The organism is Paenibacillus sp. FSL H7-0716, from assembly GCF_038002705.1.
Classification (GTDB): domain Bacteria; phylum Bacillota; class Bacilli; order Paenibacillales; family Paenibacillaceae; genus Paenibacillus_AQ; species Paenibacillus_AQ odorifer.
Genome location: NZ_JBBODA010000011.1, coordinates 57,672 through 115,342 on the forward strand (window position 1 = coordinate 57,672; position 57,671 = coordinate 115,342).

The following is a 57,671-nucleotide window of genomic DNA, read 5'->3' on the forward strand; positions in this document are numbered from 1 at the left end:
TTCAGCCAACAGTTAGAGCGCAGTTTGTAGAGAATATTCTTAGCAAAATACTTGAGCGCGTGATTGATATTGTTGAACATTTTAAGGAAAAGGGTGAAATCATCGAGGTCCCTACACCCACACTTATACGCTTCACACTCTCGTCTGTCGTAGGTTATTTGATGAATCGCTTGCTGCTGCAGCCAGATAAGGACTGGAACGACGAGGAAGAAATCAACCTGACGATCGCTTTTATCATGCATGGAATAAGTAAAGCAACACCCCCTATTTGATGCGCACGCCCGTTCTGTTATCATAAGTACTATATTGAATTCGGACTTTTCAAGATCAAGTTATGAGGAAGGAATTATGTTATGGGCTTTAGTGTATCAGAACGGGTAATCAAACTGCTGTGCGGCAAGTCTATTTTTGAAAAAGGATTAGCTTATTACCAAACTGAAAGTGTCGATATAATTGAAGTTGAAGAATACAATGTCTCCATTCCAAATTTGCCCCGCTCTCGATATGAAGCCATTGTTCAGGGGGCGATCGACTATGAAGTTATGGTGGTCATTGATATTGATGGGGATGTCCAGGCAGAGTGTAATTGTCCAGCCTACTCCCATGGGGGGCCATTCTGTAAACATATCGCAGCTGTGCTGATCAACGTTGACGCCCTTAAAACTGGCCGAGATCGTTCAGAGCTTACCGGAGCTTCGCACCTATCTTCTATAGAAGATACTGAGATTCTAACCCCACGTATTTTTACTGATACTGCGCAAGACAACGGGGGAAAGTCCAGAGATCAACAGCTCGTGAGCAGCCTGCTGGGGATGTTCAGCAACCATACACCGCGTCCTAGCGGTACGGGGGCTTTTGTAGATAACAGACTTCCTCTAAATATAGAGTTTACATGCAAGCCGTTCACTTATAGTTACAGTCACACCATGCTTGGTATAGAAATGAAAGTCGGTCCAAAACGTCTATATATTGTTCAGAAAATAAGGGGATTTCTAGAAAGCGTACACCGCGGAGAATCCTTTGAGTTCTCGAAACATTTTATCTATGATCCTGCCATTTACAGCTTTCGGAAGGAAGATAATGTTGTTCTACAGAAGCTGATTGATATTGTATTAAATGAAAAAATGTACCGCGATAACGTCACTCCTTACTCACCTTATGGGGGGAGTATTGGGGGAGATCGGTTGCTGGCCGTCCCTCCTTTTTTCTGGGAGTCGCTTCAGCCTGCGCTTTCAGAGGTCTCTTCGGTATTTTTGCAACAAGAAGAGATGCTGTACGAAGGCATCCATGTGTCTAATGAGGCACCTCCACTCAGCTTTGAATTTGAACAGGCAGAAGAGGATGGATATCATCTAGATATTCAAGGACTTGAGCAGATTTCAGTCTTAGAAGATTACGGGATGGTACTATCGGAAGGTAAGCTGCTGAAGCTATCCCCCCAAGAATGCATACGCCTTGCTGAAATGAAAAAAATGCTGGATTCCTCCCGCCGAAATGGCATCGATATTGCCCATGAGCAAATGGAGTCTTTTATGGATAAGGTTATTCCTGGTCTGAAAAAGCTGGGCAACGTCCATATCGCCGACTCCATTGCGGATCGGATTGTTCAACATAGGCTTATCGCGAGACTTTATCTGGATCGTGTGAGAGATCGGCTGCTCGCCGGACTAGAGTTCCAATATGGTGACATTGTGATCAATCCCTTAGATGAAAAAGCCCATGTTCGCGGGACGAATTTGATTCTTCTGCGAGACGGGGAGGGAGAAGCTCGCATTCTGGAGCTGATGGAGCACGAATCTTTCGCTAAAACCGAGGGCGGATTTATTATGACAGACGAAGAGGGCGAATACGATTTTTTGTACCATACCATTCCGCTGCTGGAACCGCTGCTTTCGGTTTATGCGACCTCCGCAGTCAAAGCAAGACTGTTCACGAGCACTACACCCCCAAAGGTGAGCATTAGTTGGAATGAAAAGACGGACTGGCTTGATTTTAAATTCGATATGGGCGGGATTCCAGAAGCTGAGATTGTTATGGTTCTGAAATCCCTGCAGGAAAAACGCAGATACTACCGCTTGCCTGATGGAGCCCTGCTACCGCTGGAGAGCGAGGAGCTTCAAGAAATCATTACCTTTATGAATGATATAGGCATCCGGGAAGGTGAGATCAAAGGAGTGGAATTTTCTCTGCCCGTTGTTCGCGGGTTACATTTGACCTCCACGGATGCTAAGAGTGACTCCATTAAGCTGGGCAGATCCTTTAAAAGGTTACTTGCGAACATGCGGAATCCTGAGAATCTTGATTTCCCTATACCTGACAGTCTGGTTCCTGTGCTAAGGGATTATCAACAGTATGGGTTTCAGTGGCTGAAGACGTTGGCCCATTACCGCTTTGGTGGTATTTTGGCGGATGATATGGGGTTAGGCAAAACGCTGCAAAGTATCGCTTTTCTCCTGTCAGAACTTCCCGAGATCCGCCAGAATGGACTGCCTGCCCTAATTGTCGCTCCTGCGTCTCTCACTTATAACTGGCTTAATGAGCTTAAAAAATTCACGCCAGAGATCAAAGCTGTCATTGCAGACGGTAGTCTAATTGAGCGCGGGCGGATTTTAAAAAATACAACGAAAGTTGATGTAATCATCAGCTCTTATCCGTTGCTCCGCAGAGATGTTCAGCTGTATGCTAAAAAGTCTTTTCATACCCTGATTCTCGATGAAGCACAAACTATAAAAAACCATACTACACAGACAGCCCAAGCTGTAATGGCGCTTCAAGCCCGGCACCGTTTTGCACTTACGGGTACTCCCGTGGAGAATGCGTTGGAAGATTTATGGTCCATTTTCGGCACCGTGTTCCCTGGGTTGTTTCCAGGCAAAAAAGCTTTTCATGATTTACCAAGAGAAACGGTTGCGAAGCGGGCGCGTCCCTTTTTGCTGCGGCGCTTAAAGAGTGATGTGTTAAAGGAACTTCCGGACAAAATCGAATCCGTACAAGCATGTGAACTGCTGCCGGAGCAAAAAAAGTTATATGTAGCTTATCTCGCCCGTTTGAAAAAAGAGGCGCTTAAGCATTTGACCCAAGATAGCTTCGGCAATAATAATCGGATCAAAGTTCTGGCTGGACTAACTCGTCTGCGCCAGTTGTGCTGTCATCCTGCTCTTTTTGTCGATGGATATGAAGGAAGCTCTGCTAAATTCGAGCAGCTGCTCGAAATCATAGAAGAATGTCGCAGTTCGGGTAAACGTATGTTAGTATTCTCACAATTCACAGAGATGCTCGGCTTGATTGGACGTGAACTAGGATATCAGGGCATTCCATACTTTTATTTAGATGGTCAAACGCCTGTTTCTCAACGAGTAGATTTATGTAATAAATTTAATGAAGGGGAGCGGGATATTTTCTTAATCTCCTTAAAGGCCGGGGGGACCGGGCTCAACCTAACTGGGGCAGACACTGTAATCCTTTACGATCTTTGGTGGAACCCTGCCGTCGAGCAGCAAGCTGCGGATCGGGCTCACCGGATCGGGCAGAAAAATGTAGTGCAAGTAATTCGTCTCGTCACCCAAGGCACCGTAGAGGACAAGATGTATGAGCTGCAGCAGAAGAAAAAGAACTTGATCGATGAAGTCATCCAGCCAGGTCAGGAAAGCTTGTCTACCCTTACTGAGCAAGATATCCGGGAGATTCTGATGATCTAAATAACAATATTGGAGAAAAAATCAGGATATCCTGTAGCCCATAGGGCTATCGGGATATCCCTTTTTCTTCAGATTATGCGATTGTAACTCCTGCACTAGCATAGCCAGCAACAGTTGTTGCAACGTCAATTCCAGCCGTTACCGTTGAAGTGAAGACCAATAACAAGCGTTCTCCCACTGTTACAGGAACGCTTAAGCCTGTGGTATTACCACTGCTAATAGCTCCAAGAGCAATTAATCCTGTAAGCGCAGGACTTAACGTAACTAAAGCCCCAGGTACTGCTGTGAAGGTATTGTTAGGTGTAGTAGATCTGTATAATTGAGCCGTGATTGTTACCGTAGACCCCACCAAACTAACGGAAGCTGTCGCACTGAAATAGGCTGCCATAGACGTAATCGTTCCAGTTCTAGGGACCGAGAACGCAAAGTTCAGCAAGGTTCCAGCCGCTCCGGTGAGATCTATAGTACCGCCTGTAATACTGATATTAGTTGCACTACTACCAAAACCAACTGTACTTGAAGTATTCAAAAGCCCCCCTAATACAGTGGTCATTGCTACTGGAAGACCAGAAGAATATGGAATAATTGCACCTGAACCAGTAGCACCTGTGGCTCCAGTTACGCCAGCAGTTCCTGTTGCTCCTGTGGCTCCCGCAGTTCCTGTTGCTCCAGTTACGCCAGCAGTTCCTGTTGCTCCTGTGGCTCCCGCAGTTCCTGTTGCTCCTGTGGCTCCCGTTGCTCCAGCACCTGTGGCTCCAGTTACGCCAGCAGCTCCTGTCGCTCCCGTGGCTCCAGCAGTTCCTGTTGCTCCTGTGGCTCCCGTTGCTCCAGCAGCTCCTGTGGCTCCAGCAGTTCCTGTCGCTCCCGTTGCTCCAGCAGCTCCTGTCGCTCCCGTGGCTCCAGCACCTGTGGCTCCGGTTACGCCAGTACCTCCTGTCGCTCCCGTTGCACCAACGCTTCCTGTAGCTCCAGTAGCTCCAGTAGCACCTGTAATTCCTATATATTCTCCATATAATTCAGAGTAGACAAGGCGATGAGCAGTCACTAATTGACCTGTGCTGCTCTTCCCCCAAACTGAAATTTGAATGGGATCATCAATCGTAATAGGTGTTGTGAATAGAAATTCAAATGAATCAAAGTTTGCATAATAATCCCTATTAACCACTTGATTAGGAGCTAAATTAACCTGTTCACTTACATATAAAGTTCTTGTCCCATTCATATAATAGCCTTCGACTTGAACCGTTGACGGAGTATCATCACTCTGATTGACAATTTTAAGAGTAACAAGCTGAGTAGGTCTTACACCGCCTACCAGATTATTTTCTATAGGACCAGTAGATAGTTGACTCAATTTTCAACACCTCATTTTTTATGAATTTTAAAATACGCTTATTATTTGAATTGCGAAAATCAAACCAACCGAACAAAATCCTCCTCAATAGTTCTGTATAAAATATGGTTCTATCTATAATCATTCCTCCCACCTACTCTAGGTTGATAATCTATGAGCCTATAAAATTAGTTCATAATTTTTGGCTCTTTATAGTATTATTCTTATTTCGAATTAAGGTGTGGACATCCATTTAAAAACTACTGTTACACATATTTGATACATTATAGCAATCTGAAAATCCGTAATGGATTAATAGAAGAAGAACCTAATAAGCATCGCTCTAGTCTTCTTATAACATATCGCCAACAAAACAGGGGATAACCCGAAAGCCATACTTACGGCTACCGAATTACCCCTGTTGTAAATACTGAACTCGAAGATAAACTTAAGTTAATTCATGAACAGACCAGACGATACCTGCTGAGTTCGCGCCACCCAAATTCAAAGGAACCGTCAAACCATTTGCCACATAGAACAAGCCAATCACATCACCTGCGGTTAATGCAAATTCTCCAGCCAGCGTCACAGTACCACTTCCCAAAATTGCTCTCAAATCTAATATAAGTGCAACATTCACATCAAGTACTGGGAACAAGCCACTTACCAGATTTGTTGCAGTAGGAGAAGTTCTCTGAACTACGAAAGCCGGATTAATTCCAGTACCAAGACTGACAGTGAGTGAGGCAGTTGTGGAGTAATTGATAGTCGCTTCAATCGAATATCTACCAGTTGTCGGAATAGTATAATTTCCCCCAACTTCGTCGAAGGACGGGCTATCATAAAAAGGTGTTGTCACAGTCCAGCCAGTTAATTGGGTAGATGTGGAAATTGCCAATGAGGGCTTAAAAGCAGAAAAACCTTCTTGTTGAATGTTCGGACCTGTAGCTCCAGTTACTCCGGTTACACCTGTTGCACCAGTAAGCCCAGTTGCTCCGGTTACACCAGATACTCCTGTCGCTCCGGTTGCCCCAGCTGCTCCCGTTGCTCCCGTTGCTCCTGTTGCCCCAGCTACTCCTGTTGCTCCGGTCACTCCAGCTTCACCCGTTGCTCCTGTTACCCCAGCTACTCCTGTCGCTCCGGTGGCTCCTGTTTCACCCGTTGCTCCGGTGGCTCCTGTTGCTCCTGTTGCACCAGTCGCTCCTGTTTCACCCGTTGCTCCGGTGGCTCCTGCTACTCCCGTTGCTCCGGTGGCTCCTGCTACTCCTGTCGCTCCTGTCGCCCCAGCTACTCCCGTTGCTCCGGTCACTCCAACTTCACCGGTTGCTCCGGTTACACCAGCTACTCCTGTCGCTCCGGTGGCTCCTGCTACTCCTGTTGCTCCGGTTGCACCCGTTGCACCAGTCACTCCTGCTCCGGTCGCCCCTGTTGCTCCATCCGCTCCGGTTGCACCAGTCGCCCCAGTTGCACCAGTTACTCCGTCTGCACCAGTCGCTCCAGTTGCTCCATCTGCACCAGTCGCTCCCGTTACTCCATCCGCTCCGGTTGCACCAGTCGCTCCCGTTGCACCAGTTACTCCGTCTGCACCAGTCGCCCCAGTTGCACCAGTCTCTCCTGCTCCGGTCGCTCCCGTTGCACCCGTTGCTCCAGTCGCGCCAGTTGCTCCGTCTGCCCCTGTAGCTCCAGTCTCTCCTGCTCCGGTCGCTCCCGTTGCTCCATCCGCTCCGGTTGCACCAGTCGCTCCAGTTGCTCCAGTTGCTCCAGTTGCTCCGTCTGCTCCTGTCTCTCCTGCTCCGGTCGCTCCCGTTGTTCCATCCGCTCCGGTTGCACCAGTCGCTCCAGTCGCTCCAGTTGCTCCATCTGCACCAGTCGCTCCAGTCTCTCCTGCTCCGGTCGCTCCCGTTGCTCCATCCGCTCCGGTTGCACCAGTCGCTCCAGTTGCTCCAGTTGCTCCGTCTGCTCCTGTTGCCCCTGTCTCTCCTGCTCCGGTCGCTCCCGTTGTTCCATCCGCTCCGGTTGCACCAGTCGCGCCAGTTGCTCCATCTGCACCAGTCGCTCCAGTCTCTCCTGCTCCGGTTGCTCCCGTTACTCCATCCGCTCCGGTTGCACCCGTTGCTCCAGTTGCTCCGTCTGCTCCTGTTGCTCCGTCTGCTCCTGTTGCTCCTGTCTCTCCTGCTCCAGTCGCTCCCGTTGCTCCATCCGCTCCGGTTGCACCAGTCGCGCCAGTTGCTCCATCTGCACCAGTCGCTCCAGTCTCTCCTGCTCCGGTTGCTCCTGTTGCTCCATCCGCTCCAGTTGCTCCAGTCGCTCCAGTTGCTCCAGTTGCTCCGTCTGCTCCTGTTGCCCCTGTCTCTCCTGCTCCTGTCGCTCCCGTTGTTCCATCCGCTCCGGTTGCACCAGTCGCGCCAGTTGCTCCATCTGCACCAGTCGCTCCAGTCTCTCCTGCTCCGGTTGCTCCTGTTGCTCCATCCGCTCCAGTTGCACCAGTCGCGCCAGTTGCTCCGTCTGCCCCTGTAGCTCCAGTCTCTCCTGCTCCGGTCGCTCCTGTTGCTCCCGTTGCTCCATCCGCTCCGGTTGCACCAGTCGCCCCGGTCGCACCAGTTATCCCTTGCGTTACACCAAGCAATTCTGCATGTACAAGTCGATGGGCAGTCACAATCTGGCCAACGCTATTTTTTCCCCATACTGAAATTTGAATCGGATCATCTACCAGACTTGTAGTTGTAAAAATAAATTCGAACGCATCAAAATCGGCATAATAATCACGTGTTATAACTTCATTAGGTGCTACATTTATCAGCTCGCTTACATATAAAGTTCTTGTCCCATCCATATAGTATCCTTGAACAAGAGCCATTGATGAATCAATGTCACTTCGGTTATCAATTTTGACAGTAACATGCTGAGTAGGTCTTACACCCCCTACCATACTATTGTCTATCGGTCCGGTAGATAAATAACTCAATTTCTCATCACTCCTTTAACGTTAACTGTTTTACTCAAATCATTATTAAAGTAATACTGCCTGCTTCTCCCATGCAACTATGCGATGAGGATCTACCAATGCCCCCGAGTTCTGTTTTCCCCAGACTGTAATCCCAACCTCTGCTTCAACTGCTTCTACTGTTGTAAACACAAATTCAAATGCGTCCAAGTCGGCAAAATAGTTCTTAGTTAAGACTTCATTAGGTGCTAGATTTACTGTTTCATTCACATACATCGTTCTTGATCCGTTAAGAAGGAAACCTTGAATAACTAGATTATAAGGATTAAGAGAATCCCGATTAACTACTTTTACGGTTACCAGTTGCGACGGTCTGACCCCTAGGATCGGGCTGTTATCTATAGGTCCAGTAGAAAAAATAGCCATGTTTTATTCACTCCTCCCTTCCACTACAATTTGAAAGATTAGTGGCTCCGTATAGTAATATTCCTTGGCTTGAGTTAGCGTGTGGACTGTTGTGCAAAGGAACAGCTGGTCCTATGACAAGACAGCCTTATTTTTCCAAATTTATAATCTACTAAACTGATAATCTAATAACTAAGAGCAACCAAGATTGTTAAGAAGCTAACCACTATTGCTTTTTATGAAATATTAGGTATACTGGTAAAAATTAATTAAGCATCGATGAGCGGGAGAGTAGTTAACGAGATCTAGTCCTCAGCGAGCCGGGAGAGTGTAAGCCGGTACAGATCCTTTTAATGAAGCGCACCCGTGAGATGGACTTCTGAACCTTAGTAGGAAGTCCCGGCTGAAGGCCGTTATCCCGTAAGGTGGCTGAACAACTTGTTCAGCAACGAGAGTGGTACCGCGAGCGCTAAAGCCCTCGTCTCTTTTGAGACGAGGGCTTTTTTGTATTTTCAAAGGAGGGTATACCATGTTAAATCAAATCATCAAAGACGGAATCGAGCACAGTGTACAACGTGTATTCAATACCTTAGGAGCTGACTATCCAGAGGACATTGCCGTTCTGATCGAACAGCCAGCAAATCTAGAACATGGTGATTATTCATGCAATATCGCTATGCAGCTAGCCAAAACTTTACGAAAATCCCCAATGGTCATAGCAGAATTAGTGAAAGCAGAGCTTCATTTCCAAGGACGCTTCGCCGGTCTTTTACAAAAAGTTGAAGTCGCTGCTCCCGGATTTATTAATTTGTATATGAATTGGCAAAGCTGGGCTGAACATTCCTTTGAACTGCCTGCCAGCACTGGAGAAAAAGTCATCATCGAGCACACTTCTATCAACCCCAACAAAGCCGCTCACGTAGGTCATCTAAGAAACGCCTGTATCGGCGATACTCTAGTCAGAATTATGAAAAGAACTGGGTATAACGTAGAGGTTCATAACTACATTGATGATCTCGGCAATCAGCTGGCAGATACAGTTGTTGGATTATTAAATATACCTCTAGAAGGGGAACACCAACGTTTCGGTGATTTTTGCTGGGATCTTTATGCCAAAGTGAACAAAGAATATGCGCTGAACCCTGAGATGACACACAAGCGCACAGATATACTGCACTCCCTTGAACTAGGGGGCGGTAACGAAGCCTGGCTGGGCAACCTTGTAGCTGAACGCATCGTTAGAGAGCATGTAGAGGAAATGAAACATTTTGGGATTTATTATGATTTGCTGGTATGGGAGAGCAGTATTTTAAAAGAGGGATTTTGGGCAGCCGCAGCTGAGCTACTGAAGCAGACAGCTGTTTTTGTACAAGAGACTGAAGGAAAACTCGCAGGCTGCTGGGTGCTGAAGCAAGGAACAGAGGCTAACATTGGAGCGGATTCAGAGGAGCATCATCTCGATAAGGTGCTGGTGCGTTCGAATGGGATTTTAACGTATACAGCCAAAGATATTGCCTATCATCTCTGGAAATTTGGTCTTTTGACCAGAGATTTCTCCTATAGCGAATTCTCGTCCGGTTTATGGACAACAGGATTAACTGGAACCCAAGAATCTTATGGGCAGGCGGACAGACTCATCAATGTGATCGATTACAGACAGGAATATCCACAACAGATGGTTAAGCAAGCCTTAGGGGCACTAGGTTATAACGAGCAAGCAGACAAACTCCATCATGTGAGTTATGGTGTTGTATCTCTTAGTCCCGCCTCGGCGGCCGAGCTGGGTATAGATATTTCAGAAGGCAAATCTTCTTATGCTATGTCCGGACGCCAGGGGATCGGGATTAAGGTGAGCGATCTGGTGGAACTGATGGAACAGAACATCGAACACACACGTTCCGATAAAGACGGCCTCTCCAGCCGAATGATTGCCACTGCTGCGATTCGCTACTATCTGCTACGGTTTAATTTGGGAACGGAAATCGTGTTTGATTTCAAACAGGCTACAGAAATATCCGGCAATACCGGAGTTTATCTGATGTATACTTTTGCGCGTGCGACAAGTGTTTTGAGTAAAGCTACGATCCCAGTCCTTAAAGCTGCCGCACAGCTTCAGTTCCCTTCCGAATTGGAAAAAGCAGAGCTTGCGCTGCTAAGACAGCTAAGTCTCTGGCCAGAGATATTACATTCAGCAAGTATAGAGTTAACGCCAAATACGCTCTGCACTTACGCACATACCTTAGCTACACTGTTCAACAACTTCTATTCTGTATGTCCGATTCTAAAAGGTGATCCAGCTACGATCGAATTCCGCCTCTGGCTTACTTCAAGATTCAAGGATACCCTGGGAGATGTGCTCGAAGTGCTTGGGTTACCGACACCGAATCGAATGTAGAAGATACAAAAAAAGGGCAATTTCCGCGCTTAACGCGGAGATTGCCCTTCTATATATAATGTTACTTATAAATCTCTATCACATTTCCAGCTTCCGTGCTGAGACGATCAAAGTCCGCACGTTTGATGCGAACACCACCGTTACGATAGCGGTTAGGTGTACCTTCTGTTTGCACTTCCGTACCGTTGATAGTAATTCGACTGATCTCACGACCTGTAAGGTGATAGATAAAGTCTACCTTAGTGCCTGCATATTCAAAGCTAAAATGCATTCCATCCAGCGATTCCGGCAGAATAGGGTCAACAATTAAGTCTCCACCTTCTGTACGGATCCCTAGTGCATTCGAGATTAACTGGTTCATATAGATCCCAGGACCGCTGGAATAGATTCTCCAGCCACCTTTAACAGCTACGTCACCATTGCGCAGTTTATCGAAATTCTCCTGTGCCTCATAACGGGTGTTAAATTTACCATCCGAGCTACTGAAATAGGAGTTAGCTTGACGTAGTTCAGCGTTTGGCACCACATCGCGGATTCCGATCGGATTAATCGCTGCCAGACCCTTCCAGACCTGATCGGTTTTACCGAGCTTGGCCATAGCCTCTACATAACGGATATGCGCATGCACATATTGAAGTCCAATTTCCCGGCCAAAGTTAGCCGCTTGCTCCGCACGTTTGAAATGAGTGCTGACCCCGCCAACATATTGAGCTGGACGATTCATCAGACGTACACCGTCAGGACAGAATAGTTTATCCTGAATGACATCATAGTGTGCTTCGGCCTGTTCCGGAGTAAGCAGCTCACTGATCATACTGCGCGTCATTGGCAGCAGACGGTACTGAATACCTGTTTCTGTGTCACTTGGGTGCACCATAAGCTTAATCTGCTCAGGGTCCTCCATATACAGGAAGCCAGGAATCACTTCGGATTGAAGCATATGAGTATGGAAATCCTTACGGATTCCTTCCACCATCGCCTTCAGCTCCTCTGCCTCAGCTTGATCAACTGAACGAAGTACCTCTGAGAACTGATTAAGTGTCTGATAGGTAAGCGCCACTGTCCAGCTGCTAACCATATACTGCTTCAGCTGTGGATTTGCAGGCTGGAGCGTATCATCCCAGTCTCCATCACCGTAAGAAGACAGATGTGTGTCATGCAGGAAATGATCCTTAATATAAGCAATTTCCTTCCGTGCGTGATCCAGCAACGTCGCTTTTTCTTCTGTAAAGTCAAAGCTGTGCTTACGGGTATAAGGTACTGTTGCTCCCAAGATGCTGTAATCCTGAGTTACTGCCAAGTAGTCTCCAAGCACCTTAAGCGGCCATACAATAATATCTCCATGGCTTTCTTCTTGTTGTATCTTCGTGTATTTATCAAACATGAACCATTGTGGCCAGTTGCCATCATCTTCATATTGATGACTGTACAGCGTCAGCAAAATTTCACGAACCTGTTCGTATTTTTGCGTAGCCATGAAATATTCCACAGGCCCCTGACATACATCCCGTGTTCCCCAAGCAGCGCCACCATATTGCTCTAAACCATGTGGAACCGAATAGTGAACCAGCATGTTATGTGTGTACCACCAAGTCAGAGCGTTAACTTTAAACAGTTCACCCTCTGTTCCGTCCCCAAGCGTCAGGCGGAAGCCATTCATCACACCAGCATAAAATGCGCGATAAGCAGAAATCTCTTCCTCAGCTGAACGATTTCTTGGAGCAAGTGACTTACCATCCAGAAGGCCTTGAATATTCAAGGTCCATTCACTGCTGGCAGACAGCTCCAGTACTGCTAACGGTGCTTCAGTTGGTTGAACAGGAGAGACAAGTCTACCTTCATCCTGCAGAGTTAACTCCGCACCCTGTACCTGTAATTTATACTGTAAGTCAGGATATTCACCAGCACTTAGTGCGCTTCTGTCAGCCGAGAAGATTACGGCTCCACCTTCTTGCTTGAATTGATATGGAAGCTCGTATTCATTAACGTTCATGGTGATTTGATTAGTGACTAAATAACGATAAGCTCGTCCGCTTTCCGAACGCACATTCAGGAATATCTCTGGCGAATCTTCGGTGGTGTAGTTCGTAATAATGAAGCATTCACCATCTGTTCTGTAATACCAACGAGCATAGTTGAAACCAACCTCAAATAGAGAAGGCATAGTCAGCAAACGATATTCACCGTTCCACTCTACATAAATGCGTTGTCCTGAAGCTTTTGGAATGTTAAGCGCATTTCTTGGATTGGACATTAGCTTATTGAAATTGGTATTTCCAATTACCACTTGGGAGTTAAAGATCCCGTACATATAAGAAGTTGTTGTGATGACCTTATCATTAAGCCGAGCGTTATCCCCACTCATCAGGATATGGCCGTGTGGCCGTTCTACGCGCATTTCTTTCTCTTTTAATACTACGTGCTCATAATTCTCCGTGAAAAAGGAAAGTAGTGTGTCTCCTTCTCTCTCCTCCTGATAACGAACCGGAAACAAGACCTCGATCTCTTTCTCTGTCAGCGAATCTGCAGCCAGCGGTGCTCCCAGCTCCTTCGAGAAGAAAGAACGTTCAAGTGCTGCTTCAGCTTCTAAAGGTAAATCTTTAACAGCATCCCAAGCCGCAGCAATATCATTAGCAAATTCTAACGCAGTGATCGCTTCTGGATGATCTTGCTTAAACAATCCGTAGAACACAAACCGTGTTTCCCCGCTCAGCTTCACCCGTTCCGATTGCAGCGCAGTATATGCGAATTCATATTGATAGATTTCATTACTTAATTGCTCACGACCCAAGCTCTCTGGTTGGTTGGTTTCTTTATAGGACAGTCCAAAGAATTGAAAACCATCTGTTGAGAAGCTTGTTGCCTTGGTAAGTGAACCCTGTTGCAGATATGGGAATTTCCCGCCCTGTGGCTGATTCTGTCTAGAGCAAACAACGTACCCTTTGGATTGATCCTCAAATACCGCATGATCGATATACTGTGACAGGTAAGCTTCATTACTGCGGACAGCGGCGATATCAGCAATCCCTACATCCTGTCCGTACACAAGATCTACCTCTGCATTTTGTCCAGTAAGCTTCACATCCCAGAACCAAGCTCCTCCTGCAGTAGGGGTGAAAATAACTTGATATTCTATATTTTCCGCAGTACCTTCCCAAACCAAACGGTTTCCAGCCTTACGTACAGTGCTTGAAGAATGAATGCCAAGCAAAGGAATGGCTTGAATGTTTCCATCATTGTGCACTCGCAAATATAGATTGGATAATGAACCATCCACAATGCTTGGCAGCAATTGATTGATCATTGTCCGTTCGTAGAGGACTTGGAACAAGTCCCCGCTGTTTGTAAAAGTGAAGGATAGATCTCCGGCGTTTAAACGGATGTTAGTATTCAAATTAGTAGTCATATTATACACTTCCTCCATTACGGCGTTACTGCCGTATATATTCTACTTATGCTAATGTTAAGCAAAAATCCCGTTCTTTAACCTCATTGCTGTTCGAACCGACGAATAATTTAAATCGTCCCGGATCGCTGCTAAAGCTTAGATCGCTATGATAGTAACGAAGCTGCTGTTCGGTAAGGGTAAAGGTCACTTCACGACTTTCCCCTGGTGAGAGGTTGATCTTGGCAAAATCCTTCAGTTCCTTCATCGGTCTGACGACCTCTCCGGAAATGTCTCGGATATACAGCTGCACTACCTCTTCCCCATCTACTTCTCCAGTATTGGTCACCGTAACTTTTATTTCAATAGGCTGATTTTCAGTCATGATTTCACCGGACAGAATTGGTTCACTATAGCTAAATGTCGTATAGCTCAGTCCAAAACCAAATGGCAAAAGCGGCTCATTAGGAATATCCAGATATTGCGAGACATAACGTTTGTCGGCACCCGGAGCATGTAAGGGGCGTCCAGTGTTGAAATGATTGTAATAGACTGGAATCTGCCCAACGGATACCGGGAAAGACATCGTTAATCTTCCTGAAGGATTCTCATCTCCATAAAGTAGACTGGCAATTGCCGCTCCGCCTTCACTGCCAGGGAACCAGGCTTCCAGAATAGCATCTGCATGCTCGTACACGCCGGCCAAGTCTAGTGGACGTCCATTAAACAACACCACCACGATAGGCTTATTCAGCTGTTTCAGACGTTGTAAAAGCTCAAGCTGCGCTTCCGGCAAACGGATATCTGAACGGCTGCCCGCTTCTCCACTCATCTCTGAATGTTCACCAAGCGCCAGTACAATCACATCAGCTTGCTTAGCAGCCGCTTCCGCCTCCAGCCACTGTTCCTCTGTAAAGCTATCGACTCCAGAACCTTCTGCAACAGTAATCTTACCCGCACCTGCCCGAGCTTGAAGTGCCGGTGCAAGACGGCTTGCCTCTTCCGTTGAACCCAACCACGACCACGGTCCAAGAATATCTCCGCTAGTAGCAAACGGTCCAATTAGCGCAATCCGTTGCTCTGCAGCAAGCGGCAGAACCTGATCATTCTTGAGCAGTACGCAGGATTTAACCGCCAACTCACGCGCCGCATTTCGATGATCTTCACAGAAAATTACCTCACGCTCTTTCTCGACGTCAGCTCCGCGGAACGGATGCTCGAACAAGCCCAATCTTTGCTTCAATTTCAAAATACGAAGCACAGCTTCATCAATAATCTTTTCATCTACTTGTCCATCTGCAACAAGCGCCGGAAGCTGATGAACGTAACAAGCCGTCATCATCTCGATGTCTACACCAGCTTTGATGGCTTTAAGTGCTGCCTCAGCCTCATCCTCGGCGACACCATGTGGGATCAGTTCCTTCACTGCACCCCAATCCGAAATCAATACGCCATCAAATCCCCATTCCTCACGAAGCAGCTGGCGAAGCAGCTTAACGTTGCCGCTTATCGGAATCCCATCAATGGTATTAAATGAAGTCATAACCATTTCTGCACCTTCATCCAGTGCTGCACGATAGGCCGGCAGATAATATTCACGCAGCTGCCGTTCCGATAAATCCACCGTATTATAATCACGACCGCCTTCGGATAGACCATAGGCAGCAAAGTGCTTGATACAAGCCGCCAGACGATCCACATCACCAGTCAAGTCGCTTCCTTGAAATCCGCGCACAAACGCACGGGCAAACCTACCATTCAAATATGGATCTTCTCCTGTAGATTCCATTACTCTTCCCCAACGCGGGTCCCGTACAAGATCCGCCATTGGCGCATAAGTAACGTGCACACCGGAGACTGCCGCTTCTTTAGCCGCAATCTCGGCGCTCAGCTCTGCGCGATCCATATCCCAAGAGCAGCCAATTGCCAGCGGGACCGGAAAAATCGTCTTGAAGCCATGCACAATATCCGCCATCATCAGCAAGGGAATACCCAATCTATTTTTGCGTAAATGGGCTTCCTGAACCGCAATGACTTGCGCTGCACCTGATAGACCAAGTACAGAGCCGCTGCTCTCGATCATGTGGTCCGTAATTCCCATGGATGCCATAGGGCCAGTGATTTGTCCTCCATCCTCTGCCCCTTCATAGAAATTAGCGGCTAGCTGCTGCAATTGTGCAATCTTTTCTTCAAGCGTCATCTGGTTCAACAAGGTAGTCAGTTGCTGCTCATTCATTTCAAATCCTCCATTGTTCAATTCTGCCGATGCCTATGAATGGAAAAACCCGTGTGCAAGAATTGCACGCGGGTCCTGTAGGTTCATTCCTACATGCATAGGGCGAAAGCTATTTTTTTAGATTGTTTAGTTCATCTAGAACCGGCTGAACGAGGGATTGTTTGCTCTTAACCCATTCTTTCCAGTTCGTCTCTAGATCGCCTGGTTTCAAAATCAGGTTAGTGTATTCTGTAGCATAGTCAAAGGAAGCCTGATTTTTAGCCTTGGAATCATACAACTGGTAATCCCAGTCATATTCAGCCGTTGCTTTGTCTTTTAACGCAAGCTCAGCTTTTTCCTTGAACAGTTCTACAGAACGATCGCGATATTCTTTTTTGATCGCAGGGTTCACGACACTAAAGTCATCCGCCAAGACATACAGTCCTTCAAAACGGTTCGGATATTTCTTATCCAATGTTGTTCCTTCAGGGAGCAGGCTGATTAATTCGCCATTTTCGCCTTTTTTCCAATCTGTTCCTTCAAAGCCCAAGTTAACGGTCAATTGACCTTCTTTACTTGTTGTATATTCCATGAAGTCCATAATCCGTTCAAATTTCTCTTTGCTAATATCTGGCGAGAAGATTACAGCAGACCAGAAGTTAACTTGATCAAGGTTACGATATTTACCGTCATCGCCAAGTACAATAGCTGTGTGCACTAGGTCATCACTATTTACACCTAGGTTATCTTTCATTTTAACATCCATGTCTTTTCTGTAAGAAGCCAAACCACCTAGACTCGTAATACCGGAAACACCGTTAACTGTGAACTTTTGGCCAGATTCGCCATTTTTCCAAGTATAAAACTCAGGGTGCAGTAATCCTTCTTTATAAGTAGTTTGAAGTTCTTTCAGTGCCGCTAATGTTTCATCGTTAGCTGGACCCCATTGGTATTTGCCATCTGCATCTTTATAGAATGCTGACTCTACTCTGGAGTGCACGCTATTAGCCATTACAATATTAGTCAAAGCATCGTTGATGTCATAAGAAATAGGAATGAGTTTATCTCCTACCTTGCCAGGGTCCTTCTCTTTAAGCAATCTAGCAAATTCCATCAGTTCTGTAGTAGTGTAAGCATCCTTCAATTCAAAACCAACGGCTTTAGCCCAGTCAGAACGCAGAGCAATTACTCCGATTTGGTTAATGAGCGGATCTGCCGGCTTGTTCTCAAAGTATACCGGTCTTGGCAGAACATAAGTGCCACCTACCGCTTTCTCCAATTCATCACCAAGTCCTGTCAGCTTATAAGCGGCTGCCACATTCGGCCAGCGTTCTTTCCAGTCATCTGGCAGCTTGTACAGCAGCCCTTGATCAATGTAATTAAGCGCATCACCGTGAACATAGTTCCAGCTTGCTACGTCAGGAAGATCACCAGAGTTAATCCACAGGCGCAGCTTCTCAGCCCATGAATCCCATTCAATATAGTTGTAATCCCATTTAATATTGAACTTATCCGTAAAATATTTATGATACACGTTATCAAAATCAGATTCTGTTGTCTTAATGGTACTGGCTAACGAAATCTTCAACTCATCTTTATATCCATCTGTTGGATTGCCTGAATTTCCGCTATTAGCATTGTTGTCTGAGCTTGAGCATGCTGCCAACATGATTGGAGTAAGACATAAAACACCGGCAAGGATTGACTTTACAGATTTTCTTTTTAAAATATTCATTTTGTCCTCCTTAAATTGTGTGACTGACCCTCTTTTATATGGATAAATCATAAACCACTAGGTCTTGATAGCCCCTGTAAGTACCCCTTTGGCAAAGTGCTTTTGGAGCATTGGGAAGAAACACATAATAGGAACCATGGTAACGAATACTGCCGCCATTTTCATACCCATGGAGAATGATTGTTTACCCACTGCGTCAACACTTGTGGCATTCGATGCATTCACTTGGGCTTCCATAATGATAGATCGCAACACGTTCTGCAGTGGCATCTGATCCGCTTTCCGCAGGAAGATCATGGCGTCATACCATCCATTCCAGAAGGCTACTCCGTAGAACAATGTGATGGTAGCTACGATTGGAGCAGATAATGGCAGGACTACAGAGAACAGGATTCTCCATTCCCCAGCACCATCAAGTCGCGCAGATTCCATCAGGGACTCAGGCAGACTGCTAAAATAGTTCGACATCAGAATCAGGTTAAACGCACTGAAGCTTCCAGCCAGAATAACTGACCAAAGGTTGCCTGTCAGATGCAGATCCTTCATCACCAGGTACAAAGGTACAATCCCGCCATTAAAAATCATTGTGAAGAGGACAAGCATAAAAATCAGCTTTTTACCCGGGAATTTATTGCGGCTAAGGCCGTAAGCCATACTTGTCGTTAAGAACAAGCTAAGCGGGAGTCCTAAGATTAAGATCTTAAAGGTATTCCAATACCCTGTCCCGATCCGCCCATCAGCAAAGAGTGCCCGATAGGATTCCAGTGTTGGGTTCTTCGGAAATAACATCATAGGGTTATCAGCGTATTCTTTTTGCGTAGAAAAAGAAATCATAATGACATTCCAGAATGGAATAAGAATGGCCAAAGCGCCCACACTCAGAATTATGAAAATCACATAATCCATAGCGGTCATTTTTTTATGGTCTTGCATAATGGTCAGCTTTTTTTTACTCATACATTTGCACTCCTTTCTTACCGGAATAAACCGTCTCCGCCCATAAGTTTGGCAGCTCTATCTGCCAGAATCAGCAGAATCATATTAACAAGTGAACGGAACAAACTGACTGCAGTGGAGAATGAAAAGTCTGTTGAGGACTGGAACGTGATTCGGTAGATATACACATCTAGTACTTCCGAGACGTTTTTCGTTGCAGCGTTGCTCAAGTTAAAGATTTGGTCAAATCCAGATGACATCAGGCCACCGACGGAAAGGATAAACATAATCGTAATCGTCGGAAGAATGTTAGGCAGAGTAATGCGGAACATTTGCTGCAAGCGTGTAGCACCATCAATCTGTGCGGATTCATATTGGTCTGTATCAATACCAGAAATAGCGGCCATAAAAATAATGGCTCCCCAACCTGCTGATTTCCAGATATCCGTAAGATACAACATTGGAACGAACATTTTTTCAGAACCCAGGAAGTTAATGCCTGTCCCGCCAAACATTTGAATGAGGCTGTTGACCAGTCCATCATAGGAAAGCACATTGATAACAACCCCGGATACTACGATCCATGACAGAAAGTTCGGAAATGTGAACACCGTCTGTAAAGCTTTTTTGTAACGATTCATGCGCAGTTCATTCAGCAGCAAGGCCAATATGATTGGAAAAGGGAACTGAATAATCAGCTTGCCGATGTTAATGGTTAACGTTCTCCATACGGCATCAATAAAAGCCGGGTCACGGAACACATAGGTGAAATTCTCGAATCCGCTCCATGGGCTGCCCCAAATTCCTAAATTCGCTTTAAAATCTTTAAAAGCCAGAGATAGGCCACCCATCGGCAGATAAGCGAATAGGAAAAGCCACACTAGTCCAGGAAGCACCAGAGTATAGACCATTCTGTTCTTCCAGACTTCTCTTAGGAACAGTTGGAATCTGCTGTCGTTCATTTTTTTAGCCGGTATTGCAACTTCGGATTTCAATTTGCATCTCCTCACTCTGCTTATGTCTTTTAGTTGTACAAGAAATCAAAGGTTGTCTTCAGATGTTCCTCCCAGAATCGCCATTCATGAGTTCCAGGGGTCTCAACATACTGAAATTCATAAGGGGTCGTCTCCAGGTAAGCTGCGAATTCCCGATTCATCTCCACAAACGGATCTTCCGAACCACAGCAAGTCAGAATCGAAGGCAGGTTACGTCGATCGTCGACCAATTTAGCGGCTAAAGCGAACAGATCCTGATCCGGCTTAATTTGTAAGCGTTTTCCAAAAGTACCCGCCATCTCCCTCGCCATGTCCTTGGACATTTGCGGATCGTTTAATCGTTTCTGGAGATCGGTAACTCCTGATAACGAAACCACTTTGCTGTAACGCTCGGGATAGGTAAGTCCACATTTCAGAGCGCCATACCCGCCCATCGATAAACCAGCGATATACGTCTTCTGCGGATTATCATCCAACCTCATCATTCGGCCACAAAGCTCGGGAAGCTCATGGGTCACATAGTGGAAGTAATCCAGTCCGTACTCCATGTCTGTATAATAGCTCCTGTTTACTTGGGGCATTATGACTGTGCAACCATATTGACTTGCATACTGCTCAATAGTAGTCATCCTGTGCCAAGTACTGGCGTTATCACCAGCACCATGCAGCAGGTAGAGCGTTCCTCCAGACATGTTGCCTGAATCGACGGGGGAGATAATACTGATGGTCGTTGTCATTCTCAAGGTAGGAGAGCCTGTCTCAACTGTTAATAATGCCATGAGTTATCTCCTTTTCGTTCTTATTCATTTGTTTATTTTCTTGCAAGATCCCCGCTTAACCAGTACGGATTCGAATACCATATGTTTGTTTTGCGAATCACCTGTGATCAGGTCAAACAAAATTTCAACACTGGCCTTCGCCATATCCACTCCGGGTTGGCTGATCGTATCCAGAGATGGATGATAATATTCTGCCATTTCAATCCCGTCGAATCCGATAATCGAAACATCATTTGGAATTGATAAACCCAAGGACAATAACGCCTTAGCCGCCCCAATGGCAATCGTATCTGATGCAGCAAAAACAGCGGTGATATCTTTTTTCTTATTGAGCAGACGTTTGGTAGCTGTAAAGCCTGAGCTCGGACTATATTCACAATCCTCTACCATAGAAGGGTCGTACGCAATTCCATGCTCCTCAAGCGCTTTGATATATCCCATAAGCCGCCGATTGCCTGTAGTATTTTGCACCAGAGGAAATCTGGCCAAAAAACAGATATTGCGATGTCCTAATGAGATTAAATAGCTGACAGCCTTATAAGATTCCTGAAGATCATCAATGATCACGCTTGAAAAAACAGCAGGATCGACTTCTTTTGTAGTCGTGATGGTAGTCAGAACAAATGGAACTTTTAATTGTTTGAATTTATCTTCGGAGTGATCATACGTTCCGCCCATAAAAATTACGCCATATAGATTTTTTTCTTTTACAAGCTGTAGAGCGATATCGATCTCATCTACTCCATCTTCTACATGCTGGATCATAAGCGGACATCCCCGCAGGTTCACCTGGCGTTCAACTTCCTTGATCATGTCGGCAAAAAACGGGTTTGAGATCCCTTTTACCATTAGCGCTATGGTATTGGATCGCGTTTTTTTCAAGTTGCTCGCATTACCGTTTGGAATATAGTTATGCTCTCTAACAACCGCCATTACTTTAGCTCTAGTTGTATCGCTTACAACACCGCTATTATTGATTACTCTGGAGACTGTGGCGATACCCACGCCTGATAGCCTTGCAATATCTTTGATATTCATATTTACCTTGCTCCACTCCTATGATGAGTCCCCCCTTCACCCGATGAAAATCAGGTTGTGGAAACGCATGAAATGATGGGAAACGTTTCCCACGACATCATTTTGAGTCCTTAGCGCGTTTTTTTTTCGCTTACTTCGTCCATTATGAACAGGTAATTTTTATAAGTCAACTAAAAACACAAAAAAAATTGTGATTCATTACTTTTTATTTGGTTAAAATTACAATAAATATATAGTTACCCAATCAATAAATTAGAAATAAATGGTTTTTATATATCAAACAATAGTTTTTCTCGCTTTATTGACTTTGAAATAAGAATGGAATACCATCAATTTAGCGATTTTCATCGCAATAGCAGAAAACGTTTCCACTCATTTTTCTAGTTTTTCTTTTTGTCACTTCGCTATCCTAGCTAGGAATATCAAGAGAAAGAAGGACTCTTTTTATGTTGAACATGGCTCCATTCGCAGCTAAGGCTCGTGAACGAAACCTGAATATCTTCAATGTTCGTGTGCTTCAAAACGGTAACCTTGTGGGAAAACTGGATCTCACGGAGGATATTCGGCGCTTGCAGCATTCCGTCAGCAAGTCTTTTACTTGTATGGCAGTAGGTCTTGCCGTTGATGAAGGGAAGCTGGCACTGGAAACAACGCTTAGAGATGTTTTTCCGGAGTATGCCTCTCCTCTTAAACAAACACCTCCTTCCATGCAGCCCGGAGATATAACTTTGTTCGATTTGCTGCGAATGAGTACAGGGCACGACTCCCCTCCATTTTGGGCTGAAGAGAGATTAGCCTTGAAGGATAAAAATTGGGTGCAGCATTATTTGTCTCTGACTTTAGACAGAGCTCCCGGAGAGAAATTTACATACAGCAGCGGAGATACCATTATGATCTCTGCAATGGTGCAAGCCTGCGTCGGGCAAACCGTAAAGGATTATCTGGTACCTCGTTTGTTTGCACCTCTGGGCATAAACAATGTCGATTGGGAAACAACACCTCAAGGGGTAACCCTTGGCTGTGCCGGACTTCAGATTAACACGGAAGAGTTAAGCCGGTTTGGACAGCTGCTTTTACAGCAAGGTAAGTGGCAGGGCCAGCAACTGATCCCCGCAGCATGGATCGATTTTGTTACACAAAAACAGATCGACAATGATGGAAACGGCGACTGGGGAGAAGGATACGGCTGCCAATTCTGGCTCTGCTCCCACGACGCTTACCGTGCCGATGGCGCTCATGGACAATTCTGTCTTGTGGTGCCGGATGCTCAAGCAGTCATTGCAATAAACAGCATGGAAGATAACATGCAGGGAATCCTGGACACCGTCTGGGAGGAAATCTGGCCGCTTCTTTAGGAGCGGTCTTTTTTATGGCTTGAGGTTAGCGTGCGCATAATGGGTAATTAACATTCTTCCGCGATTAGTACTTAACACCGCCAAGTAACCAGCACTGTCTGAGGCTGAGGAGGCTTGCGGACTCAGGTGACGTTATTTGCTCATTTATCGCCTTTTGAGCAACGTTTCGGACTCCAGTGCAGCTATTCCTGAGAAAGCGACTCTTTTGGGGCACGTTTGGCATCAATAGCGACGATGGAGTCCGATAACATCGCAAATGTGGCACTCTTCAGCTTTTAAGGTCATCTGGGTCCGATAGTTGCTACGTAATGTACAAATGTGGTCTAGAGGTTCGAAGTTTGATGTTCAACGGTGATAAGTAACTAAACACGTCCAAAAGTTCACACCAATAGATGCGCAAACCGTAATTCTCCACCGCCTACAAGTAGCTCATCACACCAAGTAACCAGCACTTTCTGTTGCTGAGGATGCTTGCGGACTCAGGTGACGCTATTTGCTCATTTATCGCCTTTTGAGCAACGTTTCGGACTCCAGTGCAGCTATTCCTGAGAAAGTGGCTCATTTGGGGCACGTTTGGCATCAACAGCGACGATGGAGTCCGATAACATCGAAAATCCCGCAATTTTCAGCATTTAAGGTCCTCTGGATCCGATAGCTGCTGCGTAGGTGAAAATGTGGTCTAGAGGCTCGAAGTTTAATGTTCAACGATGATCAGTAGCTAAACACGCCCAAAAGTTCACACCAATAGATGCGCAAACCGTAATTCTCCACCGCCTACAAGTAGCTCATCACACCAAGTAACCAGCACTTTCTGTTGCTGAGGAGGCTCGCGGACTCAGGTGACGTTATTTGCTCATTTATCGCCTTACGAGCAACGTTTCGGACTCCAGCGCAGCTATTCCTGAGAAAGTGGCTCATTTGGAGCACGTTTGGCATCAATAGCGACGATGGAGTCCGATAACATCGAAATTTCCGCACTTTTCAGCATTTAAGGTCATCTGGGTCCGATAGCTGCTGCGTATGTACAAAATAAGTAACTCATTACACCAAGTAACCATTACTTTCTGAGACTGAGGAGGCTCGCGGACTCAGGTGACGTTATTTGCTCATTTATCGCCTTACGAGCAACGTTTCGGACTCCAGCGCAGCTATTCCTGAGAAAGTGGCTCATTTGGGGCACGTTTGGCATCAATAGCGACGATGGAGTCCGATAACATCAAAATTTCCGCACTTTTCAGCATTTAAGGTCATCTGGGTCCGATAGCTGCTACGTATGTGCAAATATAATCTAGTCGTTCGAAGTTTAATGTTCAACGATGACTCGAATTTCGAGGTTTAGATCAAGAAGGAAGACAAAGGTACCCCGTGTGTGACTCGAACTAAAACTCGCGCACGCAAAAACAGCCTTCCCGAAGGAAGGCTGTTAATTGACGTCCCGGAAGGGATTCGAACCCCTGACCGTGCGCTTAGAAGGCGCATGCTCTATCCAGCTGAGCTACCGGGACATATAAGAAATAAATATTATGTATTGACGCAACGATATTTATTATACCTTATTCAGCGGATTTTTCAAGTCAAAACAACTTAGAAAAATAATAATAGTGTTTCCGGTGCAGCTTTTTCACACATCAGCGTAACCACAGGAAATGAAAAAAACGGCATTTCTGCCGTCCTTTTCAGCGATTCCAGTGTGCATTTTACAACCTTCGATATTTACTCCAGCTTTCGAAAACGCTTCTCCAGCTGCTTTTTTAAATCCCCAAAAGTGAGTAATTCTCGTTGAAACTTGGAATGCTCATCTTCTGGCGACATGAAGTTACTGCCCGTAAATGCACTCGAGGTCACATCTTGAAAAGCGTCATGCATATTGTTATCAAACCAATCGGTAGAGGTATCAGCATCATTAGTCAGAATACGGACAATCTCATATCCTTCTTCACGCCGATCCTCAACGATATACACCAAAAGCGCAGGATCACTAACAGCACCCGGCAAAACACCCACTTCTGCACAAGGCGCACCATCGTACTCCATCATTCTGCGAATTTTGGCGTCTTTAATATAATACACCTGTCATCCTTCCCTCCTGGCAAATTCCCCTCTCCCCTAGTGTTCGGATAAGGACATACATTTTATGCCTTCCTTCGGCATATATCTGTATTACTTGGCAAAAAAGTAAGGACAACAATCGCACAAAAGAGAGGATGAACCATCATGTGCGGAATAACCGGATTTATCCAGTGGCGCGGAGATCTCACTCAGCACTCGCAGCTGCTGGTCAAAATGACTGAAACTTTAGCAAACCGCGGCCCCGATGCAGCCGGAACCTGGATCTCAGGCCCCTGTGCTTTCGGTCACCGCAGACTTAGCGTTATCGATCCGGAGAACGGTGCCCAGCCCATGATCACCCGCCATGAGGAACAGGTATACGCGATTGTTTACAACGGCGAATTATATAACGCCCTCGAACTCAAACAGGAACTTAAGCAGCGAGGGCATCAATTCCGCACCCAGTGCGATACAGAAGTGCTGCTGCATTCCTATATCGAATGGGGGCCGGATTGCGCAGAAAAACTCAATGGAATCTTTGCTTTTGCAGTATGGGACGGTCTTCGGGACCAAGTCTTTTTTGCACGTGACCGTTTAGGTGTGAAACCTCTGTTCTACAGCAAGGTTGATGATGTCCTGGTTTTTGGCTCAGAGCCTAAAGCGTTACTGCAGCATCCTAAGGTTCAACCAGTCGTGGGTCCTGAAGGTCTAGCAGAAATATTCATCATCGGTCCAGCGCGTACACCGGGTCATGGTGTTTATAAGGATATGCAAGAGCTTCGTCCAGGTCATGCTATGATCTATAGCCGTGAAGGTCTGCGCAGTTATGCCTATTGGAAACTGGAGAGCACAAAGCATACTGACAATGAAGCAGAGACAGCCGCTAAGGTGCGTGAACTGCTCCAAGATACACTCGAACGCCAACTGGTCTCAGACGTCCCTGTTTGCTCTCTTTTGTCGGGAGGGCTGGATTCCAGTGCGCTGACGGCACTTGCAGTGGATTACTACAACCGGAATGGTCAGGGACAAGTGGATACTTATTCCGTAGACTATGTAGATAACGACAAACATTTCAAAAGTCATACTTTCCAGCCGGGAGCAGATGGGCCGTGGATTAAACGAATGGTCGATGAATTGAATACAAACCACCACTACATCTCGTTCGATACCCCGGAGCTTGTAGAAGCGCTGGATAATGCTTTGTACACTAGGGATTTACCAGGGATGACCGATGTGGACTCTTCGTTGTACTTATTTTGCCGGGAGATTAAAAAGAACGCGACAGTAGCTATTTCCGGTGAAGCTGCGGATGAGATTTTTGGCGGATACCCTTGGTTCCACCGTGAGGAAATGCTCTCCTCAGGCACTTTTCCTTGGTCAGTTGCTCCGAAAATGCGTGCAAGTCTACTTTCCCCAGAAATTAACGAGTGGATTCGTCCACTGGAATATTTGGGTGACAGATATAGCGATGCGGTGGCTGAAGTTCCGAAGTTGGATGGAGAAACGGGAAAACAAGCACAAATGCGCGTCATGTCCTATCTGAATATCACCCGCTTCATGCCTACTCTGCTAGACCGTAAAGACCGAATGAGCATGGGCGCGGGGCTAGAGGTACGTGTTCCATATTGTGATCACCGACTCGTTCAATATGTATTTAATATTCCGTGGGAAATCAAGAATCTGGGGGGCCGTGAAAAAGGGATTTTACGTAAATCTCTTGAAGGCATTCTTCCAGACGATGTGCTCTACCGCAAAAAAAGCCCTTACCCCAAAACTCATAACCCTGCCTATTTAAATGCGGTACGAACTCAGGTATTAAACATTCTGGATGACTCCACTTCCCCCCTACTTCCGTTAATTGATGCTGCCAAAATCCGTGAGATCGCCGCTTCCCCGGAATCCTCAACCAATCTGCCTTGGTTCGGCCAGCTCATGTCCGGTCCTCAGCTGTTTGCTTACCTCGCCCAAGTGGATCTCTGGCTGCGTAAATATAACGTCTCCATCCAATAAGCGCGTAGAGAACTGAGGTAATCGACAAGCCAAACAGCAAGTCCCCATATCCGGTGGCTTGCTGTTTGGCTTGTATTTGCAATAATTACTCTACAATCTTATCTAAATGATCTTTAAAAGTTAAAGTTGTCCGGGTCCGGGCCAAATCGATGGTCTTTGTTCAAGCCCTCGATAGCTTTGACATCCTCATCACTAAGCGTAAAGTCAAAGAATCCCGCATTCTCCTTGATTCGATCCGCATGTACGGATTTAGGTATCGTAATGACACCTTGCTGCAAATCCCAGCGAAGTACAATTTGAGCAGGGGTCTTACCATACTTCTCAGCCAACTCTTTTAAGAGCGGTAGGTCAAGATTCCCTTGCATTAGTGGACTCCATGCTTCAAGCTGAATGCTCTGTTCATTGGCATATTTCAGCAGCTCACGCTGAGTCAATAGCGGATGGAATTCCACCTGATTAACCACAGGCACCACTCCGGTATCTTCGATGATATCTTTCAGATGATGAACCTGAAAATTGCTCACGCCGATAGATTTGATGAGGCCCTCTTTTTGCAGATGAATTAAGGCCTTCCATGTCTCACGATATTTTCCTGCCACCGGCCAGTGTATGAGATACAGATCCAGATAGTCCAGTCCCAGCTTGCGCCGGCTATCCTCGAACGCTTTTAGCGTAGACTCATAACCTTGATCAGGATTTCGTACTTTAGTCGTAATAAACAGCTCAACACGGGCCACTCCACAATCACGAATAGCTTGTCCTACGCCTTCTTCGTTATTGTATCCGGCTGCCGTATCAATACTGCGATATCCTAATTCCACTGCGGTTTTGACCGCATGAATAACCTCTTCGCCATCTTTAGTCTTATACACGCCAAGACCCAGCCACGGCATGGTCACCCCGTCATTTAAAGTAGGACCACCCGAGAACGGTGCATTCAATTCACTCATCGCTTAACCCTCCAAGCTTATTGTTATTTCGTTAAACATACTTAACCTATTTACCCACTTAAGAAGCAAACGCTACCCTAAAAAGTATAGCAGATGGCTTCATCATTCCCCAAATCCTTATAAAAAAACGGAGGCGTAAGCGCCCCCGCTCTTCTTTATTTCTCAATTAGTTTGAAATCATCAAAATGGAATTCAGGAGAAACAATACAGGATACCAGCGTCGGCTCTTTGCCTAATGAACGCGCGGCCTGCCATACTCCCGCTGGAACAACCACTTGTGGCTGCTGGCCTGCAGCAATATCGAGACCCAGGATAACTTCCTGCACATCCTCAGGCTTATCTCCATTACCTCCGAGACTAAGCACAATTGGACTACCGGAATGCCACAACCAAACTTCATCGGACAATACAGTATGCCAATCAGATTGTTCGCCTTCGTGAAGCAGAAAATAAATTGAAGATGCCGAATGACGTGATCCAGAATAGCTATCGCCTAACACTTCCTGCGAAATTTCAAATTCCGAATTCCAAAGTCTTTTGTACCAACCACCCTCAACGTGAGGCTGTAATCCAAGCAGTTCAACTAGCGGTGAAATTTCTTTTTGCGTCACAGTAGCTTCTCTCCTTCAAAGTTAGCATGAACAACAATAGCTTCATATGCATAAGGTTGTTTTTGCTTTTTACTTTAACGGAATAAGCCCGAATTGTAAAATCTATTTACTGTCCTTGCTCGCTTTGAAGACTTCCGCAATCGCTCCAAGACTTCCCAGTGTTTCAACAGCGCTAGTTGGCAAGAACACTTTATTAGCAGGACCTTTGGCAATCTCAGCCAGAGCCTCGAAGGAACGATAAGCCAGTACATGCTCATCCAGACCTGCCGAACGAATCAGCTCAATGCGTGATTTTTCTGCTTCTGCCACGGCTTGAATCGCTTTAGCCTCACCGTGTGCTTCTAGCTCCTGCGCCTGGCGTGAACCCTCTGCTTGACGGATACGCGCTTCTTTATCGCCTTCTGCTTTTAGAATCTTACTCTGTTTATCCCCTTCAGCGCGTAGGATCATATCCTGCTTGGCAGCTTCCGCCTCCAAAACAATGGCACGTTTGCTCCGCTCTGCTTTCATCTGCTTATCCATCGCTTCCTGAATATCCAACGGCGGTTTGATATCGATAACTTCCACACGCTCGATCCGCACGCCCCACTTCTCAGTAGCTTCATCGAGAGCAAGACGGATATCCGTCGAAATCTTTTCCCGTCCAGACAAGGTCTCATCCAATTCCAGCTTACCGATGATTTGCCGCATTGTTGCCGTGGAAATGTTTCTTACCCCATACACATAATCAGAAATACCATAAGTAGCTTCCTCTGGTCCAACCACTTGGTAGAAAATAATCGTATCAATCTGCACCTGCACGTTATCCTTTGTAATTACCGTTTGCGGAGGTACATTCGCTTGTTGAATCCGTAAATCATGGTACGTGCGCACCTGATCAATTACAGGAATCAGAATGTTCAACCCCGGTGTCAGCAGACGATTAAATTTACCGAGCCTTTCTACTACACCTACCCGTTGCTGTGGTACGATTTTGACTGTTAATGCCACAAAAACTACGACCACTACAATAATAATTGCGATAATTGCCCATTGCATTAGTTCATTTCCCCCCATCGTTCTACTTCGATAATCGTCGTGCCTCTTTTCACTACTCTTACAACCTCATCCTTGCCCAGAGACTGATCAGAGCTCGCGCTCCACGTATCTCCGCCTACCTTCACTTGCCCGTAACGTCCCTGCTCTATCGGCTCAACAACTACTCCTTGCCTACCGATGATTTCTGTACCTGTATCCTTGAACCCACGTGAATGGCGAAATCTAGAAACCAGTGGTTTCGAGAATATAGTCAGACCAAGTGCGACCAGTGATCCAAGGACCACCTGAAACAAAATGGCTTCGGGAACAATCAGCGACACCAAACCTGCGGCCAAAGCACCAATACTAAGCCACAATAAATAAAAAGTAAGCGTCATCATCTCTACAACAAACAGGACACCGGCTGCGATCAGCCAAAACACCCACACAACCATCGGTGAGCCCACCACCTTCCGTATGATACTACTATAACGAAAAGAAACCTCGATGCGTTGCATAGTTCCACAAATAAATATTTCAGGCATGTATATGATTTATATTCATTACATCGGTGGTTATGTGTTTCTTCATGAGTTTCTTGATAAAAGGCGAGTATACAAATCCAAAAGGGTTCACTTTTTGACGAGTCACTATAAATTAGAAAATTCTCCCCCTAGATCACCTGATTTTATCCCTAGCGCAATTGCAAGCTATGCTTGAGAATAAGAGTTACCATCACCCATTTATATCTAATTCATCCTAATTATCCAACTTCCAAACATCCTCCTCTATTCATTCAAACCATACACAGCATGTTACATCATTTAAAATCCATGAAACAGCAGCACACAAAAAGCACAAAAGAAAGCGCTTACTGATTGGGTAAGGCTTGATTTGGACCGCTGCTTTTTTGCTGCTGAATCTATGAATTGAACTTCAATAGAATAGTAGGGACGCCATGGGTGATGGTGTACTACAACCGACGGGAGGTGAAGGTCAGGACATCTTGCCGAAAAGAATTTCGAACTACACTTTGAATCTAGGAGGTAGAAATTCAATGATCTTCACGAAAAAAGCTTCACGCAAAACCTTTGCAATTGCGATGATCGCCGCGCTTGTTCTGACACTCTTTTCCACCCTGGGCGGAAGTCCCAAAACAGCAAACGCCGCACAGGATTACAAACTGGTTGGTTATTACGCTTCATGGGCCGCTTACGGGCGTGCTTACAATGTAACTGATATCGATCCTACCAAAATGAATGTCATTAACTACGCTTTTGCGGATATTTGTTGGAATGGCATCCATGGCAATCCAGACCCCACCGGCCCTAATCCGGTGACCTGGTCTTGCCAGAATGAGCAAGGCCAAGCCATCAGCGTTCCGAACGGTACGATTGTTCTTGGTGACCCTTGGATTGACACTGGAAAAAGCTTCGGGGATGACAAATGGGATGATCCCATCAAAGGTAACCTGAAGCAGCTATGGAAGCTGAAGGAAAAGAACCCGAACCTGAAGACCCTAATCTCCGTTGGGGGCTGGACCTGGTCGAACCGTTTCTCGGATGTAGCTGCGACAGCTGCGACCCGTGAGGTTTTTGCCAATTCCGCGGTTGATTTTATTCGAAAATACAAGATGGACGGCGTGGATCTCGACTGGGAATATCCAGTCAGCGGCGGACTTGCAGGCAATAGCTACCGTCCTGAAGATAAAGAAAACTATGTACTGCTGCTGCAAAAGGTTCGCGAAAAGCTGAATACAGCCGGCGCGGCGGATGGAAAAACCTATCTGCTGACCATTGCTTCCGGGGCAGGCCCAACGTATATCAACAACAATAACCTGGCCGGCATTGCTTCCGTTGTCGACTGGATCAATATTATGACCTATGACTTTAATGGGAGCTGGAACACCACCACCGGACATAATGCTCCGTTGTACTATGATCCCGCAGCTTCCGCTTCGGGCTTAACCGAACCGCAAAATTTTAACATCGATAAAGCGGTAACCTCCTATCTTGCGAATGGTGTACCTGCGAACAAGCTTGTACTTGGCATGGCTTTTTACGGTCGTGGTTGGGGCGGAGCTCCGGCTTCAGGAAACGGCCAATATCAGGTATCCGCTGGCATCTCACCAACGGGTACATGGGAAAAAGGCAGCTATGATTTCTATGATCTCGAAGCCAACTATATCAACAAAAACGGTTATATCCGCTATTGGAATGATACATCCAAAGTGCCTTATCTCTATAATCCAACAAATCAAACCTTTATCAGCTATGACGATGTAGAATCCTTTGGCCACAAGATCAGCTACCTGAAGTCCAAGGGTCTTGCAGGTGCTATGTTCTGGGAAACAAGTGGTGACCGGAACAAAACACTAACCAATAAACTAAACGCCGATCTTGGTGGCGGAGTGGTGCAGCCGACACCGACACCATCCACATCACCTACACCTACTGCAACTCCAACTGCAACTGCAACACCAACACCAACTGCAACCGTGACGCCAACACCAACGCCTACACCGGGAGAATGTTCGGCAGCGAGCTGGGGTGCAACAACCGTATATACTGGCGGACAGCGCGTCTCCTACAATGGCGCAGTTTATGAAGCCAAGTGGTGGACGCAAGGAGATCGTCCTGATCTTAGCGGAACTGATGGGGTCTGGAAATTCATCAGCGTATGCGGAACAGCGACACCAACACCAACTTCAACTGTGGCCCCAACTTTAACACCTACGGTAGCACCAACGCCTACCGCAACCGTTGCACCTACGCCTACTGTCGTGCCAACGCCAACTGCAACCATTGCACCTACACAAACTCCTTTGCCTACCGCTACACCTACTTCGGAAGGGTCTAGCTGGGGAACAGGCGTTGCGTACAAAACAGGTGATGTCGTCGCTTACAACGGAAAAACATATACCTGCTTGCAACCCCACACTTCACTTCAAGGCTGGGAGCCAGCCACCACACCTGCGCTATGGAAGCTCAATTAAAGACTTGCAGGAAGCCTCGTTCCCGAAATAACATTATCCCCCTTTGGAGGTATATTAAATATGATTGCAAAAGCACGTGCTAAGCGCAAAATATCCATAAGTTACCTTGCTGCGCTAATGAGTCTAATCGTTCTAGTTCCACTTTACACCGGGACAGGTGCATCCTTACAAGTGGCCCATGCCGCGGAAACAACACCTTCCGCTCCCGCTCCAGCAGCTGATCATCCTCGCAAAATCGTGGCTTACTTCCCAGAGTGGGGCGATCAGGAGAACAAAGGATTTTACACCGTAGACAAGATTCCGTGGGATAAAATTACCCATATTAACTACGCCTTCGCCAAGGTAAATCCTCAAACGAACAAGATTGATCTCATGGACCGTACAGCTGCAATCGAAAAAGACTATCCCGGTCAGCTGACCACCTTGCCTTTTAAGGGACATTTTAACCAGCTGGTCAAGTACAAACAGCTCTATCCTGATGTCCGCACCCTAATTTCTGTTGGCGGCTGGTCGGGTTCCGGAGGGTTCTTCAACATGGCGAATTCGGAAGCCGGGCGAGAAGCTTTTGCCAATAGTGTTGTGGATTTTCTGCGTACCTATCAGTTCAACGGAGTAGACATCGATTGGGAGTACCCTTCTGGCACTGGGCAGTCCGGTAATCCTAACGATTTTGCCGTGGCAGAACCGCTGCGTACAGTTAATTACAACAACTACGTTCTTCTTATGAAAAAACTCCGCGAAAAGCTCGATCTGGCAGGTTCACAAGACAATCAGAAATATGACCTGACTATTGCGGCCACCGCCTCTTCCTGGATTCTTGGGGGCATGAAGCTTGGGGAAGCCAATCAGTATTTAGACTGGGCGAACCTTATGACCTATGATTTCCATGGTGCGTGGAATGGATATGTAGGACCGCATTCCGCATTGTACCCGGATTCCCGCGATACTGAAACTGCTGCGCTGGGCACTCCGGTTCTGAATACCGACTGGGCGGTCCGATACTATCTCGGTACGCTTCCTCCGGAAAAAATCGTGATCGGAGTTCCTTATTATTCACGAGGCTGGAAAAATGTAAATGGAGGCATCAACAATACCGGCCTTTACGGCACAGCTCCGACAACCGGTGGGGGAGCAGATGGCCAATACGGCATCTGGAATGATCCCGCACCAGAGCAGCCTGCTGGTGCAAATCCGATCTGGCATGTACTAAATCTGCTCAAAGATCCAGCAAATAAGCGCTACTTCGATCCTGTTACCAAAACACCGTATTTATTCAACGCAGACAAGAAGGTTTTTCTTACGTATGAAGATAAGGAATCTCTTGGCTACAAGCTGGATTACATCAAGCAAAAAGGCTTGGGAGGTATGATGTTCTGGGAACTAACGGGCGATTACTCTGAGCAAAGCGATGGCACTTATACGTATGGCAATTCTCTGACCGATTTTGCCTATGATCAGCTGAAGACAGCCTCGCCGCCAGGCGGAGCTCCTAAGCCGCAGTTGCCTGAACCTAAAAACTTCAACCTCAGCTTCAGCGGCGCCTATGATCATCCGAACTATACCTATTCATTAAAAATAACGAATAATACCGGTACCGATATTCCCGGTGGCTGGAAGCTGGAGTTCGACCTGCCAACAACTACAACCCTAACCTCGGCATGGGGAGCAGGTAGCGTTGAGCAAATCTCCACGGCCTGGGATTTCAACCGCTACCGTATTACAGGTACAGCTACTCAAACTATTGCGAATGGAGCTTCACTTGAAATTCCGGGTATGATGAAGCTGAATTTTTCAGGCGGTCCACAGCGAATCACCCTGAACGGAAACTCGTCCCAACAGGAATACGATAAACTGTACGGAGGCATTACGCAAACGCCAACACCGTCTGCATCACCGACACCGACTCCGACGACTATACCAACACCAACGTCTACACCAACGACTACACCGACTCCGACGGCAACCGTGACGCCAACGCCAACTGTAGCGCCAACACCTACTCCTACGCCGGGACAATGTTCGGCAGCTACCTGGAATGCGGCAACCGCATATACTGGCGGACAACGCGTTTCCTACAGCGGCTCACTCTATGAAGCCAAGTGGTGGACACAGGGAGACCGTCCCGATTTTAGCGGACCGGACGGTGTTTGGAAATACATCAGCGTGTGTGGAACAGCAACGTCTACACCAACGGCAACTGTAGCTCCAACAGTAACACCGACTTTGACACCTACTGCAACAGTTACTCCAGCGCCTACGGTGGCACCAACGCCCACCGCAACCGTAACACCCACGCAAACTCCATTACCGACTGCTACACCTACTTCGGGAAGTTCTAGCTGGGTAACAGGAGTTGCTTATAAAGTAGGTGATGTCGTTGCCTACAGTGGAAAAACGTATACCTGCTTGCAGCCTCACACTTCACTTCTGGGGTGGGAGCCAGCTTCCACACCTGCTCTTTGGAAGCTGATATAATCCGGTGCTCTCCTTGATTCCAACAAGGAGATTGTCCCATTACAAAGAGGACTTCCTATTAGCAGTGCAGAGTAATTTTCTGCCTCTGAGGCTTACGTTACGGACCCAGTTGACGTTATTTACAAATTTCAAGCCTTTGGAGCTGTGTTTCGGACTCCAGTGCTGCTATTCCTTATGAAATGCTTCTTTTGGGGTGTTTTTCGTGCCCATAGCGACTTTGGGGTCCATTAGAATCTCAATTATCGGATATAGCTGCGTTTAAGGTCAGCTGTGTCCGGGTAGCCGCTTCATACGGGTAAATGTGCTAGAATCGAACGAAGTTTGATGCTTTGTTTAAGGGAACGGAATAAAAAACGGGGGTGCCCAGCAGCCATTTCGCGGCTTTTGGACACCCCCACTTTTATATAAAACTCTATTCCTGCGACAGGCCGCCATCAGCTGCCAGTTTCTTCTCCAGCTTCGCCGTCAGCAGTCGCAGTGCAGTTCCTCGATGGCTAATCTGCTGCTTCTCTTCCAGCGTAAGCTCGGCCATAGTTTTTTCATGTTCCGACAGATAAAATAGCGGGTCGTAACCGAAACCGCCAGCACCTGATGGTTCTGAAGTAATCCAACCTTCGACCGCACCTTCTGCGGTTAGCTCCTGCTTGGAAACTGGATCGTACAGCGATAAAGTACAGACGAACCTAGCCGTGCTCAGCAAAGGCTGATCTGTGTCTTCCCCCTGTTTCAATCTCTCTAGCTCGCTAAGCAGCTTTAGGTTATTTTCCCCATCCGTAGCATCTTCACCTGCAAAGCGTGCAGAGTACACACCAGGTCTGCCATCCAAAGCATCTACACAAAGACCCGAATCATCAGCGAGTACCGGAATTCCAAGTGCGTCACCTACGGCTTTGGATTTTTTAAATGCATTCTCTGCAAAAGTAGCTCCGTCTTCTACCACATCGGGCAGATGCGGATAGTCATACATACTCTTAACTGTCAGGCCCAGCGGGGCAAAAGCGTGCTCGAATTCACGCACCTTCCCCTTATTCTTCGTAGCGACAATGAGAATATTGCCCGTGGAATTCATGTTACACCTCTTGGCCCGGCTGGCCGGAAGGGATTTTCAGAGCAATCGCTCCGAGCGCTTCTTTTTGTGCGGCAATCAGTTCATAAATCCCTTTCTCACCTAGACCCAACAAAAGATCCAGCTCTTGTCGCGAGAATGGTCTTTCTTCGCCAGTCCCTTGTACCTCAACAAAAGCACCGCCGCCGGTCATGACTACATTCATATCCACTTTGGCTTTGGAATCCTCTTCATAATTCAGATCGAGCAATGTTTTATCCCCTACAACACCTACACTAATTGCTCCCAAAAAGTCTGTTATAGGAAAAACAGCCAGCTTGTGCTGTAGTGCAATTTTATTAATAGCAAATGCCATGGCAACAAAAGCGCCTGTTATCGAAGCCGTCCGAGTTCCCCCATCCGCCTGAATCACATCACAATCCAGCGTAATACTGCGTTCACCTAACGCTTGTAAATTCACCACGGAGCGAAGCGCACGGCCGATCAGCCGTTGGATTTCCATTGTACGTCCAGTAAGTTTACCGCGTGCAGCTTCACGTTGATTACGGGACTGAGTGGCCCGAGGAAGCATCGAATATTCGGCAGTTACCCAGCCTTTTCCTTGTCCTTTAAGAAACGGAGGCACTTTTTCCTCTACAGTAGCCGTACAAATGACTTTGGTGTCTCCCATTTCAATGATTACGGAGCCCTCAGCATATTTATTCGTTTGGGTCGTTATTGTCAGCGGCCGTAATTGGTCGTCAGTTCGCCCGTTTGATCTCATCTTTTCTGCCTCCTACATCGTATAGCTAATAGTTTAGTGTGAGTCCCGTTTCCCTGTTGTTCATTGCGGCAGTTCACCGTTCGGGACGTTACGTCTTTTTGAGCAACTTTTATTCTACCAAAGAGGAGGCACAAAAGCATCTTTTAAACCTTAGAAGGTCATTCTATAACGGGAGCTCGTTCAAAAATTCAGGTGCAGATACAGGTTTGCTATAGTCTACATTGTCAGTGTCAGTAATCGATTGTTTGCCGTTCAAACGAATTTGAACCAGAGCATCTTCCGTATTTTGCGCAACAGTCAGAACAACCGATTCCAGCAATTCGGCAGGAACTTCCTTCCCATCTGCGAACATATCGTCAGTCAAGGATACAGTAACAACACCGTTTTGTCCGGCTTCAACCGAATCAAGTGATGTGCCCTGTGTCATAACCATTTCCAGACCGTCTCCGGATTCAGGTCCCGCAATCAGTTCATTGATAGCAGCAGTCAGCTGTTCTTGCCCTGCGGGTACAAAGCGCGTAACCGGAACATAATATTGGATACCGTCAGGAGATGTTGTGGAAAAATAAACAGTAACCGCACTAGAGTTCATTAAAGATGGACCTTGTTTTGGCAGGTTAATGCCCATTGTACGGGACAGCGGGCGATCCAGCGGAGTGCCTTGAAGCGGCATTTCCGTAAGCTTTTTACCATCTACCCAGAACTGTACACCTTTAATGTCATCTTGACCGGTCAGTGTCCAAGTGATCGCTTCAAGGATTTTGCGTTCATCCGCAGCATCGTAGTTGTTAAATTCCGAATTGAACTCAACAACTGCCAGATTCGACTTGTCTACCGTAATATTTTGCACTTCAGTTCCTGCTGGTAAAATACCTTGGAAGCCTTCTGGCAATGAGGACGCATATTCCCCCTTATTCACTAATGCCATTAAAGAGTTCTTAAGCGTGCTGGAATCTTTGCTTTTTGGCAGATTTAGCGACACTGGAGCGAGTAAGCCGTTTCCATCTTCCAAATATACGGTCGTCCGGTCACCGGAAGCCGGTGCTTTATCCGTTGCTTTAGCGGTTTTGGTGCTGTCCTTAACAGCAGTTTGTGCATCATCCTGAGCCACTGGACCAAATACACCTGAATCCAAAGTGTTATTTCCCTCTGTCTGTAGCATCTGTGCTTCAACCTCAGGTGGCGGAGCATCAATCGATGCTGATTCCGAACCGAACAAGCCGCAACCGGATAGTGCCAGTGGAACTGCGAGTAGGCAGACTGCGGAAATCCCGCGGATTTGTTGCATTGTTTTCATCATTTATTACCCCTTTCAAGGTTAGATAGCATTTGTACTGCTATGTATACGAGACCTTTGTCCAAAAAATAACAACTGCTTATCCTAAATTGTTGGAAAAGCCTGTGCGCTTTATTTTCAGGTTGGGTTGGATCTAGATTTTAATTCACATAGACTCCGCTTTCTGGACAAATACTTCTTCTAAACGTACAATCTGAGATAACACCCAGCGCTTAACATCATGCTAACGAACGTTGTAATGCAAAGACTTAACTTACGAGGTGACTAATCATGGCTGATGAACCAATCGCAAAAATACCTTACAGTCTGAACAGCAAGGCAGTCGCAGATGCGACCAAAGTGTGGTTGAATAAGCGTGGAGTGAACCTGCAGGAAATCGCAGAGCTCGTTATGTTTCTGCAAAAAAAATATTATCCAAATTTAACAATGGAAGAGTGTGTCCATAACGTTGAGATGGTACTCAGCAAACGGGAAGTGCAAAATGCAGTACTTACGGGCATTCAATTGGACATGCTCGCGGAGGAAGGGAAGTTGTTTCCGCCGCTTCAGGATATGATCGAAAATGATGAGGGATTGTACGGAGTGGATGAGATTCTGGCTTTCTCCATCGTAAATGTATACGGCAGCATTGGCTTCACCAACTATGGTTATGTGGACAAGCTTAAGCCAGGTGTTCTTGAACGGTTGAACGACAAAAACACCGGACAGATCCACACCTTCCTCGACGATATCGTCGGCGCGGTAGCCGCTGCAGCTAGTAGCCGAATCGCACACCGTAAGCAAGCGGAGCGTGAGATAGACCTCGAACTTCCGCATTCACCTGAGGATCGAGAAGAAGCCGCAAGGAAACTTGCAGAACATGAAAAACGACCGGAGTAACCGGTGTTTTGGGTACACTCTGAGAATTAAAAAGCGATTGTTTCGTAACCCTTGCGGGTTATGAGACAATCGCTTTTTTGAGGTTGGGTTGGGTTGGGTTGGGTTGGGTTGGGACCGTTTTAGGGAAAAACTCCCTAAAAAATACCAAAAATCGTTTAAAACCTAAGTTATTAGGGAATTCTTCCCTAATAACTCTACGAAAATCTTAATTTATAGCTACATTCGTAGAATATTAGGGAGAAATTCCCTAATATCCGCTCTACACTCTAACAAACCTCAAAAAACAGGGAGAAATTCCCCAATTAGTCAATACCAACACTTAGTTACTCGGCAAGATGTGTTTCTACCCACGAATAGCGGCATCTGAGTCCGAATGACCTGTGTAACGCACGAGTAAAGTAATCAAATCTGTGTCCGAATGACCAGTGTGACGCATGAGTAAAGTAATCAAATGGTAGTTTGGTAATGCGATCGGACTCAGGTGACACTATACTCACATATCCCCCTTGATTTAGTCACTTTCGGACTCCAGAGTCGCTATTGACTCAAAAATGACCAATAACAACCCTCTGCACTAGCAATAACGCCTCTACGGTCCGATACTCACCTCAAAAGTCTCAAAATCCACGAATAGCGGCTTCTGAGTCCGAATGACCTGCGTAACGCATAAGCATAGTAATCAAATGTTAGTCCAAATGATCAGCATGACGCATAAGCATAGTAATCAAATGTTAGTCCTAATGATCAGCATGACGCTTGAGTATAGTAATCAAATCTGAGTTCGAATGATCAGCATGACGCATGAGTAAAGTAACCAAATGTTAGTTTGCTTATGCGATCGGACTCAGGTGACCCTATTTCCATAAAACACCCTTGATTTAGTCAATTTCGGACTCCAGAGTCGCTATTCACTCAAAAATGACCAATAACTACCCTCTGCCCTAGCAATAACGCCTCTCCGGTCCGATACTCACCGCAAAAGTCCCAAAATCCACGAATAGCGGCTTCTGAGTCCGAATGACCTGCGTAACGCATAAGCAAAGTAATCAAATCTGAGTCCGAATGACCAGTGTGACGCACGAGTAAAGTAATCAAATGTTAGTCCAAATGATCAGCATGACGCATGAGTATAGTAATCAAATGTTAGTCCGAATGACCTGCGTAACGCATAAGTAAAGTAATCAAATGTTAGTCCAAATGATCAGCCTAACGCATGAGTATGTAATCAAAGGTTAGTTGGGTATGCGATCGGACTAAGGAGCTCAATATTCATATAAATAACACCGAATTATACTCTCTACTTAGTCACTAAAACCAAAGTCCAAAAAAGAGCAGTCCCAATAACACCGGACTGCTCTGTACCTCTACTCGATCATAACATTCATATCTCAATTCATTTCATCACTCATCATTCATCACTCATCATTCATTTCATCATTCATCATTCATCATTCATCACTCATTACTCTTCGAGCCCGCTAGAAACTCTAACTAACATGGTCTCCAGCACTTTCAGATGCTGCAAACAAGATAGCACCATCCGCCTCTATCATCACTGCCCGCTCCCGGCGCATCAGCTCCGCCAGATGCGCCAGTGTCTCACTCATCGCAAAGCGCATCTGGTGAACGGTGGTTACCCGGCTGCGAAACAGAATTTCGCAGACGGCGAAGCCGCTCAGCGGGCCGTTTGCGAGCAAGGCTGCCGCGGCATCCAGCCGCTCCTCATGATGAGCGAGCAGGCTGCTGACCCGATGCGCGAAGCCCGTGAACGGTTCCCGATGACCCGGGAACGCCATGCTGACCGGGTAGCTCCCCAGCTCCCGCAGCCCCTGAAGAAACGTCTGCAGCGGCTGTGGATCGCTGCCTGGAAGCAAGCTGACATTAGGCGAAATCTGCGGCAGCACAGCATCACCGCAGATCATTTGCCCGCTGCCCGCATGATACAAGCTCACATGTCCCGGTGCATGTCCGCCAGTTACAATCAATTGCCATTCACGGCCACCCATCCTGAAAGGCTCTACCTCATTCAGATAAGTTACAACCGGCTGTGGCTCTACTTGAGCGTCAAAGCTCTCCAAATGCGCTTTAATTCCACTCGACCATTCTTCCGACATTCCGTGTCTGATGAAATATAACGGCAAAACTTCATTGATATCCGTGTCACTGCCCCACATCAACATCGCTTCGGCATGAGCACGTTCAGTCATCCATACCTTACATCCGGTCTGCAACTGCAACCATCCCGCCAATCCATAATGATCGGGATGATGATGCGTTACGACGATATCCCGCACGTCCTTCCACGACAATCCCAGCTCCTGCAGGATCGCCTGCCAGCATTTTTCTGTCTCCGGGCTACGCGGACCGGGATCGATAATAGTAATTCTGCCATCCTCATCGGGCAGAATATAGCTGTTCACTTGACGAAGCGGCGAGTCCATGGGCACCGAGACCTGAAGAATGTTCTCGTCCCATGAAGTGATATCCGCCTTAGACATGGTGCGATCACCGCCTTTGAATCTTTTTCCTGATACCATTACGATCGAATTCCACTAAAAATCATCCGCGTGGAGCTTTCTGCATTATAAACCTCATCTTCATAGCTGCCATGCACAGCTTCGAGCTGTAAACCCGCTTCCTCGATCATCCCGCTGAATTTCTCCAAGGAATACAGCTTCACACGTTCATGATATTGACGAGGTGTAGAATCATTTTTGGAGGTTAAAATGATGTCCTTCTTCACATACCCATCCTCGATCCGCCGCGACTCATCAATCAGATTTTTTCCATCCTCGCGGGTAGAATGCGGCACCAGATGACGAATCACATACGCAGGATTCAGATAATCAATAACAAACTTGCCACCCGGCTTCAACATCCGATAGATTTCACGTAAAACCTTTACCTGCTCCTCATCCTCTTCAAAATAACCAAAGGAAGTGAATAGATTAACCACAGCATCGAAACCTCCTGTCAACGGTAGGTCCCGCATGTCAGAACGCAGCCAAGTTACCTGCTCCGCTCCTGTTTGAGATCTTGCCTCACGCAGCAATACCTCTGATAAATCCACTCCAGTTACCTCGTACCCTGCTTCCGCAAGCGCCAGTGAATGACGTCCCATCCCACAACATAAATCCAGCACTTTGGAGCCTGGCGGTAGTCCCAGCCACGAGATCATTCGTTCAACTTCTTTACGAGCTCCACCAAAGTCTCGATGTTTGTATACGACCAGATAATCCTCTCCGAAGCTCTTTTCATACCATTCAGTCATGTTGTCTCTCCTCCCACAGGCGTCTTCCTGTAACTCCACTCTATGTATGTTAATGTATCGCCATTGTACAGTCTTTTACTCACAAACTCAAAGAAGAGTTGTCACAGTGAGCGCTCAGCCCCTTCATGACAACTCATTCCTGTAGCTTCCTTTACACAAGCTGCTGCAAATATACTCGTGCTTCATAAGGACGAAGTTTAAGCGGTTGAATCTGCTCATCCTTTTCCACGGAATAATTAGAAATCAACAGCTCTATATTGTCTGGTTGGAACTCCGCTGGCCATTCGAATACAGGCTCTCCATCATAAAAATTCAGAATAACCAGCAGCCGCTGATCTTCTAATGTCCGGGTATACGCATATATCTCTGTATGCTCTGCGAGCAGCAGCTCGTAGGCTCCATAAACGATGACTTTGTGTTTTTTTCTCAGGGCAATCAGCTGTTTATAGTAGTTGTAAATGGAATCGGGATCTTTAATCGCGTTGCCAGCGTTGATCTCCATATAGTTGGAATTTACTTCAATCCAAGGAGTCCCCGTCGTAAAACCACCTGCGTGACCATCGTCCCACTGCATCGGGGTGCGGGCATTATCCCGGCTTTTATGATGAATGGCAGACATAATCTGCTCTTCTGGAACGCCGTTTTTTCGCTTTTCTTCATAATAATTAAGCGTCTCTACATCCCGGTACTCATCAATGGATTCGAAACAGACATTCGTCATTCCAATTTCTTCACCTTGATAAATATAAGGTGTGCCTTCCAGCATGTGAATGAAGGTCGCCAGCATTTTAGCCGAAGGAATCCGGTAAAAAAGGTCGTTCCCAAACCGGGACACTGCGCGCGGCTGGTCATGGTTGCAGAGATAATTCGCATTCCAGCCTTTGTCATGCAGAACTGTCTGCCAATTACTCATAATCTTTTTCAGCTCCAGTAGACTCCATGGGACGACATCCCATTTTCCACTACCGGCCGAAGCGGCATCCAGAAACATATGCTCAAACTGAAAAGTCATATTCAGCTCCCGGCGACCATCACCTACATAATCTAGCGCCTGCTCCGGTCCAAGTCCCGATGTCTCTCCTACCGTCATAATATCGTAGAAATAAAGCACTTTATCATATAAATTCTGTAGCAAGGTATGCACATCTGCCAGATTGGAGAACATTCCATAAGCCCTTACGGTAGGTGTTCCACCTGGATTATCCGCATCTGGATAACCTTTTGTCTTCACAATATGTGCAATGGCATCAAAGCGAAATCCGTCCACACCCTTCTTCAGCCACCATTCCACCATCTCATGCAGCTTATCAATGACTACCGGATTCTCCCAGTTCAGATCAGGCTGATATTTGGAATAGAGGTGAAGGTAATATTCATCGGTCCGCGAATCAAGCTCCCACACCGAGCCACTGAAATAAGACTCCCAGTTATTCGGGGGACCTCCATTTTTTCCTTTTCGCCAAATATAGTAATCCCGTTTCGGATTATCCTTCGACGATCTGGATTCAACAAACCAAGGGTGCTCATGTGACGTATGGTTCAGAACCAAGTCCATCATCAGCTTCATCCCACGTGCGTGCATCTCCCTCAGCAAATGGTCAAAATCATCCATCGTGCCAAATTCCTTCATAATGTCACAGTAATCACTGATATCATAACCGTTATCATGGTTTGGTGATTTATAAATAGGGCAGACCCAAATCACGTCTACACCTAAATCCTGCAGATAATCCAGTCTGGATATGATTCCTTGCAAGTCTCCAATCCCATCTCCGTTACTATCCATGAAGCTAATCGGATAAATTTGGTACACGACACTCTCTTTCCACCATTTCGGGTTCATTTCTCGGTTACCTCCTATTTAGCTATATGTAGAGTTTAACCACACAAAGCCTAGTAGATAACAATTTGCTCCTACTTCCCTAGTCCCTTTTGATATTGAGAAGGTGTAAGTCCGGTCCATTTCTTAAAAGTAGCACTGAAGTGGCGTTCTTCCCCGTAGCCTACTAACTTTGCAACAGCGTACATTTTTAAGTTTTGGCGGAGCAGCTTTTTTGCCTCTTCTACCCGGTATTGATGCAAGTAATCGAGAAAATTCACACCCAGCTCCTGGCGGAACAGTGAACTTAAATAAGTATTAGATACGTAAGCTTCCTTCGCAACATACTCCAGAGACAGATTGGTATTATATTTGTTACGGATGATCTCAAGCGCTGTAACTACTGTTCGATGCAGAGGGCGATGTTTAGAAAAAGCCTCCACCACATTCTGCATGATCTTATTCAGGATCGTAGACAATTCTTCCAGCGTCTCGATCTGTGGTGCCTGCTCCATCCAATTGACCAAATGCTGCTTCCATTCGAATCCAGCTACTTGTTTTTCCTGCGCAAGCCTCTTAAGGCGAACGACAAAAGCTGTTGCCCGAATATTCACCTCCTGCTTGAGGCATCCGGGGTTTCCGCGAAAACGTTCCAGCCATTGCTCCAGCAGATCGAGGGCAAGCTCATTACTTCCTGCACCGACTGCCACAAGCATCTCATCCTCCAGCACATTTAATTCAGGATCATCTAAAATCCCGATCTCCTGTGCGCCACCCCCAATAACTCCCGAGCCTTCTGTATAAAAATAAACGCCGCCTTTCCCGTTCAGAAAGCGGGATTCCATGGCCTGAAGCGCTTCTTTATAAGACAGGTGAGCTTCCGAAATATCCGCACGACACGAGCCTACAGCAATACTGATTGACAGCTTGAGGTATTTCTCCAGATTGCTTTGCAGCATCCCGATCTGCTCTTTTAAATAGATGGGGGTTCGGTAAGACTTGCGGGAATCCGTTCCAGCTAAACCACTGCCGATCCAGAGCAGGAGATTGCCATCATGGAAGGTCTCGATTTTTCCTTTATAGATAGGAGACAAGGTCTCACTAATAATATTTAGGGCTGCGTAACGTAAAAGTACAAAATCCTGTCCAGACCCACCAGCAGAGGGAGGATCAAAATCAAAGCTGACCAGCCCAATCTGCGGACCTTCGTGGCTAATAGCCATAGCTAACTCACCGATCAGCTCCTGCCGCCGCTCCAGCGGAACCGGAGGATGATGAATCCATTGGGACAGCACTTGGCTTTTGACAAGCGGTGCATTTTTATGCCAGGAACGATCTCTTTTTAGCTGCTCATTCTCCTGACAACGCTGCCTTTCAATTAGCTCCTTAGCCTTGAGTACCGTCTTCAGAATTTCCTCCGGCCGGCACGGCTTCAGCACATAATCGACAACCCCCAGCGCAATCGCTTGTTTCGCATAAGAGAACTCATTGTATCCAGATAAAATAATCGAGCGAAAGTCGTAACCGCGACGCCGTCCCGCTTCGATTAGCTCCAGACCATTCATCTGCGGCATGCGGATATCCGTTAACAATAAATCCGGCTGTTCAGACTCCATCAGAGCCAGCGCTTCACTTCCGTTCCCCGCCTCGCCCATTACCTCAATCTGATGCGAATTCCAGTCAATCATATTGACGATACCCTCACGGATGGTGTCTTCGTCTTCAGCAATCAGCAGCTTCAGCTTCATCATTTAGGGACCCTCCACAGTGATTTGAATGATAATACGTGTGCCTGCTCCTTCTACACTCTCTACTTGCAATGAGGCTCCGGCAAAAAACAAAGCTAAACGTTCCTGTACATTCGAGAGTGCAAACCCCGAACGTCCAGCATTCTCCTCTTCCTCCGAAATAAAGCTTCCTCTCGCTAAACGCTGATGTAGCTCCTGAAGTCTTTCCAGCGTGATTCCCACCCCGTTATCTTGAACTTCGAGCACAATAGTTCTATCTTTACGGAAGGCGCGAATCGAGATGAGTCCACTTCCAGCCAGTGGCTCGATCCCATGAATCACTGCATTTTCCGCCAGTGGCTGGAGCAGCAGCTTCGGAACTGTGAAATCCTTGATACTCTCATCCAAGGCAATTTCGAACTCAAAACGTTCTCTAAACCGATTTTTTTGCAGGAACAAATAATTCGTCACAAGCTCTACTTCCTGTTCCAATGTAAACGTATCCCGCCCATCATTTAAGCTCAGCCGGAATACTTGAGAAAGCGAATAGACCATATCGGCTATTTCTTTGTCGCCCTTTTTCTCAGCTTCCCAACAAATCGTATTCAGCGTGTTATATAAAAAGTGCGGCCTAATCTGTGCCTGAAGCGTTTTCAATTCTGCTTCCTGCTGCTTCAGTTTGGAGGCATATACATCATTGATGAGCGATTTGATCCGCTGCACCATTAGATTATAACCATGGCCCAAAAGACCAATCTCATCATTTCCTTCAAAAAATACGCGCTGCGTGAAATCCCCTGTCTGGAATCTGCGCATGGAGCGGGAAAGCTTTTTCAGCGGTTTCGTTATTGAGGCGGCGGCGAGCCAGGTAACCATTAAGCTAACTGCTAAGCACAGAAAAGCGATCGTCACCGTGACCTGTGAAATCTGTCCCAGCTCTTTGACAAGCTGCCGTTTGGAATGCACCACCACTACATACCAACCCGTCGTTTCTGACTGCAGATGCGAGACAATCCATTGTTTGTGATCCGCTGTAGACTCCAATCTCTCCTCTAGGCTCAACTTAGGATCGCTGTCCGCAAAATACGGAAGATCAAGATCCCTTTTACCGATCCAGCTCCGGTTAGAAGCCGTAATGATGAGCCCGTCTCGATCAACCACAAACATATCTACATCATCTTCAGAGTTGTCTAGATATTGGCTTCCAATCTTACCAGCATCGACCCCGATCACCGCTAGCCCTGCCGGTTTTAAAGTATATACATTCTTGATAATTCTGGAAAGTACAATCTTATGATAATGATCACCAACAAATATGCCATCCGTGGGTCTGGACAATCCAAAGGTTGGACTGCCTGCGGCTTCAACGGCTTCCTTATAGTACGAGGTTCGGACAAAGTTAGAGAACTTCATGCCAGTCGTCAATCCGGCTTGATTCGCAGCAAAAGGCTCCGCCCCATTATTCTGGTCTTCCAAAGCGTATAGAATCAGGGATTGAATCGAGTTGCCAGCGACCATCAGGTTGGTGACCGTTTTAAATACGGAATTACGTTCTTTTTGTGCTTCTGACGACACTAAAAGCCGCTGCACACTTTCATCCAGAAAGAGTGTATTGGAAAAAGAAATCATTCCCCTCACCATCTCATCAATCTGCTCTGCTGTTTTTCGGGTCAGGTGATCCTGTGACTGTTTCATTTTCTCAACCACCTGCTGCGAAGAGATCTGATAGGAGTTCCACCCCATAGCGAATATAGTCACGAGAAGCAGCGGCACAAACCATAATAACAGCTTAAACTGGAGCGGAAGATGGCGATAACGGCTTAATAAGCGGATGTTTCGATTCATGAGAACCACCTTCATGTATAATCAATAAATGTGTAAACCAAGTATAACTGAAATCATTAAACCCTGAACCAGCTTTTTACAATCACTGAAAAATGCCTACATAGTTCTTAAATATGGACCATGTTTCTATCGGTCATAAACTCTTAAGATGGGGATGCAAGAAGAAACGACATTGTCGTCCTCGTTTGATGACAGCCGTTCTCGTGGAAATATATCTCATAAAAAAGGTGGGTTTTTGATGAAAGGTAAAGGAATAAAGCTAGCACTTATGAGTCTAATGCTACCAGCTCTGCTGGCAGGCTGCGGTGGTGGAAATAACAATGCGAAAGCTACCAATGCACCTACAAATGACAAGGCCGAAGCTACTGCCGAAGCAACAGCTAGTGCCGGGGAAAACACACCCGCCGAAAAAATTACACTGAAGTTCTTCACCGCGCTCGCGGATCGGGCAAATGGTTCAGGTAAGGTAGAGCAAGACATTATCGATGCTTACATGAAAGAGAACCCTAACGTCAAGATTGAAGTGGAAGCGCTTCAAGATGAGCCTTACAAATCAAAAATCAAAGTGTATGCCTCCAGCAATCAGCTGCCTGATATCATTCAAGCCTGGGGTCAGCCCTCCTTCCTGAGTCCGCTGCTGGATAACGATCTGCTGCTTGAACTGAACAGCGCTGACTTCGAAGGTAATCAGTTTGTGTCCGGATCCATGGACGGCTTCAGTAAAGACAGTAAGCTTTACGGTTTGCCGCGTGGTGCCGACTACATGGTCATGTACTATAACAAAAAAATATTCGCTGACAACGGCATCGAGGTTCCAAAAACCACAGATGATTTGCTTGCCGCCGTCAAAACACTTCGTGCCAAGAAAATTAACCCGATCGCTATGAATGGTATGGACGCTTGGACACTGCCTATCTGGTATGAATTTGTAGCCCAACGTCAGACTGGCGATTTCAATACAATGGATGAAGCTGTTGCACGTAAAATATCCTTTACAGATCCTAGTCTCGTTGCAGCTGCAACTGAAATGCAGCAATTCGCCGATGCTAAAGGTTTTGCCGATGGCTGGCTGACTGCCGATTACGGTGCTGCACGCAACTTGTTCGGACAAGGGCAAGCTGCCATGTTCTTTATGGGCGCTTGGGAGTCGGGTCTGGCAACAGACGAGAACTTCTCTGAAGAATTCCGCAATAACGTAGGTGCTTTCGCTTTCCCAGCTTCAGCTAAAGGTAAAGCAACCGATGATGCCGCTTGGTATGGTGGTGGATATGCAGTCAGCAAAAACTCCAAACATGCTGAAGCCGCTGTTGATTTCTTGAAATATTTCTTCGCTCCAGAGCATTGGTCTAAAATGCTATGGCAAGCTGGCGCGGGTACACCTGCGCAGCAATTCGATCAATTCCTAACGGGTAACGAAACCCAGCTGCAAAAAGAATTGATTGAAGTATTCAGCTCCATGACCTCTTCCAGCGGTACTCCACTGCAGGATGTGGGTGACGATGAGTTCAAGCAAAAGGTAATGGAGGCGCATCAAAGCCTGCTTTCTGATGCAATTACCCCTGAAGAATTCGCCAAAGCACTGGATGCTGCATCCGATAAATTCGCTGGTAAATAAACCAGAGAACTACAAAAAACATGAACCTTAGCGCTCCTGAAGTAACCTAATAGATGGCAGTGCGCAAACCCCGGCTTCCCCCAGAGGCCGGGGTTTTGTTTTCGAAAAAATGTATACACCGATCTGAAATTTACGGCATGTTCCGGTGCCTGGCTTCCCGTTACGATGGTAATAGATAGATTACTCTTTAAAAGGACGGAGATTTCCATGCACAGAGTGTTAAGCGACAAAAAAGCGATATTCTTACTCATCGCACCTGGACTGTTCCTATTTGCTTTTATGATCTGCATCCCTATCTTCATGAGCGCTTATTACGGTTCTACGGATTGGGGCGGAATCGGCAAATACAATTTCATCGGCTTTGATAACTACCGTGAAATTCTATTTCATGACAAAGTGTTCTGGAGATCGCTAGTCAATGCCCTGCTCCTGACCGCCGCCACTGTATTTTTACAACATCCCTTTGCCATTCTCATGGGGATATTCCTAACCAATTCCGGCAAATACGAAAAAATATTCCGGACGATCTTTTTTATCCCCGCTGTAATTTCTGTCGTCGTTACAGCCAAGCTGTGGACCGGAATTTTCCATCCGAACTACGGACTGCTCAACAAGCTGCTGAGCGGAGTTGGATTGGACGCACTAACGCATGATTGGCTCGGTGATCCAAAGACGGCCATCTGGTGCATCATCATTGTTGTTATGTGGCAAGGCTTTGGGTATGCACTGCTGCTGTATTATTCAGGTCTGCAAGGCATTCCGGAAGATTTAAGCGAAGCCGCAAGAATCGATGGCGCCAACAACTTTACCCTCTACACGCGTATCATCATTCCGCTGCTTTCGCCGATGATGCGGGTTGCCATCATCATCGCTGTCACCACCTGTCTTAAGCAAATGGAAACCGTATTCTTAATGACCAACGGTGGCCCTGCAAATAGCACACAGTTCCTAGGGAACTATCTGTACAAAACCGCCTTCTCATCATCGCTATACGGCTATGGTAATGCCATTTCGATTCTGTTTATTGTGTTCTGCCTGATCCTAACCGTTATCCTCAACAAGATTTTAAAGAAAGATATCGGAGAATTTTAAAGAAACCCTGTAACCGGAGGAAATCCTATGAATAATTCCTTATCGCCTGCCGCTTCACCCCCTAAGCTAAACCTTCACAAACAAGAACGCAGAAAGCCTACAACGGGCAAAATCCTAATGATGGTGTTCCTATGTATCATCGCGTTGATTCAGTTATTTCCGCTTATTTGGTTGATCGATTATTCCCTGCTCAAGAGCGGTGAGTTCTTTGGAAGCTCATTTCTGAAATGGCCCTCTCCACCCCAGTGGGAGAACTATCGAAACGCTTTTACCTACGGGCGTGTGCCACGATATTTTGCCAACAGTCTTATCATTACAGTGATAACTGTTATGCTCTCTGCGCTGGTGTCCCTGATGATGGGATATGCGTTTACCCGGATGAAATGGAAGCTAAGCGGCATCGTCCTCTCGCTAATCATGTTAGGCATGATCATTCCCATTCACGCCACATTGCTGCCAAACTTCATTCTGTTTAACAAGCTTGGGATGCTGAACAATATGTACACATTGATTTTGCCTTACTCAGCCATTGTCATCCCCATGAGTGTCCTGATTATGACCGGGTTCCTGGAGACCATCCCGCGGGCTATTGAAGAGTCCGCCGTTATTGATGGCAGTGGCATTTACGGGTTAATCTTCCGTATCATCCTGCCCATCACCAAACCGGCGCTGGCAACCATCTGTGTGCTCAACTTCATCAGCACGTGGAATGAATTCATTATGGCGAACACCTTCCTCACCTCGGAAGATCTTAAGACGATTCCCTTCTCCATTATGAAATTCACTGGTGAGTATTCATCCAACTATGGTGCACAGTTCGCGGTTATGACGATCATCGCTATCCCAACCATCCTGATCTACCTGCTCTTCACAGAACAGATGACCAAGGGAATTACCGCTGGCGCGGTTAAGGGCTAACACAATAAACTTAATCATAACAACATAAAAAGGCTGACAAGACAGGTTTCGTACCCGTCTTGTCAGCCTTTATTCATTCTTATTATATCTCTTACGGTCGTTGCCAATCCTCTCTCAGCCATTCAACCAAGAGGAGCTCTGGCACATTCACTTTATTAACTTCGGCATAATCTCTCACCCGTTCCAGCAAACGTCCCGCGGTTCCAGCACTAACCTCTAAACCATGTGCGTTCAGAACATGCATGATTCCACCACTTCCGGAATGTTTACCTAACACAAAATGATGTGCTCTCCCCACCTCTGTGGGATCAAAGGTCTGGTAGGTGGCTGTTTCTTTCAACAAACCGTCAACATGTATCCCAGATTCATGTGTGAAGGCGAGTGATCCGACGATTGGTTTGGCATCGCCGACACTTCGGCCCGAGGCTGTGATCACCCTATCCGCCAGCCCCTTCAAACACTCCGGACGTGCGCTGCTCTCCCCGCCATAAAGATAACGCCAAGCCATCACTACTTCTTCCATTGCTGCATTCCCGGTACGTTCACCAATCCCTGCTACCGTAGTGCTTGCCCAGACCGCACCCGCGGCAATACCGCTAAGTGTGTTTGCAGCCGCAAGACCAAAATCATTGTGGCAGTGTACCTCAAGCTCTACATCTACAGGAACAGCACTAAGTAATGTGCTTACCCGCTCTGCCATTTGACCCGGATGATGAGCAGATACCGTATCTGCATAACGGAACCAACGAATACCTTCTTTATATAATGTATTTACCAGTTCAACCAAGTACTCCATACTTGCCCTTGAAGAGTCCTCCATCCCCACCGACACAGTCATTCCTAGCCGTTGACCATATTCCGTCGCATGCAGCAATCTTGTCAGACCTTTGGCAGGTGTTAAACCTAGCTTACCTTGTAATTGAATTTCCGAGACAGGGATCGATACATGACTCCAGTTCACACCCGTCGCCCAAGCTTTGTCGATATCACTTTCCAAAGCCCGATTCCAAGTCATCATCTTCATAGGTAGACCTAAATCAGCGATAGCCGCAATATCTTCTTGCTCTTGCTTGCCCATGGCAGGAATTCCTACCTCTGCTTGCTCCACTCCGCATTCCGACAGCAACCTTGCGATTTCCAGCTTTTCTTCCCTCGTGAATGAAACTCCAGCCGCCTGTTCACCATCCCTAAGTGTCGTGTCACATAGCCTGAGACTTTTCACGGTTTACCTTCCTCTCCGCAGCAATTGCAATTCGGATTACGGGTAATATGGACGCTGTAACAGGCGAAGTCGAGTGAATTGAAGCGATGCATTACGCCCGCATAAGTCGTCCCTACCCTTGTAACCCATTTTACGGCTTCCAACGCAGCCAGACAACCCGCAATTCCGGAGGTTGCTCCCAATACCGGAAAGCCAAACGGTTCCCATTCTGGATTCACATCCGGATAAAGACACTCTAAGCAAGGGGTTTCACCAGGTATAACCGTTGTTAGTGAAATCTCAAATCCATACATCGCCGCCTCTACCATTGGCGTGCCGGTTTCTACACATAGGCGGTTCAACATATATCTTTCCGGAAAATCATACCGTGCATCAATCACTATATCGGCTTGTTCTACCCAAGGTTTTGCCATATTGTATTCAATCTTCGAATTAAATCCTTCCATTTCAACATTTGGATTCAGACGTTTTAGCTGCTGGATTGCTGTGCTCATCCTTTCCATACCCAAATGATCACTGTCCATCAAAATCTGTCGATTTAAATCTGGAGGCACAATATTTCCTTCATGCGCCAAGATCAGCTTGCCGATTCCGGCAGCAGCTAAATAAAGTGCGGCAGTGCCTCCAAGCCCTCCAATTCCAGCAATCATCACTGTAGCTTCTTTTAGCGCTTTCTGCCCGCCTTCTCCAAGCAGCTTTAATTGGCGAGCGTATCGTTCCAGTTCGTTGCCGCCTACAAGCTGCTCCATTTTGCTCCCTCCCTGTAGCTGAGCTGCATCATTAGAATCTAACCCTCCAGACCCTCCGTTCCATAGAGAGCTGTCATTTCATTAAATTTATCCATAAAGGCCAACCCTTCTTCTACACAAGCAACGCCGTAGCGAATTACTTTCTCCTCAGAGGTAAAAGGAAACGGAAAACCTGCTCTCAAGCTTTTTAACACAAGAATAATCCGATCACTATATAAAAGAGCACGCCCAAATCCTTCCCCGTTTATTTCAGAAGAACTCTGAACCAGAACCCCACTTTTCTCCTCGACCACGCCCGCCACCGCCTGAAACAAGAGAGGAACCTGCAAACGGACCTTTGGAGAAACCGCGCAGTTAAAATCAGATTTGTTCTTGTCTTCAGGGGAAGCGAGAAACAATCGTTCGATCTTCTTCTGTGGTGAAAGAGAAGCATGCCTTCCAAAAAAGTCTTCTGTATCAAGCAATTGACACAACCGGCGTATGAACATCTCTGCTATATCTTTATCCAGCTCTTTCTCCGTGGTTCGACTACGGCGTTTTAATACTGCCGCTTCCGGAGCAACCCGGCCCATTAATGCAGCACGCTCATTAGCTATGGGATCCATCTACACTCGCCCCTTCCGCTTCATTTTCAGCATGTAATACCTTGGCTAGCCACATCGGTGGTTTGCCCTGTAGCATTTCAACAAGCCGCTTCACTTGCTCATCGATAGGACTGCCTGGTGGAACCTTTACCGGCATAATTTTACGACGTGTGACTCTTGCCGCTGCTGAGGCTCCAATCTGCATGATGAATATTAGCGTGCAATCCTCTACCACCTCCAGACGACTCTCTATTTTGCCCGCTTCATCCTGATTGAGAATCGTTGGCAGTTTACGAAGACCTATAAGCTCCCCGCCACTTTTGGTAACTTTATAAATGGCGAACATCGGACTCTGCCCAAAATGGGCATTCACTCTAATTCCATCCTCTGTAGCGAATGCTACTTTCACGATGTTCCTCCTCCCTTCGCATTAACAGATTCGCCGCTTTATTCGTCCACTCCATCGCTCCCCGATACCCTACAGAGGTGGCCATATAAGCACCAAGCTCATTCCAAACGGGAAATCCAGCCGCCATAAATGCTGCATCTAACCGCGCCGCTCCATTTATCCCATGTGAGTTACCGATCCATAAATCTGCACCTTTACCCAAAAACTCAACATCATCCAGATCACCGACCCATACCTCTCGTTCCATCTCAACCACCAAAGGAGTTTCATAGGAAGTGACCAGAGCCTTTTGCTCCACCCCCAGCTCTTCAAGCCAAGAAGATACGGTATACAAATGATCTGGCTCCAGCGCAACAAGTGCAGACATCCCCGCAAATTGAAAATGAGCATCCAGCATGCTATCCAATAAATTCTCCCGTTGCCAGCAATAACGAAGCTGTACCGGCTCCCCGCTAATTTGATGCAGGAATTGCAAAATATCATCCGTTGCTTTAAGCCCCATAGCACTCTCGAATACTTTGTAGGGAGTTCCCAGCGCATTATGCAGTCTTCTAGCTGGACGCTCCATACTTCCGCCGATGGCAATGGTTAGACCCGAATGCAAGCTTTGCAGCATCGAATCTAGAGGCACCCCACCTCTTGTTAGCGGTGAAAATCCTGTCAGCAGATGCCCAGACAAAGAGGTCGAAATATCAGGTACAGCAATTACCTCAAAACCGAAGGAGGATATCATTTCTTTCAGCTCCATCACATCACCCGGCGTCAGAAATGATCCCGGCAAAAGGGTAATCTGACGTGAATTCACACTCCTTGAACCCCGATGGCCTACCTGCTGGATCATCTCATCAAGCAGCGCCTCCACGGTAGAGCTGAACCCCGATTCCAATGAACCACGAAAGTCTGGTAAGGTGACGGAAAAAGCAAGCCCACCCCGCATGTTCCGCTCCCTTTTATAGGTCTTGAGCATGGATTGATAATCCACTCCTGCCACATCCGTCAGCTCAGTCCCAATAATGCCTATAATGTCTGGTCGGTGTTTACTGAGTATGGTATTTAGAGCTTCCTCTAAATTACGATTCGCATCAAAGATTACATCCATCTCCTGCAAAGCAGAGGTCTGTACGGCTATAGGCTCGCGAAAATGCCGGGTAAGCAGCGCCTTCGGAAATGCGGAGCAACCTTGCGCACCATGCACAATAGGCAATGCCTTGTAGCAACCCTGAAATGCCAGTACGGAACCAAGGGATTGACCTATTTTCATTGGATTAACCGAAGTCGGTTTACTCCTTTTGTTAACGGTCATAGGAAGTTTCCCCCTTATCCCAGGGAGCGGCACTGGCAGCCAGCTTCCAGATTGGATTAGCAAGAGAATACGTCAGCTCCTTAGCCAGCCTTAGTAAACCTTCGTAACCAGCATAGGCCTTGTGTCTTTCTTGATTAATATCAATAAACGGAATCTGCTCTTTCATTGCCACATACATATTCCGTCCGCCAGCAATCATAATATCTGCCTTACGATCCCGGACGGTTTTGATAATTCGGCTTGCCCCGCCCTCCGGGATATATTCGGTGTCATCACCAACACGATCCGCTATACGCCGTACATCATCTTCCGTGCTTTTGTTCGTGCCTACACCTACCACCTGAACGCCTAACTCCTTCAGTGCGGAAATAATCGACCAGCTTTTTACTCCACCCGTATAGAGAACTGCTTTCTTTCCTTTAAGCAGCTTGCGGTAGGGCCGCAGCTCCTGAATCAGTCTGCTTTCCTCTCGTTCCGTCAACCGATCCACACGCCGCTCCATCTCACGGTCATTCAGCAAATAAGCCATTTGACGTAAGGAATAAGTTGTCTCCTTGGCCCCATAGAAGGAGCCTTCGAAATAGGGAATGTGGTATCTTGCCTCCATTTCTTTTGCCAGACCTAACAATGCACGGCTGCACACAACCATATTCACTTTTGCATGATGTGCCCATGTAATTTCCTTATATCTTGCATCCCCTGTAATTCTGGACATTAGCGTAATTCCAACACTCTTCATTAATTTCTCGATATCCCACATTTCACCCGCGATATTGTACTCCCCAATCAAATTCACACCTAAAGGAATCTCAATCTCTGGTTCACCTGTGCCAATGACATATTGTAGCAGCGCTTCACCAGCCAACCGATTTCCGAGATTCTTACTGCCTACGAATCCGGGGCTGTTCACGGGGATCACAGGAAGCCCCAATCTGCCTGCCGCTTCCTTGCATACCGCATCCAAATCCTCGCCAATCAAAGCTGTCACACAGGTCGCATATACAAATATTGCCGGAGGCATAAAGCGCCCGGCAATATAGTCAATGCTATCTTTCAGTTTCTTTTCTCCACCAAAAATAATATCGTTATCGTTGAGATCTGTAGTGAATCCGTATTGTGAAAGCGAAGGCCCGCTTGACAAAGCCCCTCTACTTTCCCAGCTATTCCCGGCACAAGCAGCCGGCCCATGGACAAGATGCGCAGCATCCATGATCGGCAGCAGCGTGATTTGGGCTCCGTCAAAGGAGCAGCCCCCAGCCGCTTCGCCCGGCTTGGGGCGTGGACATGGTTTCGATTTCGGAGTTAAGCTCCCGCAAGCTTGCGCGTCGAATACATCGTTTCTGATGGACTCCATCGTACCACCTCCCGTAACTGAATACTCCTTACTCTTAAAATGCTCAGTTATTTAGCGTCACTACGATAAATATTGGACTAACGAACAAGATCGTGGTTGAAGCCAGATGAATCCTCATCCAACCCCTGCAGGATTGTATTTACTATAGTAGTTAACAAGTTCAAGGCACCTTGATAACCGATAATTGGATATCGATGCAGATGATGGCGGTCAAAGACAGGGAAGCCTACACGGATCAAAGGAACGTTGGCATCTTTGGCAGCAAATTTAAGATGAGAGCTTCCAATGGCCAGATCTACAGGATCATCAACCAGCAGAGAGCGCATATGCCATAAATCATTTCCGATATGAACTGTCGTTTCTGCCCCGTAGGGGCTGGCAGCAAGCAGAGCTTTCGCTTCTTCTTTAAATCCGTTTTCCCCATTGGAGCACACAATA

General features: G+C 46.6%; 41 protein-coding genes, 1 tRNA gene and 1 other annotated feature (2 of these 43 cut by a window edge). Of the genes, 11 read left to right on the plus strand and 31 right to left on the minus strand.

Going from position 1 to position 57,671, the window contains the following annotated elements; genetic code table 11:
* Both MHH60_RS16075 and MHH60_RS16080 read left to right on the plus strand, forming a co-directional pair.
* Positions 1-272, plus strand: partial view of a TetR/AcrR family transcriptional regulator gene (locus MHH60_RS16075; protein WP_076099430.1) — the final stretch only. The gene continues 418 nt to the left of window position 1, outside the view; only the last 272 of its 690 coding nucleotides appear in the window; its start codon lies off the left edge, out of view; it ends in the stop codon at positions 270-272.
* 81 nt (positions 273-353) lie between these two features.
* Positions 354-3,698: a DEAD/DEAH box helicase gene (locus tag MHH60_RS16080; protein WP_076137842.1), complete on the plus strand. Its 3,345-nt coding sequence runs from the start codon at positions 354-356 to the stop codon at positions 3,696-3,698.
* Positions 3,699-3,771: 73 nt separating this feature from the next.
* Here MHH60_RS16080 and MHH60_RS16085 read toward each other — a convergent pair whose 3' ends face one another.
* From MHH60_RS16085 to MHH60_RS16095, 3 genes are all read right to left on the minus strand, one after another.
* Positions 3,772-5,052: an exosporium glycoprotein BclB-related protein gene (locus MHH60_RS16085; protein ID WP_341161145.1), complete on the minus strand. Its 1,281-nt coding sequence runs from the start codon at positions 5,050-5,052 to the stop codon at positions 3,772-3,774.
* Between the two features lie 427 nt (positions 5,053-5,479).
* Positions 5,480-7,996, minus strand: a complete 2,517-nt coding sequence (locus MHH60_RS16090) for a collagen-like protein (protein ID WP_341161146.1) — start codon at positions 7,994-7,996, stop codon at positions 5,480-5,482.
* A 45-nt stretch (positions 7,997-8,041) separates the two neighbouring features.
* The gene (locus MHH60_RS16095; RefSeq protein WP_076139008.1) at positions 8,042-8,401 is read right to left on the minus strand and encodes a hypothetical protein; all 360 of its coding nucleotides are present in this window, start codon (positions 8,399-8,401) and stop codon (positions 8,042-8,044) included.
* A gap of 249 nt (positions 8,402-8,650) precedes the next feature.
* Positions 8,651-8,869 (plus strand) — a binding site (T-box leader).
* Between the two features lie 40 nt (positions 8,870-8,909).
* Between MHH60_RS16095 and MHH60_RS16100 the strand changes: the two genes are divergently transcribed.
* Positions 8,910-10,775, plus strand: a complete 1,866-nt coding sequence (locus tag MHH60_RS16100; RefSeq protein ID WP_076139007.1) for an arginine--tRNA ligase — start codon at positions 8,910-8,912, stop codon at positions 10,773-10,775.
* A 61-nt stretch (positions 10,776-10,836) separates the two neighbouring features.
* Here the strand turns inward: MHH60_RS16100 and MHH60_RS16105 are convergent, their stop codons facing one another.
* The 7 genes from MHH60_RS16105 to MHH60_RS16135 form a co-directional block, all read right to left on the minus strand.
* Complete coding sequence (locus MHH60_RS16105) at positions 10,837-14,181, minus strand: GH36-type glycosyl hydrolase domain-containing protein (RefSeq protein ID WP_076139006.1); 3,345 nt, start codon at positions 14,179-14,181, stop codon at positions 10,837-10,839.
* A 46-nt stretch (positions 14,182-14,227) separates the two neighbouring features.
* Entirely contained in the window at positions 14,228-16,396 is a 2,169-nt protein-coding gene (bglX, locus tag MHH60_RS16110) for a beta-glucosidase BglX (RefSeq protein WP_076139005.1), read from the minus strand.
* A 109-nt stretch (positions 16,397-16,505) separates the two neighbouring features.
* A complete protein-coding gene (locus tag MHH60_RS16115) occupies positions 16,506-18,110 on the minus strand; it encodes an extracellular solute-binding protein (protein WP_076101011.1) in 1,605 nt (534 codons plus the stop codon).
* A gap of 57 nt (positions 18,111-18,167) precedes the next feature.
* The gene (locus MHH60_RS16120; protein ID WP_076139004.1) at positions 18,168-19,067 is read right to left on the minus strand and encodes a carbohydrate ABC transporter permease; all 900 of its coding nucleotides are present in this window, start codon (positions 19,065-19,067) and stop codon (positions 18,168-18,170) included.
* A gap of 17 nt (positions 19,068-19,084) precedes the next feature.
* Positions 19,085-20,008, minus strand: a complete 924-nt coding sequence (locus MHH60_RS16125) for an ABC transporter permease (protein WP_036687012.1) — start codon at positions 20,006-20,008, stop codon at positions 19,085-19,087.
* 62 nt (positions 20,009-20,070) lie between these two features.
* Positions 20,071-20,820 (minus strand): alpha/beta hydrolase, encoded by a 750-nt coding sequence (locus MHH60_RS16130; protein WP_076139003.1) that lies wholly within the window; start codon positions 20,818-20,820, stop codon positions 20,071-20,073.
* A gap of 24 nt (positions 20,821-20,844) precedes the next feature.
* Positions 20,845-21,858: a LacI family DNA-binding transcriptional regulator gene (locus tag MHH60_RS16135; protein ID WP_076139002.1), complete on the minus strand. Its 1,014-nt coding sequence runs from the start codon at positions 21,856-21,858 to the stop codon at positions 20,845-20,847.
* Between the two features lie 446 nt (positions 21,859-22,304).
* Here MHH60_RS16135 and MHH60_RS16140 point away from each other — a divergent pair, with 446 nt between their 5' ends.
* On the plus strand, positions 22,305-23,213 hold the full coding sequence (locus MHH60_RS16140) for a serine hydrolase domain-containing protein (RefSeq protein WP_076139001.1): 909 nt from the start codon (positions 22,305-22,307) through the stop codon (positions 23,211-23,213).
* 1,431 nt (positions 23,214-24,644) lie between these two features.
* Here the strand turns inward: MHH60_RS16140 and MHH60_RS16145 are convergent.
* Both MHH60_RS16145 and MHH60_RS16150 read right to left on the minus strand, forming a co-directional pair.
* Positions 24,645-24,718 (minus strand) — tRNA-Arg (locus tag MHH60_RS16145).
* 208 nt (positions 24,719-24,926) lie between these two features.
* Positions 24,927-25,283 (minus strand): hypothetical protein, encoded by a 357-nt coding sequence (locus tag MHH60_RS16150; RefSeq protein WP_036686975.1) that lies wholly within the window; start codon positions 25,281-25,283, stop codon positions 24,927-24,929.
* Positions 25,284-25,427: 144 nt separating this feature from the next.
* On the opposite strand from MHH60_RS16150, the gene asnB reads away from it, so the two are divergent.
* On the plus strand, positions 25,428-27,272 hold the full coding sequence (gene asnB / locus MHH60_RS16155; protein ID WP_076138169.1) for an asparagine synthase (glutamine-hydrolyzing): 1,845 nt from the start codon (positions 25,428-25,430) through the stop codon (positions 27,270-27,272).
* Positions 27,273-27,385: 113 nt separating this feature from the next.
* Here asnB and MHH60_RS16160 read toward each other — a convergent pair whose 3' ends face one another.
* The 4 genes from MHH60_RS16160 to MHH60_RS16175 form a co-directional block, all read right to left on the minus strand.
* The gene (locus MHH60_RS16160; protein ID WP_076138167.1) at positions 27,386-28,222 is read right to left on the minus strand and encodes an aldo/keto reductase; all 837 of its coding nucleotides are present in this window, start codon (positions 28,220-28,222) and stop codon (positions 27,386-27,388) included.
* 155 nt (positions 28,223-28,377) lie between these two features.
* Positions 28,378-28,833: a cupin domain-containing protein gene (locus MHH60_RS16165; RefSeq protein ID WP_036686965.1), complete on the minus strand. Its 456-nt coding sequence runs from the start codon at positions 28,831-28,833 to the stop codon at positions 28,378-28,380.
* A gap of 102 nt (positions 28,834-28,935) precedes the next feature.
* On the minus strand, positions 28,936-29,871 hold the full coding sequence (locus MHH60_RS16170) for an SPFH domain-containing protein (RefSeq protein ID WP_076129203.1): 936 nt from the start codon (positions 29,869-29,871) through the stop codon (positions 28,936-28,938).
* Positions 29,871-30,305, minus strand: a complete 435-nt coding sequence (locus tag MHH60_RS16175; RefSeq protein WP_076138165.1) for an NfeD family protein — start codon at positions 30,303-30,305, stop codon at positions 29,871-29,873. Before MHH60_RS16175 ends, MHH60_RS16170 begins: the two co-directional genes overlap by 1 nt.
* A 602-nt stretch (positions 30,306-30,907) precedes the next feature.
* Here MHH60_RS16175 and MHH60_RS16180 point away from each other — a divergent pair.
* Together MHH60_RS16180 and MHH60_RS16185 are read left to right on the plus strand one after the other, a co-directional pair.
* A complete protein-coding gene (locus MHH60_RS16180) occupies positions 30,908-32,845 on the plus strand; it encodes a glycosyl hydrolase family 18 protein (protein ID WP_076138163.1) in 1,938 nt (645 codons plus the stop codon).
* Between the two features lie 60 nt (positions 32,846-32,905).
* The gene (locus tag MHH60_RS16185; protein ID WP_076138162.1) at positions 32,906-35,320 is read left to right on the plus strand and encodes a glycosyl hydrolase family 18 protein; all 2,415 of its coding nucleotides are present in this window, start codon (positions 32,906-32,908) and stop codon (positions 35,318-35,320) included.
* A gap of 412 nt (positions 35,321-35,732) precedes the next feature.
* Here the strand turns inward: MHH60_RS16185 and MHH60_RS16190 are convergent, their stop codons facing one another.
* From MHH60_RS16190 to MHH60_RS16200, 3 genes are all read right to left on the minus strand, one after another.
* A complete protein-coding gene (locus MHH60_RS16190; protein WP_076138160.1) occupies positions 35,733-36,389 on the minus strand; it encodes an XTP/dITP diphosphatase in 657 nt (218 codons plus the stop codon).
* Between the two features lies 1 nt (position 36,390).
* Positions 36,391-37,149, minus strand: coding sequence for a ribonuclease PH (gene rph / locus MHH60_RS16195; RefSeq protein ID WP_036686952.1), 759 nt, complete (start codon positions 37,147-37,149; stop codon positions 36,391-36,393).
* Between the two features lie 163 nt (positions 37,150-37,312).
* Positions 37,313-38,446 carry a GerMN domain-containing protein gene (locus MHH60_RS16200; protein ID WP_172628859.1) on the minus strand — a complete coding sequence of 378 codons (1,134 nt, stop codon included), beginning with the start codon at positions 38,444-38,446 and terminating at the stop codon, positions 37,313-37,315.
* A 270-nt stretch (positions 38,447-38,716) separates the two neighbouring features.
* On the opposite strand from MHH60_RS16200, the gene MHH60_RS16205 reads away from it, so the two are divergent.
* Positions 38,717-39,325, plus strand: coding sequence for a phosphatidylglycerophosphatase A family protein (locus MHH60_RS16205; protein WP_076138157.1), 609 nt, complete (start codon positions 38,717-38,719; stop codon positions 39,323-39,325).
* A 1,487-nt stretch (positions 39,326-40,812) separates the two neighbouring features.
* Here the strand turns inward: MHH60_RS16205 and MHH60_RS16210 are convergent.
* The 5 genes from MHH60_RS16210 to MHH60_RS16230 all read right to left on the minus strand — a co-directional run bounded on the left by MHH60_RS16210 (position 40,813) and on the right by MHH60_RS16230 (position 47,987).
* Positions 40,813-41,862, minus strand: coding sequence for an MBL fold metallo-hydrolase (locus tag MHH60_RS16210; protein ID WP_341161147.1), 1,050 nt, complete (start codon positions 41,860-41,862; stop codon positions 40,813-40,815).
* Positions 41,862-42,596 (minus strand): class I SAM-dependent methyltransferase, encoded by a 735-nt coding sequence (locus MHH60_RS16215; RefSeq protein WP_076099469.1) that lies wholly within the window; start codon positions 42,594-42,596, stop codon positions 41,862-41,864. The genes MHH60_RS16210 and MHH60_RS16215 overlap by 1 nt, the downstream gene beginning before the upstream one ends.
* Before the next feature lie 151 nt (positions 42,597-42,747).
* A complete protein-coding gene (locus MHH60_RS16220) occupies positions 42,748-44,439 on the minus strand; it encodes a glycoside hydrolase family 13 protein (protein ID WP_076138155.1) in 1,692 nt (563 codons plus the stop codon).
* Between the two features lie 71 nt (positions 44,440-44,510).
* Positions 44,511-46,166, minus strand: a complete 1,656-nt coding sequence (locus tag MHH60_RS16225; RefSeq protein WP_038573084.1) for a response regulator — start codon at positions 46,164-46,166, stop codon at positions 44,511-44,513.
* Positions 46,167-47,987: a sensor histidine kinase gene (locus tag MHH60_RS16230; RefSeq protein WP_076138154.1), complete on the minus strand. Its 1,821-nt coding sequence runs from the start codon at positions 47,985-47,987 to the stop codon at positions 46,167-46,169. It lies immediately after the preceding gene.
* A gap of 238 nt (positions 47,988-48,225) precedes the next feature.
* On the opposite strand from MHH60_RS16230, the gene MHH60_RS16235 reads away from it, so the two are divergent.
* From MHH60_RS16235 to MHH60_RS16245, 3 genes are all read left to right on the plus strand, one after another.
* Positions 48,226-49,602 (plus strand): ABC transporter substrate-binding protein, encoded by a 1,377-nt coding sequence (locus MHH60_RS16235; RefSeq protein WP_076138152.1) that lies wholly within the window; start codon positions 48,226-48,228, stop codon positions 49,600-49,602.
* 207 nt (positions 49,603-49,809) lie between these two features.
* Entirely contained in the window at positions 49,810-50,694 is an 885-nt protein-coding gene (locus MHH60_RS16240; RefSeq protein ID WP_036679565.1) for a carbohydrate ABC transporter permease, read from the plus strand.
* 27 nt (positions 50,695-50,721) lie between these two features.
* A complete protein-coding gene (locus MHH60_RS16245) occupies positions 50,722-51,612 on the plus strand; it encodes a carbohydrate ABC transporter permease (protein ID WP_036679567.1) in 891 nt (296 codons plus the stop codon).
* A gap of 91 nt (positions 51,613-51,703) precedes the next feature.
* On the opposite strand, the gene MHH60_RS16250 is transcribed toward MHH60_RS16245, so the two are convergent.
* The 7 genes from MHH60_RS16250 to nifK form a co-directional block, all read right to left on the minus strand.
* Entirely contained in the window at positions 51,704-52,834 is a 1,131-nt protein-coding gene (locus MHH60_RS16250; RefSeq protein ID WP_076138151.1) for a homocitrate synthase/isopropylmalate synthase family protein, read from the minus strand.
* On the minus strand, positions 52,831-53,583 hold the full coding sequence (locus tag MHH60_RS16255; RefSeq protein WP_076138149.1) for a HesA/MoeB/ThiF family protein: 753 nt from the start codon (positions 53,581-53,583) through the stop codon (positions 52,831-52,833). Before MHH60_RS16255 ends, MHH60_RS16250 begins: the two co-directional genes overlap by 4 nt.
* 38 nt (positions 53,584-53,621) lie before the next feature.
* Positions 53,622-54,188, minus strand: coding sequence for a DUF269 domain-containing protein (locus tag MHH60_RS16260; protein ID WP_076138147.1), 567 nt, complete (start codon positions 54,186-54,188; stop codon positions 53,622-53,624).
* Positions 54,172-54,576: a NifB/NifX family molybdenum-iron cluster-binding protein gene (locus MHH60_RS16265; RefSeq protein WP_076138145.1), complete on the minus strand. Its 405-nt coding sequence runs from the start codon at positions 54,574-54,576 to the stop codon at positions 54,172-54,174. Before MHH60_RS16265 ends, MHH60_RS16260 begins: the two co-directional genes overlap by 17 nt.
* Positions 54,542-55,879, minus strand: a complete 1,338-nt coding sequence (nifN, locus tag MHH60_RS16270) for a nitrogenase iron-molybdenum cofactor biosynthesis protein NifN (RefSeq protein WP_076138143.1) — start codon at positions 55,877-55,879, stop codon at positions 54,542-54,544. Before nifN ends, MHH60_RS16265 begins: the two co-directional genes overlap by 35 nt.
* Positions 55,869-57,233 (minus strand): nitrogenase iron-molybdenum cofactor biosynthesis protein NifE, encoded by a 1,365-nt coding sequence (gene nifE, locus MHH60_RS16275; protein WP_076138141.1) that lies wholly within the window; start codon positions 57,231-57,233, stop codon positions 55,869-55,871. The genes nifN and nifE overlap by 11 nt, the downstream gene beginning before the upstream one ends.
* 77 nt (positions 57,234-57,310) lie before the next feature.
* Positions 57,311-57,671, minus strand: the 3' end of a protein-coding gene (gene nifK, locus MHH60_RS16280; RefSeq protein ID WP_076138139.1) for a nitrogenase molybdenum-iron protein subunit beta. Its footprint extends 1,181 nt past the window's final position; only the last 361 of its 1,542 coding nucleotides appear in the window; its start codon lies beyond the right edge, outside the window; it ends in the stop codon at positions 57,311-57,313.

Excerpts from the sequence above, each read along its gene's own strand:
- MHH60_RS16180 (WP_076138163.1), top strand. The coding sequence starts at position 30,908 with ATGATCTTCACGAAAAAAGCTTCACGCAAAACCTTTGCAATTGCGATG.
- MHH60_RS16140 (WP_076139001.1), top strand. The coding sequence starts at position 22,305 with ATGTTGAACATGGCTCCATTCGCAGCTAAGGCTCGTGAACGAAACCTG.
- MHH60_RS16120 (WP_076139004.1), bottom strand. The coding sequence starts at position 19,067 with ATGAGTAAAAAAAAGCTGACCATTATGCAAGACCATAAAAAAATGACC.
- MHH60_RS16220 (WP_076138155.1), bottom strand. The coding sequence starts at position 44,439 with ATGAACCCGAAATGGTGGAAAGAGAGTGTCGTGTACCAAATTTATCCG.
- MHH60_RS16170 (WP_076129203.1), bottom strand. The coding sequence starts at position 29,871 with ATGCAATGGGCAATTATCGCAATTATTATTGTAGTGGTCGTAGTTTTT.
- MHH60_RS16235 (WP_076138152.1), top strand. The coding sequence starts at position 48,226 with ATGAAAGGTAAAGGAATAAAGCTAGCACTTATGAGTCTAATGCTACCA.
- MHH60_RS16255 (WP_076138149.1), bottom strand. The coding sequence starts at position 53,583 with ATGGAGCAGCTTGTAGGCGGCAACGAACTGGAACGATACGCTCGCCAA.
- MHH60_RS16245 (WP_036679567.1), top strand. The coding sequence starts at position 50,722 with ATGAATAATTCCTTATCGCCTGCCGCTTCACCCCCTAAGCTAAACCTT.
- MHH60_RS16115 (WP_076101011.1), bottom strand. The coding sequence starts at position 18,110 with ATGAATATTTTAAAAAGAAAATCTGTAAAGTCAATCCTTGCCGGTGTT.
- bglX (WP_076139005.1), bottom strand. The coding sequence starts at position 16,396 with ATGAATGAGCAGCAACTGACTACCTTGTTGAACCAGATGACGCTTGAA.
- MHH60_RS16100 (WP_076139007.1), top strand. The coding sequence starts at position 8,910 with ATGTTAAATCAAATCATCAAAGACGGAATCGAGCACAGTGTACAACGT.
- MHH60_RS16190 (WP_076138160.1), bottom strand. The coding sequence starts at position 36,389 with ATGAATTCCACGGGCAATATTCTCATTGTCGCTACGAAGAATAAGGGG.
- nifN (WP_076138143.1), bottom strand. The coding sequence starts at position 55,879 with ATGACCGTTAACAAAAGGAGTAAACCGACTTCGGTTAATCCAATGAAA.
- MHH60_RS16210 (WP_341161147.1), bottom strand. The coding sequence starts at position 41,862 with ATGGTATCAGGAAAAAGATTCAAAGGCGGTGATCGCACCATGTCTAAG.
- MHH60_RS16160 (WP_076138167.1), bottom strand. The coding sequence starts at position 28,222 with ATGAGTGAATTGAATGCACCGTTCTCGGGTGGTCCTACTTTAAATGAC.
- MHH60_RS16135 (WP_076139002.1), bottom strand. The coding sequence starts at position 21,858 with ATGAATATCAAAGATATTGCAAGGCTATCAGGCGTGGGTATCGCCACA.
- MHH60_RS16260 (WP_076138147.1), bottom strand. The coding sequence starts at position 54,188 with ATGGATCCCATAGCTAATGAGCGTGCTGCATTAATGGGCCGGGTTGCT.
- asnB (WP_076138169.1), top strand. The coding sequence starts at position 25,428 with ATGTGCGGAATAACCGGATTTATCCAGTGGCGCGGAGATCTCACTCAG.
- MHH60_RS16200 (WP_172628859.1), bottom strand. The coding sequence starts at position 38,446 with ATGAAAACAATGCAACAAATCCGCGGGATTTCCGCAGTCTGCCTACTC.
- MHH60_RS16240 (WP_036679565.1), top strand. The coding sequence starts at position 49,810 with ATGCACAGAGTGTTAAGCGACAAAAAAGCGATATTCTTACTCATCGCA.
- nifE (WP_076138141.1), bottom strand. The coding sequence starts at position 57,233 with ATGGAGTCCATCAGAAACGATGTATTCGACGCGCAAGCTTGCGGGAGC.
- MHH60_RS16205 (WP_076138157.1), top strand. The coding sequence starts at position 38,717 with ATGGCTGATGAACCAATCGCAAAAATACCTTACAGTCTGAACAGCAAG.
- MHH60_RS16105 (WP_076139006.1), bottom strand. The coding sequence starts at position 14,181 with ATGACTACTAATTTGAATACTAACATCCGTTTAAACGCCGGAGATCTA.
- MHH60_RS16125 (WP_036687012.1), bottom strand. The coding sequence starts at position 20,008 with ATGAACGACAGCAGATTCCAACTGTTCCTAAGAGAAGTCTGGAAGAAC.
- MHH60_RS16230 (WP_076138154.1), bottom strand. The coding sequence starts at position 47,987 with ATGAATCGAAACATCCGCTTATTAAGCCGTTATCGCCATCTTCCGCTC.
- MHH60_RS16225 (WP_038573084.1), bottom strand. The coding sequence starts at position 46,166 with ATGATGAAGCTGAAGCTGCTGATTGCTGAAGACGAAGACACCATCCGT.
- MHH60_RS16175 (WP_076138165.1), bottom strand. The coding sequence starts at position 30,305 with ATGGTTGTGTGGGTGTTTTGGCTGATCGCAGCCGGTGTCCTGTTTGTT.
- MHH60_RS16215 (WP_076099469.1), bottom strand. The coding sequence starts at position 42,596 with ATGACTGAATGGTATGAAAAGAGCTTCGGAGAGGATTATCTGGTCGTA.
- MHH60_RS16185 (WP_076138162.1), top strand. The coding sequence starts at position 32,906 with ATGATTGCAAAAGCACGTGCTAAGCGCAAAATATCCATAAGTTACCTT.
- MHH60_RS16130 (WP_076139003.1), bottom strand. The coding sequence starts at position 20,820 with ATGGCATTATTAACAGTTGAGACAGGCTCTCCTACCTTGAGAATGACA.
- rph (WP_036686952.1), bottom strand. The coding sequence starts at position 37,149 with ATGAGATCAAACGGGCGAACTGACGACCAATTACGGCCGCTGACAATA.
- MHH60_RS16080 (WP_076137842.1), top strand. The coding sequence starts at position 354 with ATGGGCTTTAGTGTATCAGAACGGGTAATCAAACTGCTGTGCGGCAAG.
- MHH60_RS16095 (WP_076139008.1), bottom strand. The coding sequence starts at position 8,401 with ATGGCTATTTTTTCTACTGGACCTATAGATAACAGCCCGATCCTAGGG.